Genomic DNA, 57671 nt, shown 5'->3' with positions numbered 1-57671 from the left:
ATATAAATCATCCGTCAGCCAGGGGTCAACTTCACTCCACCATGTACTCTTTGTCTCTGCGTCATATCGTTGTTGAATGACGGCCAATCCTTTATTACTAATCTGGAACAAGGTACAACTGTTATAAACCGGATGTTCACAAATATAAAGTTTGCCATACATGGAAAGATAAATAGTAGGCTTTTCATAATGGTATCTCATATCAGCCTCCTGAAAACAAAAGAAAGAGCCCTCGTCAGGACTCCCTCTTGTGCTGATAATTCTTTAATTGTCAAATAGTTTGCATGATGTTTTGCAATGCGGATACGGACCTCCACAGGCTCTGCATCCTGCCGGCGGAATATCGCCTCCATAACTCTTATGTACGCTTGATGCCCACTCTACTTCTTCGTCATCTTCGTACTCGTATTCCATTTCATCCACTTCCCATCCACATGATGGGCAGGCGTAAATATCACATCCACCGTTTGGATCTTCTCTGCGGTCCATTACAGCCCCACATTTGTTGCAAATCGCATACCCGTCATTAAGGTATTCTATCAATTCCATACCTTCGGGTTTAATAATTTTTTGGCTCATAAAGTCATTACCTCCTTGATAATCTGAAAGTAACGGTATAATTGTACGGTTACTCTCTACATTAAGTCAAGAGATAAAGAGCTCTTTTGCATCTCCTTTCCATAATAGGGGCTGTAAAAATCACGCGAAAAAAAACGAAAAGGACATGTTCTTAGCACGTCCCCTCGTTCCGAAACTTCAAATTCCTTATTTCTTTGTCGGTCTAAAACGGTTAAATAATCCTCTGAATGTGGTTGAGGTGTAGGTTCCGTTCTCCTCAAACTTAAATCCTCTGCGCATCCATACCGCATAGAACATCAACGGTAATATCAGCTCCGCTGCCGACATGCCAAGCCTGAAATATCGATCTTTGACCTGCTCTGCCAACTGCTCCTTCTTGAACTGCTCCTCGCGTTCGCGATTCGCCGCCTTTTCGTCGAAGTCCATGGCAATTTTGGCTTCTTCAATTTTCAGCTTATATAATGTCGCCAGATTTTCCGTTGCCGTTAAATGCTCCTTGCTCCCGAATGCCAGAGACTCCAAGCTTCCAAATTCGGCTTCTATCTCCTCATCCAACAAATTCCTGATTTTTTCCATTTTGTTCTCCTTTCGTTTTTGGCTTTTATCAGTTTCCATAATAGGGGCTGTTATTTCTGCGAAATATAACTTTTGAGATTGACTTTCAGGATTACATACTTTTTGGATGTTACGCTGTCTACATCTTTGGACAATTCCAAAAACATAAACGGACCATCCGGGTCGGAAGTATCAATCCGCAGAGTACCGATGTCTAAAGGTCTGTTTATAATTCTGGTTATAATCGAACCTATCACAACCCCGATCGCAAAGATAATTACAAGTTCCATAGAGTTCTCCTTTCAAAAATGTTTTTCCGAATTTCCCACCCGGGAATTTTTCAGATATCAAAATACCATGTTTTTCTGTCACCTGCGTACTGGAATTCTAAGCTAGAATAAAAAGAAAGAGCCATTGCTGGCTCAGTCTTTTAAAAGTCTTGCGATAAGGTATTCGGTTCCGATAATCCCTATAACACAGACACTAATCCAAGGGATAAGTCCTGCTATGTATGGATTTTTGATTTTCATAAAATATCACATCTCCTTTCATAACAGGAGCTGTTATTTCTGCGAACCCTCACCTTCATAGACAATTTTCTTTCTCAAATCCGACCAAGCAATATATCGCTCTTTCCGGCAGACCGGGCAGAAGAATTTAATCACTTTGCCTCCGATGTCCTCCAAATCTTGGATATCGGCTTCTAACCGGCTTTGACAATTTGGGCAGTTGAACCGATATACCTTTTTCACCGCAATATCTACAATTTTCATATCAGCCACGTTCCTTGTTCAGCAGCCAGAAGAAACGTCTGTACAAGTCGTAATAAACATCCTTGCAGCATGGAATATCTAATCTAGCTTTCAAACAGTCATAAGAGATGCCATTTGTTACCGCCTGCAAAATATAAGTTCCAAGCACTGCATCGGTTTCCTCAGCCACCAATTTCACCAATTCCATCCTGTCAGAGTAAAACACCCTTGCCTCTGCGCATCTCGCTGTCGGATCGCCAACATGCTGTTGTCCTGAAAACAGGACCAAATCTGTCGGTCTTTTTGCCAGCCCGTCTAAAGCTAAGTACGCCTTTTTCCAGATAGGGTATTGAAGACAGAAATGCTTCAGCTCATAGTACCGGTGTTTTTCAATCCAATAGGGATTCTTCTCAGACAGCTCCGGCCGTATCGTCGTTCCCATCAGCGTTTCTCTCCTTTCCACAAATAGCCCGTTTCTTCATAGAGGAGCTTCGGAGAAATATAGAAATTGATACGTCCGTACTTCGAATTCATCTCCTCAATATTTGTTACAAGTTTGCCGTTTCGAGTGGCCTTTCCGATTGGAAGCCATCCAGATATGATTCCGGCTCTTACCCAGGATGCATCCTTACCGTACACTCTGGCCGCGACGACCACTGGCACCGAACCCGACTCAAATATAATTTCTTCCATTGGCTCTCGCCTCCTTTCAACGGCTATTCTAGGATAAGAACTGCTTTTAGTAAAAACAACCTCGGTGGTTTAGCAATTACAAGGGAAGCTGTACTTTCTGAGAAATCCACCGAATCATCGTCATCTCACAGGGATAATCCTCGTATCCAATCGTCTCACAAGTAATAAGTCCCTCTATCACGCCTCGGATAATTTCCGCCTCATACTGCTTGTACGGAAAAATATCATCTGGAAGCTCTCTATGTAAATGTCCACATTTGATACAGCGTAATCTCCGAACCTTAATCCAGCTTGTACTTCTTCTTTTTGTCCGTACAATTCTCGGAACGCTGTCGTAGTATTTCAATACCCCGCCGCAATCAGGACAAGTTGATTCATCATGAGTAACCACATATATCACCTCCAGTGTAAAAAAAATAAGTGTAGGAGTAGTTGACAATTCCTACACTATGATATATGATTACTAATGACAAATCAACAGAAACTCAAAGATTTGTCAAGAAAGGAGTGAACGCACCATGCTGATGCAGTGTCCCGAATGCCAACTGCAAGTAAGTGATAAGGCGACATATTGCCCCCATTGTGGCTATCCTATGCAGCCGGATATAAAACCAAGAAAGCCTCGCAAATCCAATAAGCGAAGAAGGCTGCCAAATGGATTTGGACAAATAAGTGAAATCAAAGGACGAAATCTTCGAAACCCATTTCGTGCTATGGTTACAGTTGGAAAAACTCCGACTGGACGGCCTATTTGTAAGCCGCTCAAACCGGAGTCGTACTTTCCCACTTATAACGATGCTTATGCTGCCTTGGTTGAATATAACAAGAATCCCTATGATTTGGAACCGGCCATAACCGCAAAGGAACTTTATGAAAAATGGACAGAAGAATATTTCAAGACTCTGAAGAACGATGCAAGCGCAAGAGCCGTTACCTCTGCATGGGCTTATTGCTCATCTGTCTACGATATGCGAGTGATGGATATTCGGGCACGTCATGTAAAAGGATGCATGGAAGAAGGTATTGCCATCGTCAGAGGAAAAGAGCAGCGACCAAGCGCATCTATGAAAAATAAAATCAAGTCCCTATTCAACCTCATGCTGGATTATGCTTTAGAATATGAGATTGTTGATCGGAACTATTCACGAAGTTTCAATCTGACAGAAGAAACTATCAAAGAGATTCAGACTGTTAAGAAAGAACATATTCCATTTACGGACGAAGAAATCGCGTTGCTTTGGGAGCATGTGGACGATAAGCGATACATTGATGCGATTCTGATTCAATGCTATTCTGGATGGAGACCACAAGAACTTGGATTGATAAGATTAGAAGATGTTGATTTGGAGAACTGGACTTTCAAAGGCGGTATGAAAACAGATGCCGGCATGGACCGAGTAGTTCCAATTCATTCAAAGATACAATCACTGGTACTCAGAAAATATAAAGAGGCGGAATCCCTTGGAAGCGAATACCTTTTCAATTGCACTGATCCAGATAGCAATCGAAAAAATATAAAGTTCACATACAACCGGTATCAGAAAGGCTTCACAAGAATTCGAGACGAGCTGAAGTTAAATCCGGCTCACAGACCACATGACGGACGAAAGCATTTTGTGAGTATGGCAAAAAAATATGGCGTCGATGAATACGCCATTAAATATATGGTCGGACACAAAATTTCTGACATCACCGAAAAAGTGTATACCGCACGAGAATTTGACTGGCTGAGAGAGGAAATAGAAAAAATAAAATAGAATGTCTTTTGTGTAGGAATATTGGTATAGGAGTGGTGCAGGAATAATATACGATTTACATACATTTTCCTGCTTTTTACCACTTCTAACCGCTTTTAAAAGTATTGATTTTACTGGGTTTCTTGCCAGTAGCCAACTTAGGAAGTTTCTATAATTACTCTCTTCTATACAAAAGGGCTCTCTCACGCTTCTGCAGTTCCTTTCATTTCTTATCAGGAATATCCAGCTCTCCCTTCCAAAGTTTCATCTCTTGATCCCAGGTAACTTTATAGAAAACCGGAAAAGCCAGCTTTAACCTGGAAAGCAGCTCGGTTAAGTCAGTGTTTTTTATCGTTCCCGCCTTTGTAAAATCATGAGCATTTTTGCCCTGTGGATTCAATAGAATTGTACGACAGTCACGGCTCATGATAATCTCTATTTTTCTGCTTTGAATTTCCTTTTGCAGCATGGAATTCAGCCGCAGTTCACCTTCTTTTGTAATAGTAATCCTTTTTTCTTGATTTCTACGATTCTGCGGCTTTAAGACAAAGAATTTTTCCCAATCTAACTTTAATTCCCTATCTAAGTCCGAAGAGGTATCCTGTGCTTTTTTCTGCCCTGTGTTAACCCGGTTTATATCTGAGAAAAGTTCTTTTTCTATTTTTTTCTCTTTCTGGGCCTTTTTTATTTTTTGTCCTTTTTTTTCTGGTTCTCCAGGCTGACTATCCTGTACATCTTTTTTCAGCTTTTCAGCTTTCCAATATACCCCTTTTTCCTCCCCACTATCCAGCACCCCCTCTTTTTTCATACTGAACAGCACGTTGCTGATGGCATTTCTTTCAGGATTCAGATCAATTCCAATTTTTTTACATTCTTCACGGATTTCTTGAATATGATGTTTTTCGCTGTCCTCCATAATTTTAGCCACCACTTTTCTGATCTGATCATACTTTGTCATCACTCGCCCCCTGCTTTTTCTCATCCTCTTTTATTTCCACTACAATATCCTTGATGTCTTTATGTAATATTTTACATATGGCATACAACCTTTCTGCGGTAGGAAGATTGTGCCCATTTATATAATTTCTCACTGCATTTTCTGTAACATCAAGCATTCTGGCAAACTCCGGAACTGTCAGGCCTATTTCCTTCATATACATGCTGATTTTCTCACCTGTTTTCTTCCCATTAATACGCATATCCTTTCTCTCCATGGCACCCTCCTTTGTATTTATATCTAATATACCTTTAATGTATTTTTCAGGCAAGGACAATATGGCTGTGATATAGTATACAATAAATAGAAGAAATAGGGCGGGGCTGACTAGAGCAGTTTGATTCACAAAGTCCCATGGATCTTAGCTTGATTTTTCTGCTGCAACCGTTTACACTCGGAAACTTAAGTCCACGAATCTTTCCTGGACCTCGACGCGGTTTACAGGCGTTTGGACCGGCTGAAAGAATTTTAATTCACGAGGCCCTCACGGACCTCGACGTACCGCAATCTCATCAATCGTCATTCCCAGGCAATTTCAATCCACGAGGCCCTCACGGACCTCGACACCTCTCTATGACGAAAAACAGCTGCACCATTATATTTCAATCCACGAGGCCCTCACGGACCTCGACGAATCTAAATAGTTTTGCGGGATTATACGCCCCACATTTCAATCCACGAGGCCCTCACGAACCTCGACCGGCCCCCAAGGGTACGATCAAACCTTCAAAACCGATATTTCAATCCACGAGGCCCTCACGGACCTCGACATTTTAGATTTTGCATTTCACGAATCTTGCGCCGTATTTCAATCCACGAGGCCCTCACGGACCTCGACCAATGCGCATGGATTAATGATTCGTATGCCAATTGATTTCAATCCACGAGGCCCTCACGGACCTCGACGCGAAGAATCTTCCAACTGTATTTCCTAGAGGGATTTCAATCCACGAGGCCCTCACGGACCTCGACATTTAATCGTTGCCGGGGCGTCATTTATTAAAGAATTTCAATCCACGAGGCCCTCACGGACCTCGACGCAAGGCCTTTCGGATAACTCAACAACTGATTGCATTTCAATCCACGAGGCCCTCACGGACCTCGACATGGAACGCTGTAGAGCAGTCAGAGAGAGGAACTATTTCAATCCACGAGGCCCTCACGGACCTCGACGATATGCTCCGGATGAGTTCGCACGTACAAAATATTTCAATCCACGAGGCCCTCACGGACCTCGACTCATTACATTTTCGGGATATAGTCAACTATGAAATTTCAATCCACGAGGCCCTCACGGACCTCGACCTCAGATTCTTGAGGATTTGATTGAGCAACTTAAATTTCAATCCACGAGGCCCTCACGGACCTCGACTGAATTCTACTGTACCATTATTTAAAGATGTTATATTTCAATCCACGAGGCCCTCACGGACCTCGACAGCAAATTCACACAATTATTCCCCCACTCTTCACAGTATTCTAATCACCTGTACCAAATCCCCCTACTACCCAGCCCAAATTAAACAATGTATACCTTTAATTTCTTTTATTTCTCTGCCACCTTGATTATTTTTATGCCAAAGACAGAAATTTTCAGGTGCGAATCCCCCAGGAAAAATATGTTCACTTCTGGTTCGCACCAGCCGCTAACGTCCCAGCTACCATACATTAACCTGAATAAAAATTTGGTTGAAATCCATCTCTCCAACTACAAACGGACTAACTCTGAGCCAGACCTTTCCTCCAATTTATACCGCCATTTCCTCTTCTTCTGCTAAATAGTGAAGATAAACATCTTCCAGGCTGAGCGTCCCAGTTACCGTCTCCTTCACCTGACCTTTCACACTTTCCAGCAGTTCTTCCACAGTCCCCATTTTAACCAGGCTCCCGGACTGCATCAAAAGTATTTGATCCGCTATGGATTCCACATCCCCTACAATATGTGTGGCCAGCAATACAATCTTATTTTTCCCTAATTCATGAATATACCGGCGTAGGCGGATACGTTCTTTCGGGTCCAGGCCAGCCGTAGGCTCATCCAGAATCAGCACAGATGGGTTCCCCAGCAATGCCTGGGCCAGCAAAAGACGCTGTTTCATCCCGCCTGAATACCCTCCGACCTTTCTATGGGCGTCCACATCCAAATTCACAAGTTTTAGCAGTTCTTCTACCTGAACCTTCGCCTGTTTCTTGGAAATTTCTTTCAGTTCCGCAATATAATGCAGAAACGCTCTGCCGGAAAACTGGTCATAAAAACCCTGCTGCTGAGGCATATAGCCGACCTTGGTGCGGAATTTTTTCCCCAGTTTCAAAATTTCTTCTCCATTAAAGAGAATTTCCCCGGAAGTCCTCCGTATATTGTCGGTAATCAGGTTCATCAGCGTGCTCTTTCCCGCCCCGTTAGCGCCTAAAATGCCGTACAAGCCTTCCTGAAACGTAACGGTAAAATGATCCAATGCCTTTTTATCTCCATAGTGCTTAGATAATCCGTCTATTTTTAATTCCATAGCAGCCCCCTCCCGGCTTTTCTGGTGCAGATCATTGATACCAAATCGCCATGAAATCTTCCGGAAAGAAGACTCCATGGCATTTTTCTCAAATCAACTTATAAAGACGAATACCCAAATGTATTCACCAGCGCGTCCAGCTTCTTACCTGCCCTGCAGTACGGACAATGGCGGTAATCATGATATTCATAGTCCGGCAGATCTTTCTTTCCGAATACTGATCTGATGGGTACGCCATCCACCTGATCTTCCGCGCTGAAAATCGAAGAAACCCCCTGAAGAATTCCGCCGTAATACTGTACGCTTTCAATAGCTTTGTTTACGGTCAGTCCGGTTGTTACCGAGGCCATCAGAACGATCACATTTTTTCCCTGGATCATGGGAAGCAGGTTGTCACGGAAAATAATCTGGCTGTTATTGTTGAACTCCGGACTTACCACATATATCGTCTTATGCGCATTAGTGGACAGCGCCCCGCTTCTGGTCAGCTCTTCCGCCAGAAACGCACCTACCACTTCAGTTCCTTCCATACAGACAATGGTATCTACCACAATATTGTACAAATACATACCAACCAAAACTTTTGCCACTTCCTGCGCCTCTCTGGTCCTTGACTTCAGCGTGGTCATATCAATATAGTAATTGATGTGCGCGTGGTTTGTTGCAAAATGACCGGGTATTACCTTTAGCGCAGCTTCCGTGCCACCTGTGTAAATCTTTTTGTACTTGTTATCCATGAAAACGCCCCCTTACTTATGAAATTCCATTTTATATTTGGTTTCAAATCTGGTTTTATTATACTAATATTTCAGGATAACCGCAAGCAATATTGTAATTTTTTTACAATATTCCCTGCACTGCCTCTTTCATTTTTTTTACATATTCAGCAATGTATGGTACGCAATTTTTTCCATACTCTCCGCACAATTTTACAATTGCAGAACCTACGATTACGCCGTCACACTGCCTGCTCATCTCAGCCGCCTGTTCCGGTGTGGATATGCCGAATCCTACCGCACAGGGAATATTCCTGGATTTCTTTACCAGGCTGATCATATGACCGATATCGGTGGTGATATTACTGCGCACTCCTGTGACGCCCAGGGAGGATACGCAATAAATAAAGCCCCCGGCCTCTTCTGCAATCATGCTGATCCGTTCTTCAGAAGTAGGCGCAATCATCGAAATCAGATCCAGGCCATATTTTCTGCACATGCCGGCAAAATCTTCTTTTTCTTCAAAAGGCACATCCGGCAGAATCAGCCCGTCCATGTCCAGCTCCGCGGCACGCTTTATAAAGCGTTCAGTGCCGTAAGAAAATACTACGTTAGCATAAGTCATAAATATCAGAGGTATTCCAAGGTTTTTCCTTACTTTTTTTACCATTTTAAATATATTATCTGTTGTGGTCCCGTTATCCAGCGCTCTTTTGCTGGCTGCCTGAATCACAGAGCCTTCCGCTGTAGGATCTGAGAAAGGAATTCCCAGTTCGATCAGGTCTGCACCGGCGTCCGCCATGGCATAAACCAACTGTTCTGTCACTTCCAGAGACGGGTCACCGCAGGTAATATATGGGATAAATGCTTTTCCTCTCGAAAATGCCTGGCTGATTCTATTCATGTAAATCCTCCCCTCTGTAGCGGGCGATAGCCGCGCAGTCTTTATCCCCCCGCCCTGAAATGTTGATTACCACAATCTGGCCTTTTTCCATCTGCGGCGCCAGCTTTTTTGCATAAGCTACTGCGTGGGCGCTTTCGATAGCCGGAATCACGCCTTCTGTCCTGGACAGATATTCAAAAGCCTCCACCGCCTCTTCATCTGTTACCGGCACATATTCTGCTCTTCCTGTATCATAGAGATAAGCATGTTCCGGACCGATCCCCGGATAATCCAATCCGGCAGAAATTGAATACACCGGAGCGATCTGTCCGTATTCATCCTGACAGAAATAAGACTTCATGCCATGAAAAATACCGAGCCTGCCTGTGGCGATGGTTGCAGCTGTTTCCTTCGTATTCACACCTCTTCCGGCAGCTTCACAGCCAATCAGGCGGACCTGGGGATGGGGAATAAAATGATAGAATGCTCCCATAGCGTTGGAACCTCCTCCCACACAGGCCAGGACCGTATCCGGCAGTTTCCCTTCCTTTTCCATCAGCTGTTCCTTTATTTCCCTGGAAATCACCGCCTGAAAATCCCGGACAATTGTGGGAAAAGGATGCGGCCCCATGACCGACCCCAGCACATAATGGGTGTCTTCAATCCGGCTGGTCCACTCCCGCATCGTCTCAGACACTGCGTCCTTCAGCGTAGCAGTCCCAGCTGTTACCTCATGCACTTTGGCTCCCAGCAGCCGCATCCTGTACACATTCAGCGCCTGACGTTCCGTATCCTCTCTGCCCATAAAAATTTCACATTCCATACCCATCAAAGCCGCTGCCGTCGCTGTTGCCACCCCGTGCTGGCCTGCGCCTGTCTCTGCAATTACCCTGGTCTTTCCCATCTTTTTTGCCAAAAGCACCTGCCCAAGAACATTATTGATTTTGTGGGAACCGGTATGGTTTAAATCTTCTCTTTTCAGATAAATTTTAGCGCCTCCCAGGTCCTCTGTCATCCTGGCCGCAAAATACAGCCTGGACGGCCTTCCTGCATATTCATTCAGAAGCCCGGTTAGCTCTGCCTGAAAATCCGGATCGTCCTTATAATACTGATAGGCCTTTTCCAGCTCAATCACCGCATTCATCAATGTTTCCGGCATATATTGGCCGCCATGTATTCCAAATCTTCCTTTTGACATCTCTTATTCCTCCTTCAGCAACCCGATCAGCCGGCTCATTTTTTTCTCATCTTTCCTGCCCTCTGTTTCAATTCCGCTGGAAATATCCAGACACCAGGCATCCAGGGTCATCGCTTCTTTGATATTCCTTTCACAGATTCCGCCGGCAAGAAAAAACGGCTTTATCCGCTGTTTGGCCAGAACTTTTCTCAGCGCCTTCCAGGAAAAACTTTCTCCTGTCCCGCCCCTCCCCCGGTCAAACAGCAAATAATCAGCAGAAAACTTTTGAGCTTTCAGAATATCCTCTTCCCCCTCTACCGGAACCGCTTTAATCAGTGGTACGTTAATCGCCGCCTTCAGCTTTCTGATGTACTCTTCATCCTCATTACCATGAAGCTGCACTGCCCTGATTATTTCTTTTTTCAAAAATTTTAAAATTGTATCTTGTTTTTCATCGGCAAATACTCCCACCGGCACGATCTCTTTTATAAGCTGCCCGGACAGATCCTCCGCCTGTTCCTGTGTCACCTGTCTCCGGCTTTTGGCAAATACAAATCCCACATAATCCGGTCTTAGCCGATTTACCGCAGATATATCGCTTTGGCGGCTCAGTCCGCAGAATTTAACCTTGTTTTTCATCCTTACTTTCCTTTCAATCGGTTTAACTGTTCCTTTTTATCACGAGAACACATCAGCGTCTCCCCGATTAAAACTGCATCGGTTCCATGTCTTTCCAAAAGCTCAATATCCGCTCTGGTACGTATGCCGCTTTCAGAAACAAATATGATCTCCTGTGGAACCAGTTTTTTCAGCCGCTGGCTGACATTAATATCTACCTGAAACGTTTTCAGGTCCCTGTTGTTCACTCCGATTATCCTGGCTCCGGCCTGCCGCGCCCTGAGCACTTCACCCTCTGTATGCACTTCCACCAGCGCGGACAGCCCCAGGCTGTGGCACAGCCTGATCCATTCCTCCAGTTCCCTGTCGGTAAGAATTGCGCAGATCAGCAGAACCGCCGAAGCCCCCAGTAATTTAGCCTCCCAGATCATATAAGCGTCCACAACAAAATCTTTCCTGAGCACAGGAACAGACACTGTTTCTGCAATTTCCCTGAGGTATTCATCTTTTCCCTGAAAGTATACCGGTTCTGTCAGGCAGGAAATTGCAGATGCCCCTGCCTGTTCATATTCCTGGGCTATTTTTAGGTAAGGAAAGTCAGGCGATATTATTCCTCTGGAAGGCGATGCCTTTTTTACCTCACAGATAAAGCTGAGGCCTTTTGTCCTCAATGCTTTTTCAAATGGAAAATCCATTGCTGCCGGAAAACTCCGCACCTGATCCTGGAGCTCTTCCAGAGTCAAATTCTTCTTTTTATGATTTACCCGTTCCCTGGTTCCTTTTACAATCGCTTCCAGAATATTCTGCTCTTTTTTCATGCGTTGCTCTCCTTAATAAAGGCATCCAGCTGTCTTTTGGCAGCTCCGCTGCCGATCAGTCTTTCAGCCTGTTTCACACCCTCTTCCAGGGTTCGGGCCTTTCCAACCAAATAGAGGGCTGCGCCCGCGTTCATACATACTGCCTGACGCTTTGGCCCCTGCTCTTTACCGTCCAAAATGGATCTGGTAATTTCAGCGTTTTCTTCCGGCGTACCTCCGGCCAGTTCCCCGGGGCGGCACCTGGAATAGCCAAACTGTTCCGGCGTAATCTCATAGGAATGAAACTGCCCGTCCCGCACCTCGCATACCTTGGTAGGCGCGCTCATGGAAATCTCATCCAGACGGTCCATCCCATATACCACCATCCCTTTTGTCACTCCAAGATTGGACATCACTTTTGCCAGCGGCTCCACCAGCGTTTCATCATAGACGCCCATCAGTTCCATATTGGCCCCTGCCGGATTGGACAGGGGGCCAAGGATGTTAAAGACCGTCCGGATTCCAAGCTCTTTACGGATCGGCGCCACATATTTCATGGCGATATGGTAGTTCTGGGCAAAAAGGAAACAGATGTTTATTTTTTTTAAAAGTGAAGCGCTGGCTTCCGGCGGCGCTGTGATGTTTACGCCGAGAGCTTCCAGCACATCCGCAGCGCCGCATTTGGAGGAAGCAGCCCTGTTTCCATGTTTTGCCACCGGCACGCCTGCTGCTGATATTACCAGCGCTGAAGTGGTGGAAATATTAAAGGAATTGGAACCGTCTCCCCCGGTTCCTACTATTTCCAGCACATCCATATCATGCAGAAGGCGGATACAATGAGCGCGCATTCCGGCTGCGGAAGCGGTAATTTCATCAATTGTCTCTCCTTTCAGGGAAAGTGCAGTCAGATAAGCTGACATCTGTACAGGAGTTGCCTCCCCGTCCATAATTTCATCCATTACTTTTTCTGCTTCCGAATAAGTAAGATTTTCTTTTGCTGCCAGTTTTAAAATTGCTTCGCGGATCATATTGCCTGCCTCCTCTTGCTTAAAATATTTTTGATGATCTGAATTCCCTGAGGCGTCATTACGGATTCGGGGTGAAACTGAACGCCGTAAACAGGGAACTTTCTATGCTCCACTGCCATTATTTCTCCATCCTCACTGGCTGCAGTCACCTGCAGTTCTTCCGGCAAAGTTTCCTTAACCGCTGACAAAGAATGATATCTGGCAGCCTGAATCGTTTTTTCCATACCTGCAAACATCCTGCTTCCTGTATCCAGTCTGACAGGCGTCTGTTTCCCGTGCATCAGCTGTTTTGCATAGGAAATCTCAGCTCCCATAGCTTCACAGATCGCCTGGTGCCCCAGACACACGCCCAAAATCGGTATTTTCCCGGAAAGCTTTTTGACGGTTTCAATACATATGCCAGCTTCAGAAGGACGGCCGGGGCCGGGCGACAACACAATCAGCTCCGGAGCCGCAGCTTCTATCCTTTCCACGGTCCAGGCATCATTACGGATTACTTCCACCTCAGGGTTTACCGCTCCGATCAGCTGGTAAAGATTGTAAGAAAAACTGTCATAGTTATCAATCAGCAATATCATACCAAGCCTCCTTCCGCCTCTGTTATGGCGTTCAACACAGCTTTTGCTTTGTTCATGCACTCCTGATATTCTTTTTCGGGCACGCTGTCCGCCACAATTCCCGCTCCTGAGCGGATACAGATTCTGCCGTTTTTCTGATAGATAAGGCGGATTGCTATGCAGGTATCCATATTCCCCGCAAAATCCAGATATCCAATTGCCCCTCCATATACGCCCCGCCTTCTGCCCTCCAGTTCGTGTATAATCTCGCAGGCCCTGATCTTTGGAGCGCCGGAAAGCGTTCCGGCCGGCAGCACTGCGCCTATGGCATCCAGCGCGTCCCTGTCCTCTCTGATCTCGCCCCTTACCGCAGAACCGATATGCATGACATGAGAGAAACGTTCAATGCTCATGTATTTTTCTACCTGAACAGTCCCCAGCCTGCTGACCCTGCCAATATCATTTCTCCCTAGATCTACCAGCATATTGTGTTCTGCCAGTTCTTTCTCATCTGAAAGCAGCTCCTGCTCAAGCGCCATGTCCTCCTCTTCTGAAGTTCCTCTCGGCCTGGTCCCGGCCAGCGGGAATGTCTGAAGTATGCTGTTTTCCAGCTTTACAAGCGTTTCCGGCGATGCTCCCGCGATCTCTATGCTGTCGCTGGAAAAGTAAAACATATAAGGAGACGGATTACTGGCACGGAGCGTTCTGTATATATCAAAAAGGCTTCCCTCCGCCTCTGCTTCCAGCGGATTTGACAGCACCACCTGAAAAATGTCCCCTTCCCGGATATAATGTTTTGCCTTTTCCACCATGCCGCAATATTCTGCCTCTGAAAAATAAGGGCTGCATGGATTTTTTAAATGGATGGGCTGAGGATCTGCCTTATGTCCTGTCCTCAGCAGCAGTTCCAGTGTCTTTAGCTTTTCCTCCGCCTCTTTATAGGATTTCTCGGGATTTTCAGCCCTTACTCCCGCGATCATGACAAGCTTTTGCCGGAAATTATCAAATGCGATAACCTGATCAAACAGCATCAGGTCCACATCCTGAAAATCCTGGTCTTCGCATGATATATTCAGCCCTGGTTCCATATAGCGGATATATTCATAAGAAAAAAAGCCTACAAGGCCTCCCGTAAAAGGCGGCATATTTTCCAGCCTGGGCCCCCTGTTTTCTAATAAAATCCGCCGGATCTCCTGCTGCGGGTCTCCCTTCTTTTCTACGACATACTCTCCATACCGAACCCTCAAATTCCCCTCTGCGCAAGTAATTTCTGCTGTCGGGTCATAACCCAGAAAAGTATAACGTCCCCATCGCTTGCTGTCCTCCGCACTTTCCAGCATAAAACAGTGATGGCTTGCATTTTTCAGAATACGCATGGCCTCCACTGGCGTAAGAAAATCCGAATAGATTTCCCGGCATACGGGAATTCTGCGGTACTGCCCGCTGCCTGCCAGATCAATAACTTCTTTCAGTGATGGGTACATGGATGTTTCCTCCTTTTCATTTTGGGTCCTCCGGCTCGCGCTCATTAAGCTTCGGGATCTTCGCTTCACTAAGCTCTCTCGCCTTCGGCTCGCTTGCTAAGGGGCGCGAAGGGCTTTCGCACTAAATTCGCACTTCACCTCCGGCTCGCGCTCATTAAGTGCTCAATGCCAAAACCCCGCCCTTGACAGAGTTTGATCTCTGTCAAGGGCGGGGTTCACTATTCCTATTATGCCCGCGGTGCCACCTTGATTCACAGCTTATGCTGCGCTCTCTGCAGGATACCAACATATCCCCGGCAACTTACGTATGCCTACACGTCGCAGAATACTCGAAGGTACCCTTCTTTGACTGCGCCCTCTGCGGCCCATTTGACAACCTGCTTTTCTGCCCTTTCTCAGCTCCCGGACTCTCTGTAAGCGCATATGCTGCCGTTACTTCCGCTTCATCGGTTTAACTTATTAATGTTTTATTACAGCTATTATATTCACAGCAAAACCATTTGTCAACCTCTTTTTTCCGAAAATCTTTCCACCTTATCATATTGCAGCCGCTTTTTAATTTCTCTTGTATCTATTATTTTCGGAAATAAGATCGTAGCTTTCTGCGAGCATTCTCCTGATTTCATTCTCCGGGATGGTTCCGTCCAGGATAATTGTATTCCAATGCTCTTTGTTTTGATGATATCCGGGAATTACCGCCTGGTATGCCTGCCTCCAGAAATCCCTCCACTGGGGATCAACTTTTACATTCACCCGGATCTGATTCTCCATTTCATAGGTCCAGGCAAAAGCTCTTCTGTTCTTTCTGAAACGCACCAGCTGCCAGTTATCATCATGAAACGGGGCATCCTGATATGTGTCGGGGAAAGAAAGGCAATATTTTAAAACTTCTTCTCTTGTCCGCATTTTATGTCCTTTCCATCGTATCGCCTGTTTAGGAACTTAAAAGTCTGTCTTTCCATGCCATAATCAAAATCTACCATAAGCAAAGACAGTTTTCAACATCTATTATCAACTTCAATTGTTCAAACCCCTTTGAAAATCCCCTCCTTTTTCTTCCCGAAACCACATTCATCCTGGATTGACACTGCCTTTTCTCCATGCTATAATCAAATTAATAAAATAGCATCGGATGAAGGATTTGGGAGAGCTGCCGGGTTTTGATTCTGCCGCGGCACACCGAAGGGGCTTTGCGGAAACTCTCAGGTAAACGAACCATATTCTGACGATACTCTGAAAAGTATCTGTTTATACAGATACACCGAAGAGGCAAATCTTTCAGGTTAATGACAGAGCGCATGGAACGATTGTTTTCCATGTGCTTTTTTATTTTTAATTTGAACTGCGTTTCCTATGAAATAAAACCCTTCGGGGGACCGCACTGCAGCGTAAGGGATCACGTCGCTAAAGCGACACACCGCAGGCAGGGAAGCCCGCGGGCAGGATACTTTTTCATTTCATGGAAATATCAATTGTATATGCGGCTGTCCGCAGGAGAAGAAAGGAGGTTGCAATGGAACAAAAAACGCCGCTGTATGATATCCATATTGCAGAGGGAGGAAAAATGGTGCCTTTTGCCGGGTATCTGCTGCCGGTTCAGTATGAAGCCGGCGTTGTGAAAGAGCACATGGCTGTCCGCACAGGCTGCGGGATTTTTGATGTTTCTCACATGGGGGAGGTTCTCTGTACGGGACCGGACTCCCTGAAATTTCTAAATTATTTAATGACCAATAACTTTTCAGGGATGCTGGACGGCCAGGCCAGATACAGTCCCATGTGCAATGAACAGGGAGGAGTCATAGATGATTTAATCGTATACCGCATAAAGGAGGATTGTTACTTTATTGTGGTAAATGCCTCCAACCGTACAAAGGATTTCCTATGGATGAAGAGCCGCTGCCAGGGACGGGTGGACCTGCAGGATATTTCATCTGAAACTGCGCAGATCGCCCTTCAGGGGCCGTATGCACAGGCTGTTCTGGAAAAAATCACTGGTTTCGCAGACTTGCCGTCCAGATATTACAGCGCCGTCTTTCAGGCAGAAGCCGCCGGTCTGAACTGCGTTATTTCCAGAACAGGATATACCGGGGAAAAGGGCTTTGAACTTTATTTGGCGGCAAAGGATGCATCCTCGTTGTGGAACGAGCTGACCAAGGCAGGAAAGGAATTTGGCTTGCTGCCTTGCGGCCTGGGAGCAAGGGACACGCTGCGGCTGGAAGCCGGCATGCCCTTATACGGCCATGAGATGACCGAGGAAATTACGCCTCTGGAAGCCGGGCTCGGCAACTTTGTGAAAATGGAAAAGCCTGAATTTATCGGGAAGCAGGCGCTGTTGGAAAAAGGCGTGCCGGCAAGAACCCGGGCAGGCCTGAAAGTGACGGGACGGGGTATTGTCAGGGAGAATTGCCCTGTCTTTTCAGGAGAACAGCCGGTTGGGGTCAGCACCTCCGGCACCTATCTCCCCTATCTGGGCTTTCCCGGCGCAATGGCGCTCCTGCAGAGCAGTTTTGCCATCCCGGGGACTGCTCTCACAGCGGAAGTACGAGGCCGCAGAATTCCAGTGGAAGTGGTGGGGCTTCCCTTTTACAAGGGCAATAAATAACCTTTTTTACAGCAGGTAAAAACAGCAGCTTTTAACCGAGGATATTAAAATTGTAAATACAAACACAAGGAGGCATATGTATGAACTTTCCAAAAGACTTAAAGTATTCCAAATCCCATGAATGGGTAAAGCAAGAGGGAACTCAGATTTTGGTGGGCCTGACTGACTACGCACAGGATGCGCTGGGCGATCTGGTCTTTGTTAATCTTCCCGAACCCGGTGATGCGCTGCGGGCGGGAGAAGCGCTGGGGGACGTGGAATCCGTCAAGGCTGTCTCCGATATTATTTCTCCTGTTGACGGAACCGTGGCAGAGATTAACGAAACCCTATTGGACGCCCCTGAAACCATCAATCAATCCCCCTATGAGGCCTGGCTGATCCGGGTAAAAGACATCTTCTCGGAAGAGGACCTGATGAATGCAGAAGAATATGAATCTTTCTGCGCTGCTCAGACGTAAACCCATACCAGGGGAGGTGAAACCATATGGGGAGTTATGTGCCCAATACTAAAAAAGAACAGGAAGAAATGCTGCGGGCCGCGGGATTTTCTTCCTTTGACAGGCTTTATGATGATATCCCGGCTGATGTAAGACTTAACAGGGAATTAAAACTGCCCTCAGGGCTTTCTGAAATGGAAGTGCGGAGTTCCCTGGAAGAAACCGGAAAGAAAAACCATGTATTTCCGCACATTTTCCGGGGAGCCGGGGCTTACAGGCACTATATTCCGGCTTTTGTCAAAAGCACTGTCTCTAAAGAGGCTTTTGTCACAGCTTATACGCCCTATCAGGCGGAGATCAGCCAGGGCCTGCTCCAATCCATCTTCGAGTATCAGACCATGATCTGCAGCCTGACTGGAATGGATGTATCAAATGCCTCTGTTTATGACGGAGCTGCAGCGGCAGCCGAAGCTGTGGCCATGTGCCGGGAACGAAAAAGAGACACCGTTTACGTCAGCGCTGCTGTGCAGCCTCAGGCGCTGTCCGTTATCCGCACCTACTGTGCGGGCAATGGTATCAAGCTTGTCCTTGTGCAGGAAAAAGACGGCCGTACAGATCTGGAAGCGCTGGATGCGCTGCCTGAGGAAGCTTTTGCCTGCTTCTATGTACAGCAGCCGAATTTTTACGGCTGTCTGGAGGACTGCAGCGCTATCGCCCGTATTGTCCATAATAAGGGCGGAAAGCTGATCCTGGGCTGCAATCCGATTTCTCTGGGCATCCTGAAATCCCCGGGAGATTACGGCGCGGATATTGCCGTAGGGGAAGGACAGCCTCTGGGAATGCCGCTTTCCTTCGGCGGCCCATATCTTGGATTCATGGCTGCCAGAAAGGAGCTGATGCGCAGGCTTCCCGGAAGGATCGTGGGCCAGACTGCAGATATAGACGGAAAACGGGGATTTGTCCTGACGCTGCAGGCCAGAGAACAGCACATCCGGCGGGAAAAAGCCAGTTCCAATATCTGTTCTAATCAGGCGCTCTGCGCGATGACCGCGGCCGCCTACCTTGCTGTCATGGGAGCCCGGGGCCTGGCCCGCGCTGCCGAAAGCTGCATGGCAAAGGCACATTATCTCCAGGAACAGTTGGAAAATGCAGGCTGCAGGCGGGTCCATCAGGGGCCTTATTTCCATGAATTCGTTACCGTCTGCCCGCCAGGGCTCTCTTCCCCCCAGATTCTGAAAGCCCTGGAGAAACAGGATTTCCTGGGAGGACTCCCCCTAGATGACAGCCGCATCCTGTGGTGCGCCACAGAGATGAATACCAAAACTGAAATCGATCAGTTGGTACAGATTATAAAGGAGGTGGCTGAAGCGTGAAGCTGATATTTGAACTAGGAACGGACGGACAGGGGACAGACCTTCTCCCGGAATGTGATGTTCCGAAAGCTGATCCCGGTCCTTTTGCCCGGTCTTCGGCTGTTCGTCTGCCGCAAGTTTCTGAAGTTGAACTGAGCCGCCATTATGCTGCTCTGGCCAGACGGGCGCACGGTGTATCCGACGGTTTCTATCCGTTAGGTTCCTGTACCATGAAATACAGCCCCAAAATCAATGAAGAGCTTGCTTCCATGAGAGAATTTACCGGCATCCATCCCCTGCAGCCGGAGGATTCCGTCCAGGGCTGCCTGGAAGTGCTGGCCCGCTGCGAAACCATGCTCTGTGAAATTACCGGCATGGATTCCATGTCTTTTCAGCCGGCCGCCGGCGCCCACGGGGAATTCACCGGCTTGCTCCTGATCAGGGCCTATCACAAATCCAGAGGCGATGAACAGCGCCGGAAAATCATTGTGCCCGATTCTGCTCATGGAACCAATCCCGCCAGCGCGGCAATGGCCGGCTACGAAGTGGTCAATCTCCCTTCCGGCCCGGACGGCTGTGTGGATCTGGATGCGCTGAAACAGGCGGCAGATGAAAAAACTGCCGGACTCATGCTGACCAATCCGAACACTGTGGGCCTTTTCGACCGCAATATACTGGATATTACCAAAATTATTCATGACGCCGGAGGCCTTTGCTATTACGACGGAGCCAACATGAACGCAATCATGGGGATTGCCCGGCCCGGGGATATGGGATTTGATATTGTACACCTGAACCTGCACAAGACCTTTTCCACTCCCCACGGAGGCGGCGGTCCCGGCAGCGGACCGGTGGGCTGCAAGGCCAGTTTATCCCGGTTTCTCCCAGGCTTTTTGCCAAATCCATGCGGCAGCCGCTATTCTCTGAAAAGACCTCCAAATTCCATCGGAGACGTCAAGGCCTTTTACGGAAATTTTCTTGTTGTGCTCAAAGCCTATGCTTACCTGCTGGAGCTTGGGAAAGAAGGGATCCCGGAAGCAGCAAGGAATGCTGTGCTCAATGCCAATTATATGATGTCGCTCTTAAAAGGCCATTTTCAAGCAGCATATGACCGGCCTTGTATGCATGAGTTTGTTATCACTCTGGAACAGGAGAAAAAAACATCTGGTATTTCTGCTGCGGATATTGCAAAAGCCCTGCTGGATCACGGCATTCATCCTCCTACCATGTACTTTCCGCTGATCGTGCAGGAAGCGCTGATGATTGAGCCCACAGAAACTGAGCCCAGGGAAACGCTGGAGGAAGCCGCAAAAGTCATGAACCAGATCCTGGATGAAGCACAAAAAGAACCGAGTACCATCCATTTACAGCCTCTCCATACTCCTGTCCGCAGGCTGGACGAGGTGGCTGCGGCCCGCAGACCAATCGTCTGTTACGAATATCCACAGGAGTAGGCCATGATTACGAAATTATCCACATATATTGCCCCGGACACAGATCCTTTCCTGAATCTCGCTGTGGAGGAATTTCTCACATTCCACTTTGAAGCAGGAGAATGTATCCTGTATCTGTGGCAGAACCACAGAACCGTGGTGGTGGGAAGGAACCAGAATCCATGGAAGGAATGCAATATACCCCTCCTGGAAGCCGACGGAGGCCGGCTGGCCAGAAGGCTTTCCGGAGGAGGGGCTGTCTACCATGACACCGGGAACCTGAACTTCACCTTTATCCTGTCCCGGCAGGAAGCTGATATCCTCCGGCAATTATCCGTAATTTTGAGCGCATTAGCTTCTTTAGGAATCCAAGCTGATCAGACCGGAAGGAACGATATTGTCATGGCAGGAAGGAAATGTTCCGGCAACGCCTTTTACCAGTCCGGCAATGCTTTTTTTCATCACGGTACCCTCCTGCTGAATACTGACACGGAGGAAATGTCAAAATACCTGACAGTATCTGCCGGCAAGCTGCAGTCAAAAGGGGTGGATTCGGTCCGTTCCAGGGTAGGCAACCTGATTGAGCAAGCCCCCTGGCTGACCATTCAGTCTCTGGAACGGGCTCTCATTCAGGCCTTTGAAAAAGTTTACCGGCTGCCCTCCCAACCACTGCCGCCCAACCGTCTGGAAAAAGACAAAATCGAAAAAATCAGAAAACTCCGCAGCTCCTGGCAGTGGCGTTTTGGACGTCCCCTTTCCTTTACCATGGAGCTGTCCCACCGTTTTTCCTGGGGAAGCCTGGAACTGGCTCTGCAGGCAGATTCCGGACGGATTTTGGATGCCAGGCTGTATTCCGACGCCATGGAGCAGGCCTGGTTCTCCCAGGAATGCTCTGTTTTGCACGGATGCCCCTGCCAGGGCGCTGAGATTTCACAAAGGCTGTGCAGCTGCCTGGCAGAACAAAACGTCCCAGGCCCTGTTCTGGAAGAGATCCGGATCTGGCTGAAAGAGGCGATATAGGAGGAAAATTATGGATTTGTATGATCTGATTGTAATAGGAGCCGGCCCCGGCGGATATGAGGCCGCCCTGGAAGGCGCGTCTCTGGGAATGAAAACTGCTCTGGTGGAAAAAAATGAAGTGGGGGGGACCTGCCTCAACCGGGGCTGTATTCCCACCAAGTCTCTGCTCCATGCGTCCGGCTTGTTCCGGGAAATGAAGAACGCCTGTCTCTTTGGCCTTTCGGCAGAACAGGTATCCTTTTCCCTGGAATCCATACAGCGCTATAAAGAGGAAAATGTCAGGAAGCTGCGGCTGGGGATTGAACAGAGGCTGGGCAAACAAAAAATTACGCTGTTCCGCGGAACCGCCGCCGTCACCGGCCCGCATGAAGTCAAAATTTCCGGTAAGGAAGAACAGGTCATTGAAGGCCGCCTAATCCTGGCAGCCCCCGGTTCCGTCCCTTCTGTTCCGCCTGTTCCCGGCGGGGACAGCCCTCTTGTAATGACCAGCGATGAATTGCTGTCTTACCAGGGCCCAGTTTTTTCCCGGCTGCTGATCATCGGCGGCGGAGTGATTGGCATGGAATTTGCTTCTGTCTTCCAGGCGCTGGGCAGCCAGGTAGTTGTGCTGGAAGCAATGGACCGGATTCTGGCAAATTTTGATAAAGAACTCAGCCAGAGCCTGAAAATGCTGATGAAAAAGCGAGGTGCAGAAATCCACACCGCCGCGCAGGTAATTTCCCTGCAAGAGGCTCCGGGAAATAAGGTCTTATGCCATTACAAAGAAAAAGAGCATACCCTCTGCCTGGAAGCTGACGGGGTTCTGTTTGCAACAGGGCGCAAACCCTGTATCAGCGGGCTTTTCTCTCCAGGCTGCCGGCCTGCAATGGACCGGGAATGCCTTCTGACTGATGAAAATTTCCGAACCAGCATCCCTTCCATATATGCGGTAGGCGACGCCACAGGAAAAATTCAGCTTGCTCATGCGGCTGCGGCTCAAGGGATCTGCGCTGTCCGCCATATGGCGGGAAAAGCACCCGCAATCCGCCTGGATATCGTCCCGTCCTGCGTCTACACCGATCCGGAAATTGCTTCCGTCGGAATGACGCTGGAAAAAGCCATTGCTGCAGGCATTGACGCGCAGAGCCGGAAATATCCCATGTCTGCCAATGGAAAATCTGTCCTCACCCTTCAGGAGCGGGGTTTTGTAAAAGTTGTTTATGACCGGGAAAGCCATAAAGTGCTGGGCGCTCAGCTGATGTGCGCCAGAGCGTCAGATCTCATCAGCGAATTTACTTCCGCCGTGGCCCATGGGTTTACCGTGGAACAGATGGCAGAGGTGATCCGTCCTCATCCCAGTTTCAGTGAGGGGATTTCAGAAGCTGTAAATTTATGTTTATAGCGCTGATATCTTCATAATTGCTGCTCCGGCCATATCTGGATGAAAAATAGTTAACCAGAAGGATAGGCAAAATGGACGTGAAAGACAAGATGGCCTTTTTTCAGGAATTGATTAACTGCAATTATAAAATATATTTTTGGAACTATACGCCGGAGATGACGCTGATTGAGACAAACTGCCCTGCTGCCCTTATAGCAGGCAATGCCGTTTCTTTGCTGAATTTTTCTGGTTCACTGAAAAAATATATACAGGATGGCGGACGGTATCCTTTTATTTTGGAAACTGCTCTGAATATGCTCTATATCGCCGGTTTTCTATACCAGGATCGGCAGCTGGAACAGATCTGCCTGCTGGGGCCTGCATTTACGGGGCGGAATTCTCATCTGTTGTTTAAAAAGGAACTGGATCAGCGCGATCTTTCTGCTAAACTGCGCTCTGCTATTTTCCGGCAGATTGGGGAGGTCCCCATCATACCGTCTGCCCAGCTGTTTCAGTATGCTGTAATGTTCCACTACTGTCTTACCGGGGAAAAAATCACTTCTAACGAGATCCAGTTTCCTTCCGGGGAGTCATCCACTGCTTTTGATGAAATCCAGCTGGTCTCTGAAGAACACTATGGAATCTGGCTGGCGGAGCAGGCCCTGCTGCAGATGTTCCGGGAGGGAAATCCAGATTATAAAAGAGCGCTGGAGCGTACCAGCTTCCTGAACGGCGGAATACGTTTTGACACCGGTGATTCACTCCGCCAGCAAAAGAACAGTGTGATCATCCTCCTGGCCCTCTGTTCCCGGGCTGCAATGGCAGGCGGTCTGAATCCTTCTATTGCTTATTCACTGAATGATTATTATGTACAGATGCTTGAAGACTGCAAAACTATTTCAGCGCTCAGCAGTCTGACCAGGACTATGATGGATGATTTTATCCAAAGAGTCCGGGATTCCAAAAAAGAAAGTTCTTTATCCAGACAGATAAAATGTATCCGCGATTATATCTCCATGCATCCGGCAGAAAAATTCTCCATATCGGAGCTGGCTGGCCGCACTGGATACACAGAATATTATTTTTCCCATAAATTCAAGAAAGAAACTGGGGTAAGCGTAGCGGACTACATCCGGAATGTTAAAATCAGGCAGGCAAAGCTGCTGCTATCCGGCACACAGATGAGTATCCGCGAGATCAGCAATGAACTGGGATTCAGTTCCAGCAGCTATTTCTCTTCTACCTTCCAGAAGCTCTCCGGCCTTTCTCCCAGTGAATACCGAATGAAAAATTCAAAGCTGTGAGCCTGCGAAGAAGCTTTTCCATTTAGCAGCTTTTTTTCGTAAATAAAACAGCCGGCCTCTGAATATGCTTCAGCCGGCCGGCCTCCTGTGATCGCTGCTGCTATCTATTTATCTTCCGGTAAACGTTTGAACACCATGTCATATCCGTCATTGCCAAAATTCAGGCTGCGGTTCACGCGGCTGATTGTCGCTGTAGACGCCCCTGTCTTTTCTGCAATTTCCAAATAAGTCTTTTTCTGGCGCAGCATTTTTGCCACTTCAAATCTCTGGGACAGAGACAAAAGCTCATTTACAGTACATATGTCCTCGAAAAAGGCATAACATTCATCCTGGTTCTCCAGCGTAAGAACAGCGTCAAACAGCATGTCCACCGCAGGCGTCTTAATTTTTTTGTTCATTTCCTTCCTCCCTGTCGCACGGCTGCTTCTTTCGTCCGCCGCACTACCATTCTCCGCAGATAGTTTATCATATTAAAGTTGCGAAGTAAAGAGATTTTTACTGTTTCCGATAAAGAAACTTCTCAAATTTTTCGGGATTTCCATTGACCACCAGTTCTTCCGGAAAACCAATCTCTTCAAACACACCCGATGCATTCTCATGAGCGCCCACTGCTGTCCTGAAATGGGCGTCGCTGTCCACCACCACCGGAACCTGATAGCGCATGCAGTAATCCAGCATTATCTTATAATTATCTCTGGCGCCCATGCGGTAACTGCCGGGATTCATGGAGCTGTTGTTCACCTCCAGCAGCACGCCCTTTTCCTTTGCCGCCTGTACAAGGGCCAGGTAGTCCAGCGGAAAACGGCTGTCGTCAGGATGGCCGATGATATTGACAAAAGGGTTGTCCATGGCCCTCACCGCAGCTTCCGTATTTTCCTCTCTGCTTCCATATTTCAGGCAGGGGCGGTGCATGCTGGCTATACACAGATCAATGCGTTTGAGGGTGGGGACCGGGAGGTCCACGGTTCCTTTATAATCTATAATATTCAGCTCCGCCCCCAGCAGCAGGCGCACGCCGAATTTCTCCTGATAATATTCCCTGCTCACCGCTTTCAGGTTCTGGAAATAAAATTCCTTGCAGCTGCCCGGCATCAGGGGAGCATGTTCTGTTATCCCCAAAACCGCAAGTTTTTTTTCCGCAGCCGCCTCAACCATCTCTGTCATTGTACTGTAAGCATGGCCGCTGGCCAGCGTATGGGTGTGCGCGTCTAATAAATATTCCATCTATAATTCCTCCATAAAACCGGCTGTTATACCTCTTCCTTTACTCAGACAGTATAGCACGGCAAAAGAAAAAAAGAAACCTGAACTTCCTGTCTGATATTTAAAATCAGTGAAAAATATAGTATAATACATTTATACATTATGCGCACCCGGCTGATGTAAAATTACAAAAAGGAGAAAAATAATGATATCTGCAAAAAAAATTTCCGCCGCAGTCTGTATCACCGCTCTGTCTCTCCTGACGGGCTGCTCCTCTCAGGCAAAAACCTCGGATACCGTTCTCTGGATGAACGGAACCTACGCAGTCCTGACAGAGCTGAACAATGGAGATTACACTTTATTGGGAGGCATGAAGAATAGTAGTTTAAATCAAAAAGTAGAAATCAAATCTCTGGAGGATTGGTGGGAAGTGACGGACCGGGAAAGCGCGGAGGAAACACTGGACTGGCTTCTCACCGAAGGCCACCGCACTGATTTTGCTTCCCTGATGCAGTCGCTGGAAGAGCAGGGAGCTTCTGAACTGACTGAGGATGAGCTTGTTTCCGCCCTTTCAGAAGCTGCGGAAGATGAGGAACAAGGGAAATATTTGGCAAAATCATATGCCGATTATCTGGAATATGGAGAAACGGCTATCGACGGCTGGGATTACTGCAGGGCTATGTCCCTTTTGGGCAGCTATTATATCGCCGGATATTACACGGAACAGGAAGCCTTGGACCAGTCCATGGAAATTGCGAAAATCATCCAGAGCAGCTTTACCTCCTGGGATGAACTGATGGACAGCTACTTTCGCGGTTATGAATATTGGTCCAGCGAAAGCAGCCAGGAACGAAGAACAATATATGAGGATATTAAGGGTAAGGAAAACAGCCCCTATCAGCTGGACTGGAACCTTTCTCTGGAGAAAACCTGGTGATTCTTTACTGTTTTAAAGTTGCTCAAACCTGCGGCTCATTCCTGCCCGGCATTTTTACCAGCAGGATAAGAGCTGTCATCAGCGCTGCAAGGAAAACCATGATAATGATTGACCAATTAATTATGATAAATAGCTTATCTGGCGTAGCGTTCTCCAAAAGAGCGCATGACATTTCCCTGCTGCTGTGGTAAACTGTTGGTATCTCAACAAAAAGGCGGTGAGGCTATGTCAAAAAAGGGCTATTCCAAGGAAGAACGGGAGCAGGTGGGGCGGGATTTGCTGGAGGTGGGGCTGGAAATGCTGTCCCAGCGGGGGCTGAAAGGTACCACCCTCCAGGACATCCTACAAGCTGTTGGCATCTCCAAGCCGTTCTTTTACGGAAACTATTATACCTCCCTGGCCGAGCTGGTGATCCACATCATCAACTACGAGATCACGCTTTTGCTCCGGGAAGTACAGCAAAGCGCGAAAAACCATGATATGAGCTTGGAAGAAATGATTTATCACTTTTTGGATATGGTCACACATAGCCGCCAGCACCATTTCTTTGTGATGACCCAAGAGGAGGAGATGTGGGTATATAAGCATTTAAACCCGGAGGAGATTGAAACTTATCAGCAGGGGCAGGCGCAGTTTTATGAACAGGTGCTGGCTCTCTGGCAGATCCCTCAGGAAAAATGCACCCCTAAGGAGTTGGGCAATCTGATCCTCTCCGTCATCCTGATTTACAACTCGGCGGCCCGGTCTCTCCCGTTCTTCTTCCCGGAGGAATTGGAGCGGACGGCCCAGGCCCAGGCAACCGCCCTTTCCCGGTATCTGGCCTCACTGGCCGACACCGACAAATAACAGCACGCGGCGCATCGTCCAAACGGTGCGCCGTTTTTCTATGTGCGGGGGCTTGCTTTTTTTCAAGTGTTCAGGTATAATCCAATTAAATACTATCGCAATTGTAATCGTAATTAAGATACTTGCGGTCACACTGGTCACAAGCGGCTGAGAAGTTAGCGGGTGTTGGTGTGAAGTATATTTGTGTCTTTGATCCAAAGGCATAAAATCATTCTAAAATATTAGCATGGGAGGATTTTTAGCATGGGACTGTTTGGAAATCTGTTTAAGGGGCCTCAAGTAGATATGGCAAAAAGTGATGCCAACCGTAAAAAAATGCGTGTTCTGTTCAACCAGGTGGTAGAAAACGGCGGCGACTACAAAATCCTATTTGGCTACACGGAAGACGTTAGCCGTTTCAATTATGGTATTGTCCACGGCAGCAAAACTAAGATCGGCAATCTGATCGTAGGCTGGAACGAGGCCAGTCAGACCATTGTTGTAATTCCTACTGTTCCCGATCTGTCGGGCTGCGGTGACGCCACTTTCTATCGACAGAGCGACATTTTGAAGGCATATCAGAACAAGTTCCCCACGGACGAATTTATTATTTACCCGGACAGGAAGGGTTATATCGGGATTGGTGTCTGTGAATGGCTGGAGGACGAGAAACTGTATGTCTATGTTTCCCAAGATGAGGAGGTAAAGGCGTTCACCGATTTCTTCTTGAAGCAGTTCCAGAAGAAATAAGGGGGGTGCTTTCATGTCATGGGGACAAATTGGAGCTGTGCTGGCCGTGCTGGTGATCGTATTCGTCGCCGGAAACCTGTGGTTTCATTTTGTGGAAGCAATATTTTGCCAACTAAAAAAATGGTGTTTCAAAAATAAAAAGCCGACCGCGTGGCACACCCTGCCGCCGGAACAAGAATTGGAGGGAAATGAGGATGGTTGATCTAGATGAAATTAGAAAACGTGCACAGGCAGCAACGGAGAAAGCGGCCGAGTCGCTTCAAAAGTCAATAGAGGAAAGTAATAAGCATATTGAGCAGATGCGGAAAAAATTAAACGTTTCCACAGAGCCTGACGACGCTGCACAGGGTGGAACCGCTCAATCCGCCGCTGACGCACAGCAGCAGGTCGAGCTATTAGGGAAAATGTTTAGCCCGGAAATGATCCAGCAAACGGTAGACCAGAAAGTTGCTGAGGCTGCCGCTCTCGGGGTTGACGGCCTTATGAGGCAGATGTTTGGTGAAGATATGGGGATTATTTCTGCCGCCTTGGAAACGCTGGACATGGAGGACGAAGAGGATGCGTCTGAGGAACGGGAACTTGATCTCGCATTGGAACAGGAACTCTATGCCCTTTTGGATCAAAAGATGGCGCAGCTCGAGGCTCTCCCGGAAACTGAACCTGTCACATACCCTAAAAATCCCCCTCAATGGAGACATTTTGGTATCTTACTTTCGGGTATGATTTCCAAGCTAAATAACCATGATTTGGACGGCATGGACGTGGAGCTGCATACCCCGGTTATGGAACAGCAGATTGTTTCCTTGGTGCGGCGTTCCTGGGGGATCAATGGCCGCAGTGAATTATTGGACACCATTCGGTATTTAAGCCAAGAGGGCTATGAGCTTCGGTATCAAATCTATTGTGACGCAGACACCGTAGAGCAAGTGCTTGATGAATCCATGGACAAGGAAGATCGGGAGTCTGCTTGCCGTGGATGGCGGTTTGCACAGCATTATAAAGCGCGTTATGTCCCCCGCTTTATGACCGGCTGGGATGTCGGACGGGCAGCTATGCTGACCCGCTGGGGTTATTTTCTCGGCTGGATCACCGAAGGCGAAGCGGAGGGGGTTTTATGGGAACTTTCTCAGCGTGCGGTGGAAAGTCTGCATAGCTGGCGTGAATTTTCAAGCTCTTACTTGTTCGGCGGCCTGATGTGGAAGTTGCTTTGCGGTGACAGCGCGGCTGAAAGCTATCTTGGTTATCTGACGGATGCCGCCATTGACTTGCTTACCGGAAAGGCGGAAGATAACGAGGGACAATGGAAAGAGTGTCCTTGGCCTGGGGCGCGGAAAATTGGATTTCAAGGATGAAATTCAATTGTTTCTGACTTCAGTGGCGCTGTTTCTGCTGGGGCGATCTTCGGTTGGAAATGGGTCTGCGATCTTCAGGGTAAAAATACGTGGGGCTTTCGTGCCTCCGTCTATCGGCATTTTGGCGAGAAGGGATATCGCATCCTGCAAGGCTCGGCGGAATTGTTATCATCCTGTGCAGCGTGGTGCTATGGGTACTCATGTAAAATCAATTTTGGAAAAGGAGATTAATTATGGGATTGTTTGGATTTGACCCGGTAAAAGAGGCAGGCGGCTGGGAAGCCGCTATGACCGAGGAAGAGATTGCCGAGATGGAAAAAAAAGGCTACGATATATCTTCTGCCCGTGGCAAGCAGGCGGAAATCGCCGCACAGGAGGAGACCAACGAGGCCGCCTTTGCGGAACAGCGCCAAGCCACCGCCTTACCCACGGATTTAAACAAGCTAACGCCTTACCGCTCTACGCCCCGCAGTACGGAAAGCGGCTTTTTCCGTGACGTGGCCGGAAAAGCGCCCCTGTTTGGCAAAGACAAATGGCGTAATAAATTCGCCAATGCCCCCTTGATCTACGGCGCGGTGGTACAGGCCAACAGTGATCTATGGCTCCCCGGTACAGAGGAGTACCTTCCGGCTGTTTTTGTGTTCGCCCTGGACAGCGCCCATATTTATGATGTTGAGTGGCTGACGGCCACGGCTGAGGCCATCAGCGAAATGAAGGTGAGTGACGCCGTTCCCGCCGACTGCCGGGAGTTCATCCACATCCTGCGGGACGATCAGAGCGAGTTCTGCTTCCCGCTGGGAGCCTCTCTGGCTGGTAGCGCGGACGCATGGTGCGTCACCTTTAAATTTGACAAGCAGGCGATTCTGCCCGGAAATCGGCTGCCGGAGGATGGGATCGTGCCGTTCCTGCTGGAGGCCCAGCCGGAAAAGCAGATGCCCATTCAACTCTCCCCGATTCCCGGCAAATATTATTCGGCGTAATATTTTACAGAGCGCTTCGGGCAACTGTGGCCTGAAGCTGACAAAACAGTACGATAGCCCCAAAGGCGTCGTGCTGTTTTTTGATTGGCTGCTTATGGCAGCCAAAATGGAAGCCAAGGGCAGGTGGAACGGCTATCACATCCCATGCTATTATTTAGCCGGAAAAGGAAACGTGCCAAAAGAAACTTAACGAAAAAATACAGCGGTAACGGAAAAAACCGGGCTTGCCTTGATAAAAACTTATGTTAAAAAAACCCAGGTGTCTTTTTTCACATGATAATATGTTATTTTACTATCATATTTATTGTAATTTATTTCATGGAATAGGAAATAAAAAGATGATATAATTTAAATGAATATACAAATTAGTATTTTATCTCTAAATTTTTCCACAGCAAAGCATTCGCTTTAGGAGGGGCTTTATGAAATTAAAAGAAGTCAAGTGGCGCGAGGAGGCACTGGATCCATCGGCGCTGAAGCAGCAGATGACAGACCGGGCATTCTGGGATCATCTGCCAAAGCAGATGCGTCAGCATCTCATTCAGGCAGGCGAAGAATGCCTGCGTTTCGCCTATCCGCCCATACGGGCTACAGATTTTATGGAAATCGTCCGCACCGGAAACCGCCAGATTTTTGAAACGCCGTATTTTAGCCGAAGGGTTGCGCTGGAAAAGTTGGTTTTTGCTGAATGCGCGGAACACGAGGGGCGTTTTCTTAACGACATCATAAACGGAATTTACTGCATCTGTGAAGAGACCTGCTGGCATCTTTCCGCCCACAATTTCCGCGTCCGGGACAGTCAGCCCGGCGTCCTTCCTGATCCGGCATCTCCTATCATCGACCTGTTCGCGGCTGAAACCGGCGCTCTGCTGGCAATGACAGGGACGTTGCTGAAAGAACAGCTGAATGAAATCAGCCCTCTGATTTTAAATAATATCACCTGTCAGCTTCGCCGCCGCATCATTCAGCCTTATTTGCAGGAATATTTTTACTGGATGGGGGACGGCAAGTGCCTGATCAACAACTGGACTCCCTGGTGCACTGCCAACATGCTTCTGACCTTGTTTTTTGCAGAGGACGTCTCTCGGGAGGAACAGGAAGCAGGCATACATAAGGCTTTGCAGAGCCTGGATTATTTTCTGGATGTATACGGCGAAGACGGAGGATGCAATGAGGGATCCAGTTATTATTCCCATGCTGCCGGAAAGTTGTTTCAAGATCTCTGGATTCTGAACGCAGTGACAGGAAATGCTTTTGCCGCAGCATGGAAGGATTCCAAAATAAGAAATATGGCGGCATACATTTATCATGCCCATATCAGCGATTGCTGGTATGTAAACTTTGCAGACGGAGACGCCCGTCCCGGCAGGCGGGGCGCGACAGAGTATTTGTTTGCGAAAATGACTGAACAGCCTGATATGATGGCCTTCGCGGCTCTGGATTTTCAGAAAAGCGTATCCGAAAGGGGTCTGGACCTGACCGGAGGGATTTACAACAATCATCTGAACAACCCCCTGAAGGTCTTTCTCGGAATCGCTTATTATGAGGAAATGATGAATTTCCGCGGGGAAGCGCCGGCGCCGGCGGATGTATACTATGAGATTGCGGGACAATGGATCGCCAGGGACAGCCGTTTCACAATAGCCGTGAAATCCGGCTGCAATGCGGACAGCCACAACCACAATGATGTGGGGCATTTTATTGTTTTCCGGGACGGCAGGCCGATGTTCATTGACGCGGGCGTCCAGACATACACGCTGAAAACCTTTACTGACAGGCGCTATGAAATCTGGACCATGCAGTCCCGGTATCATAATCTGCCTACTTTTGGCCCGGATGAAAGCTTCGGTGCTTCTGGAGATATCGGCATGTCTCCCTCCGGCCTGCAGCAGCAGGCCGGGGCAGTATACCGGGCGGAAGATGTTAGGGCCTCTCTGAATCCGGAAACCGCCTCAATCTCCATGGAACTGGCCGCAGCCTACAATGATCCCCGGGTCAGCTCTTACCGCAGGTCAGTGGTCCTGGAAAAAGGCAGGCAGCTGACCATTACCGACCGGTATCAGGGAAGCGCACAGCCTGCCGTCCTCACTCTGATGACCTGGGAAAAACCTGTCTGGGATGGCCGCAGGCTCACTGTTGGCAGCGCGGGTTCCTGTCTGATCTCAGGAGCAGAGGATCTCCGGACAGAGCGTATTTCCATTGAGGATTCCAGAATGAGCAAAACCTGGGGGAACGCGATTTACCGCACCCTGGTGACTATAACAGGCGAGGAAATCTCCCTGGTCATTCCTGAATAGCCTGATCTAAAGTTTTCAAACCGAGATTGCATGGTCTGCCGGAAGGTCCGCTCCATTCCAGATCTTTTTAGCAGTCCAGTCAGTTTCCGGACTGTTCCAGAAAGGGTCTTCAGGATTCAGGCCCAGAGGAAGGAATACGGCGCTGCAGAGGTAAAGGCTGCCGCGGTTGATATAGGTTTCCGCAAGGCCAGGCTGGCAGCCAAACACGCCGGGAAGGAGCCATCCTTTCCCATCAAACATATTATCTGCGCTCATGATGCGGCAGATCACCGCAGTCAGCGCACAGCGCACCTGGGCCGGCGTCACTTCAGGTTCCAGAAAATGCTGAAGCGCAGCCTGTGACAACAGCTGAAAGGCTCCAAAACGGTAGCAGATGGAACGTCCGATAATCGGATAGGTTCCGTCTGCTCCGATCAGCCTTTCCAAAATAGAAGAATACCTGGCTGCCCTGGCCGCTACCGCAGGCTGAAGCTGCGCAAGCTCTTCTGACAGAGGCGCAAACGTATTCAGCACATCCACATACATAGGCTGTATGACAAAGCTGTTATAATAGTCCCAATGAAACGCAGCGCCGTCCCCATAGAGCCCGTCTCCCTGATACCAGTCCATAAAAGCCCTGGCCGCATAAGATACCCGAAGCATGTCGTAATCCTGTGCGCCCAGCCGAAACAGCGCTGCCTCCACCATGGCTGAAAAGAAAATCCAGTTGCTGGGTCCTGGCGTGATCTTTCTGGAAGAACGAAGCGCGCGGACCAGATTGTCTTTTACTCTTTGGTCCAAGCCGCCGATTAAGGTTTTAGGCGCGCGGACCAGCGCGTGGGATAAAAACGCAGCGTCAACCAGAGGCTGGCCCCCATGGTCAAAAACCATAAAATCAGGTGACTGAGGATCTGTGGCAGCGTCCAGCGCTTTCAGAGCCATGCCTGCAAATTCATGCTGCAGCTCTTTTTCTTCCCCCTCAAGGCCTTCCGCCTCCAGCCATGGCGCTATGCCGCACAATGTTCTCCCAAAAGCCTCCAGCATAGCAAATTCTGATCTCTCTGCATGAAAGTCCAATGGAAGCGTGCTGTGCAGCTTTCTCCGGCTCAGATTGTCCAATACCGGGCGGGCTATTCTTGTCATTGCATCCACCCATACTTTCCTCTGTTCTTTTCCTGTCATAGTTTCCTCCTTTTGCAAAATGTTTCTTGTATTTTTCTGTATTGTATCATATAATATCAGACAGTTCCAAGCGTATATTGGCACAAAACACGCGGATCTTGCTATAACTTTATACAAAATGAGTCGGAGATTTTATGGATGCAAAGCGCGCCGCCGTGTTGCGGCACAGTAATTATTTTGAAGAAATGCAGGCAGTTGTGTCTGTCGGCCACAGCAATATGGCAGAGCCTGCCACAAGAACCAGAGATTATCATTTTCATAATAATTATGAAATTATATTGTTTCTGCAAGGGAATGCAGAAGCCTATGTAGAGCAGAGCCGCTATCCGCTGGAGAGAGGAAGCCTTTTTGTGGTCAACAGCCGTGAAATCCACAAAATCCATACATTGGACGGAAGCTCTTATGAACGCATTGTGATTCATTTTCCTCCGGTACTGATACAAGAGATGAATACCAGGCGGACTGATCTGCTGTCCTGTTTTCACAGCCATTCGCCTGGTTCAGGAAATGCCGTCCTTCTGTCCGGAGATCAAATAGATATTTTCCTGACACTGGCAGGGAAATTATCCGCTGCTCTGACAGATAAGAACTATGGCCAGGATCTCCTGGTCAACGCATACCTGGCTGAGATCCTGATCATGATCCATCGTATTTTTGAACAGACCGGCGCGCTTCAGGCGCTTCCCATCGGAACCGTTGTATCAAAAATCATGGAATATGTGGATGAACACCTGGGTGAAAAAATCAGCCTGGACCGCGTGGCAAAGGATTTTTCCCTCAGCAAATACTATCTCGGCCACCTGTTCCGAACCCAAACCGGCGGGTCTCTGTATCACTATATTCTGTTAAAAAAAATTGCTGCTGCCCGGCAGATTCTTTCGGATGGGGGATCTGTAGAAGAAGCCGCCGAGCAGACAGGTTTTATGGATTATAATAATTTTATACGCACCTTCAAGCGCTATACCGGCGTCACCCCCGGCAGGTTCAGAAAATTGCCCAGGCAATGACAGAAATAAAGAGGGAATCCGCGAAAAGGCGGCAGATAAAACGGAGATGGTTCCATGCCTTACGGCTGTAGCCACCTCCGTTTTATCTGCCGCATCTTTACCTGAGGGGATTTACGGGCCCGGTTGAAATGGTGCTGTCTTTATACTACCATTCTTTTTTAATTGCCTCTTCTCTAATCCCAAATTTCCTGCACAATTCTTTTAATTCCTCATCTTTTCTAATACAGGCTACCTGTTCCGTCTCGCCGGTTTGTTTATTTCGGAACCCCAGAGTCTTTTCCCCTGTGCAGATGCTTATCATCAGTACCGGCGTCTGAATAGCAGGATCATATTTCAGCTGGTCCTTTCTCCTCCGGCCAAACATAGTCACTCCTTTTTTTCTGCCGCGAAAGCCTCGTAAGGGCGAAGAGTTACTGATTCATTCAATTCGGGAGCGTCATAATTGGAAATCAGGCAGTCCCCTCCCCGGAATTCCTCCGGAACCTCGTACCGGACTTCATGATCTGTAAAATTACACACGGTCAAAAGTTTCTCGTCTCCCAGCGTCCTGGTATAAGCGTATATTTCTTCTGATTCAGGCAGCAGCAGATCATAGCTTCCATATACCACAATCTCACGCTCTTTACGCAGGCGGATCAGCTTTTGATAGTAATGGAACACAGAATCAGGGCGGTTCATCTGTTCTTCCGCATTGATCTCTTTATAGTTAGGATTCACCATAATCCATGGCGTCCCTGCCGTGAACCCGGCCTGGCTGCCGCTGTTCCACTGAAAAGGCGTCCGCGCATTATCCCTGCTCTTGCGGCGCAGGTACTTCAGCATCTGTTCCTCAGTAAATACCCCCTGCCCCACCAGCTCATGATAGGCGTTAACGCTGTCCAGATCCCGGAAGTCGTCAATGGATGAAAATGGCACATTGGTCATCCCCAGCTCCTGTCCCTGATAAATATACGGCGTGCCCTGCATCAGATGCAGGCAGGTAGCCAGCATCTTGGCGGATGCCTCCCGGTATTCTCCGTCATTCCCATATCTGGATACAGAGCGCGGCTGATCGTGGTTCTCCCAGAACAGGCTGTTCCAGGCAATTCCCTCCAGGCCCTTCTGCCAGCGGGTCAGCACTTCTTTCATCTCAGAGAGGCGCATTTTCTTATCAGTCCATTTATTGCCGGCCTCTGCATCCACATCCATATGCTCAAACTGAAATACCATATTCAGCTCTGTTCCCTCAGCATTGGCGTACTTCTTCGCTTCTTCCAAAGTCACTCCGGAGCATTCCCCCACAGTCAGGGTGTCCGCATTATTCAGGACTTCCCGGCGCATTTCCTGCAGGTATTCATGAACGTGCGGCCCGTTGGCAGGCATATTGAAACTGGCGTAACCATTCAGTTCTGCCGGTCCGTCCGGAAGGTCCGGCTCCTTGGAAATCAGGCTGATCACATCCATCCGGAACCCGTCCACGCCCTTTTTCAGCCACCAATTCATCATGTCAAACACTTCCCGGCGCACTCTGGGATTGTCCCAGTTCAGATCCGGCTGCTTCTTGGAAAACAGATGCAAGAAATACATCTGGGTCTGCTCATCCCATTGCCAGGCAGGTCCGGAAAAACAGGAACCCCAGTTATTCGGTTCTTTTCCGTCTCTGGCCGGACGCCAGATATAATAGTCCCTGTATGGATTGTCTGTGGATTTTCTGCTTTCCACGAACCAGGGATGCTCATCGGAAGTATGATTCACCACCAGATCCATCAAAATCTTGATTCCGCGGTCATGAGCCGCGGCAAGCATCCTGTCAAAATCTTCCATGGTTCCGAATTCTTTCATAATCGCCTGATAATCGCTGATATCATACCCATTGTCATCGTTGGGCGACTGGTAAACCGGGGACAGCCAAATTACATCAATTCCCAGTTCTTTTAAATAGTCCAGCTTTTCCGTAATCCCGTTCAGGTCTCCCACTCCGTCCCCGTTGCTGTCCTTAAAACTCCTGGGATAGATCTGATAAACCACGCTCTCTTTCCACCAGGCCTTATCCTTTATGCACATAAAATTACCCTCCTGCTTTTCTGTATTTTATCCATTATAGGGCAGCCGGCCCAAAACTGTCAACGCACAATTTTATACAGCCGGTGTACTATTTCCCTTTCCTCGCCCGGCATTACAGCTCCGACATCTTCTGATGTTCCTGTACCAGCTCCGCAAAAAGCTGCCCGCCCGTCCAGGTCTGGTTGGATGCTGTGAGCACTGCTTTATAAGGAATCCTCAGCCCGTTCCTGCGCAGGGCAAGAAGCACTTCATCCAGCCGCGCCCCCGTCAGGCCTGCCATCACCAGCATAGGCGCAGTCACCCCGGCCTCTTCTTCCGCAGATACCTTCCCTTCTTTCAGAATTCCCGCCAAAGCGCCCACCGGCATGCCATACTCTTCCGGCGGCACTTCTCTCAAACGCACCCGCAGGGGCAGCAGCGCCCGGATCAGCTTCTGTTTCTCTTCACTGTCAAAATGATAGTATAAAATCGCCTCTCTCATTTCTGTTCTCACTTTCCACTTAATTCACTGGCCTAAAATTATCAGGCTTCCTGATTTCTTCCAATACCCTTCTGATTTCTTCCAACTCAAAGGGCTTATTCAGATGTCCATTCATCCCATATGTCAGGCTGCGCTTCATATCTTCTGCAAAAGCATTTGCAGTCATGGCAAAAATCAAAACCTGAGAGGAATCTTTTCTCGTAAGGGCTCTGATCTTCTCAGTAGCCTGATATCCGCTCATTTCCGGCATCTGCACATCCATGAGGATCAGGTCAAACCAGCCCTCCGGCGAGCTTTCAAACGCTTCTACAGCCAGGCGCCCATTGTCCACAATCTGCAGCTCTGCCCCTGTAGGTTTCAGAAGCTCCTGCATAATTTCCTGATTCAGCTCATTATCCTCAGCAATCATGATATGGTGTCCTTCCAGCCTGCAGGTGGACAGGTCAGTATAGTTCCCGCCTGCAGACATGCTGTCTTTCCTGTCTTCTTTCAGATTATCCTTTACTCTGCCCAGGGGGATTTCACATACAAAGACACTTCCCATTCCCTGTGTGCTGGAAACTGTGATGTGACCGCCCATCATTTCCACAAAATGTCTTGATATGGCCAGGCCCAGGCCTGTTCCTCCATACTGGTAAGAAATATCCACGTTTTCCTGTTCAAATTCCAAAAATATTTTGTCCAGGTTTTCTGATGCAATACCTCTCCCTGTGTCCTCTACCTCAAACCGCAGAACCTGCTCCCTCTGAGATTCTCCTGCAAGAGAAATGCGAAAAATTATCTTTCCCCCTTCAGGGGTAAATTTCAGAGCATTGGACAGCAGATTCATCATCACCTGCTTCAGCCTGAGGGCATCTCCCCGCAGCACCTGATCAATATCATTTGAGATTTCTGTCATAAATCTGATTTTGTGTTCCAGCGCCTGTCCTTCTGTAATTGTACGCACGGACTCCACAAATGTATCAAAGTAAAATGGCTCCGCCTTCAATTCAATTTTTCCGCTCTCGATTTTGGACATGTCCAGCACATCATTAATCAGGGCCAGAAGATGCCTGGAAGACAGGCTGATCTTTCGCAGGCAATCCGCTGTTTTCTCCGGGTCTTCTGCATTTTGCTGCGCCACCATGGTCATGCCGATCACTCCGTTCAAAGGCGTCCGCATTTCATGAGACATCCTTGAAAGGAATTCTCCCTTGGCCCGGCCGGCTTCTTCCGCCCGGTTCAGCGCGGCTTCCAGCGCCTCTTTTGACTGCAGTGTCTCCGTTTCATCCGCCAAAACGATGATATAGCAGTCATTCTGGTCCTGGTCCAGATGATAGGCCTGCAGTTCCAGCACCATAGCACGCCCGTTCCCGGGATTTATATAGTGCAGTATTATGCTCCAGTAACTCCGCTCCCTGTTTCGGAAAAGTGATTCCAGTTTTTCCCGTTCACCGGCCGGCAGCTGCTTATAAAATTCTTCCATCCCGGAGAAGAGCAGCTCTGAACCAATTCCTATTATACGCTCACTGTTTTCTGAAATAAAATTTTTACGTCCCCTATGCAAATCATAAATCATGAAAACGTAATCTATAGTTTTTGCCAGCTGATCAAACAGATAATTTTTACTGATAATCTCTTCGTTCTGCCTGCGCATCAGTATCCGGTAAACCATCAGCACTGCCAGAACAGCCAGAACAGAGATCCCCGAAAGCCACAGCATTACTGCCCGGATCGACGATGCCTTATCATAATATATATCAAAGCTTTTTTCCCCGACAGCAATAATCCTGTCCAGCCGGTCTTCCAGCTGCGTATAGCGCCACAGCAGCCTGGACCGGCAGTATTCAGTTATTTCATCCGTGCTGGGGGAACCGTTTTCCACAAAATCCAGAAAATCTTCCTGCACCGTCTCAAGCCTGTTTAAATGCTGTCCCACAATCTGTATATCAGCTTTCTTACCCAGGTACTGGCCTTCAATTACACTCAGCTCATTCCTCGCATATTGCATATCCTCCGCCAGCTTTTCCCGCACCACTTCAGCCAGACCCCTGGAGTTCTCATACAGCAGCCGCTCCGACTGAATGCGCATATCAGTTACCCGAGTCTGCATCTCCCCGGCAGACAGCACCACCTGAAACGGATGCGCTGAAATCAGATCCAGTTGCTTCATCAGACGGCTTGTACTGACTGCAGCCACTGAAAATATAATGAGCAGTAAAATGAGCAGCAGGCCCCCGGCGGCAATTGAAAGATTCCGGATACGCTTCACTTTCTCCACCACCGGCTTCCTCTTTCCCATATGTTTATCTCCTTAAGAAAACAAATCCTTACTTTTTATTCTACTCCCTCATGAGAGGTTTGTAAAGGATATGCCTGCGAAATAGCACTTTACAAACAGCCATAAACCCGATATACTAACAAAAGAGCTGTTAGTCAGCAAAATTAAAAATACAGACAAAGGTGGAATTCACTATGACTTTACTGGAACAGTGGAGAGGGACGGCCTACAATGAAAACGCCTCCCGCCAGGAATACGAAACATTCTGGAACAATTATTTTGCCATTGAAAAAAATATGTATGAGGCTCTTCTGGCTGAGGAACAGCCTGTAAAAGGAACTGTAAAGGAACTGGCAGACAAGTATGGCGTTGATGTAATGGCCATGACTGGTTTCCTGGACGGCATTGATGAGAGCCTGAAAACCGCCAATCCCATCGAAACAATGGATGAGAATACAGAAGTCTCACTGGAATATGAGCCCGAAAAGCTGTATTACAATATGGTGGAAGCCAGAGCCAGCTGGCTGTATGAATTGCCTCAGTGGGATTCCCTGCTGACGGAAGAGCGCCGTAAAGAGCTCTATAAAGAGCAGAAATCTTCCACAACCATAGTAAAAGGCCCGAAAATCGGCCGCAATGATCCCTGCCCCTGCGGCAGCGGCAAGAAATATAAGCATTGCTGCGGGCGGAATAAGTAATTGAATTTCCGGAACACAGCAGAACTGTATGAAATATTTTTGGCGGAGAGCATATCTATGGATATTCTCTCCGCCATTTTAATGCATAAGAAAGCGATGACATTTATCACTGTTTAACCCTAAAATAAACAAGCTGCACATTGTTTCCCGCACTGGTCCTCTCTCTGCGCACTTCAAACACACCCAAAGATTCCACAAAGGGAGTGAACTTAATGAATCCGAAATTACGCTCATCGAAATCAGGATAGCGTTTCGTAAGCTGATTTTTCAGTTCCGCAGAAAAAATCCAGCCGTCGTCGTCAGAACACTCCATAGCGATATTGCGGATCACCCGTCTGAAATGTTTCTGTTCTGTATTATTCCTGCTCTGCTTGATCTCCTTACTGATCTCCGGCTTATCGGCGCTCTTGGCAAGCAGGTCCAGATATTTGAACTGGTTACATGCGGATATAAAAGGCTTGGGTGTTTTGCTCTCGCCCATTCCCACCACGTACTTGCCTGCCTCACGGAGGCGGGCCACCAGCCGGGTAAAATCACTGTCAGAGGACACGATGCAGAACCCGTCAACCGTCCCGGAATATAATATATCCATTGCGTCAATGATCATGGCTGAATCCGTGGAGCTTTTCCCCTTGGTATAGCTGTACTGCTGGATCGGAATAATGGAATTATCCAGCAGCACCGCTTTCCAGGAAGCCAGCTGAGGGTTAGTCCAATCCCCGTAAATCCTTTTATATGTGGCAATCCCGGACTTCGCCGTCTCATCCAGAATGATTTTTATATATTTATCAGATATATTATCTGCATCAATTAAAATTGCAATCCGTTTTTCTGCCTCCACAACACCTCTCCTTTATTGTTCATATTTTTTCTGGAAATATTCATTCAGGCGTTCCAGAACGCCTGCCAGAAGCTCCCGCTCCTGCTCATTGAGATGGTCCGTAATACCTGCGATCATCTCCTGATGAAATGCCTCATGATGCCGGTAGGCAGCGACTCCCTGTTCTGTCAATGAGATATAGACCACCCTCCGGTCTATTTCACTGCGCCGGCGGTGCACATACCCTTTTTTTACCAGCCCGTTAACCGCAATGGTCAGCGTCCCTACCGTCACGCCCAGCTGCTTTGCGATGGAGGACATGTTCTTGGGCCTGTCCAGACCGATACATTCGATTATGTGCATATCATTGGTGGAAATATCTTTGAACTCCTCTGTAATCAGGCATTTCCTCTCAATTCCCATAATCTGGTTGAAAAGCTTGACCAGCGTTGTATTCAGCGCACTGTATGTGTCCATTCTCACCTCCGGGCTGCCTCATCAGGCCTTGTTAATATATTTATTATAAACGATTTCTCTGCAGGTTACAACAGCTTTTCCGCATCAAAAATTCCGGGCGTCCTTCAGGCCGCCCGGAATTTGTAAATAAAGAAAACTGTCATAATTACTCGTAATCCACTACATCCAGCCAGCGCATCAGAAGTTCCTTCTCCTGCGGGCGCTTCTTGGTCAGCTGAGCGGCAGCCACAATAGGCAGCCATTTCTGTACATAGGTTTTGGCAGTTTCTGTTTTTTCACAGAACATCTCCAGATACTCATCCGCCGTCTTTTGATCTTCAAGAGCCAGGAGCAGATATGTTCTGGCGGCGTCCGCGCTGGCATTGCCCTGCGCGGCATGTACCCAGTCTATGATGTAATATTTGTCTCCCTGCACAATAATATTCTTCGGCTCAAAATCCCCGTGGCACAGTTTCAGGTGTTTGGGCATTCCATCCAGCCTGGTCTGCAGGTCATACCTGGTGATATCGTCCAGCTCTTTGACAGAATCAATCTGGCGCGCCAGCTTCTCTTTCAGCCGGTTCAGCAGCGGGCATTTCTTACTGTTTACCTCAATCTGCAGGTCCACCAGTTTCTCCAGATATTCCCGTTTTTTCTCCGGATGTTCCTCCATCAGCTCCGCCAGAGTCTTCCCCTCTATGTACTCCTTCACGATGGTCCATCTGCCGTCCTCCACTGTAACAGCCAGAACCTTGGGTATATTGAGGTCTGTTTCCTCCACACGGGCGGTATTCATTGCTTCATTCAAAACCTCCGCTTTGGGAAATCCTGGTTCAAATGATTTATATGTTTTATCTCCAACCCGGTAAATTTCCTTTTGGTCTCCTTTTGCAATTAAAACTTTTTCGCTCATGATAGTTCTCCTTTCTGTCTGTGCCCTCTTATTAAGTCAGGATAGTTTCAAATCTAATAAGTATATTTTAATACATTTTCCCAAAAAAGTACAGTACTTTTTTTATTTTTTATTGAATTTATACATTTCTTTTCCTGCAAATATGGTAACCTTTCCACAAATGCCTTTTCTTTCGCCGCCCAACTTTAGGGCAGGAATAATTTAATTTACTGGCAGTTGCCCGGGATCAGGAAATATGCTATACTTAATTTATTCTTACCCTTAATTATTAAGGGTAATTTTGTTGGAAGGAGAAGTTTTATGCCCAGCATTGCAGTTTTGATTCCCTGCTATAATGAAAGCCAGACCATAGCAAAGGTCGTGGACGATTACCGCAGCGCCTTGCCGGAGGCGGATATTTACGTCTATGATAATAATTCTACTGACCATACAGATGAAATTGCCAGAAAAGCCGGCGCAATTGTCCGCTATGAAAGACGCCAGGGCAAAGGAAATGTGATCCGCACCATGTTCCGGGAAATTGAAGCGGACTGTTATTTGATGATTGACGGGGACGATACCTATCCCGCGGAAAATGCCCGCCAAATGGTTGAGGAAGTTCTGGAACGCCAGGCAGACATGGTAATCGGCGACCGCCTTTCTTCCACCTATTTCACGGAAAACAAGCGTATGTTCCATAATTCAGGCAACCGGATTGTGCGTTTTCTCATTAACAAATTGTTTAAGAGCGATATCCGGGATATTATGACCGGATACCGGGCTTTCAGCAGGCGCTTTGTGAAAACATTCCCCGTGCTGTCCAAAGGTTTTGAAATAGAAACGGAAATGACTATACACGCCCTTGACAAAAATTTATTGCTGCAGGAAGTTCCTGTTTCTTACCGGGACAGGCCCGAGGGCAGTGTTTCTAAGCTGAACACGTTCCGGGACGGCATCCGGGTGCTGCGCACGATCAGCTCTTTATACCGCTATTACAGGCCTTTGTCATTTTTCAGCAGCATCGCCGTGTTGTTTCTGATTGCCGCGCTAATTCTTTTCCTGCCTGTATTTATTGAATTTCTTTCAACAGGCCTGGTTCTGCGCTTTCCCACGCTGATCGTGGCCGGAGTTTTCGGGACAATCGCATTTATCTTCTGGATCTGCGGAATTATCCTGGATGTTATCGTAAAAAAACACCGTCAGCTTTTTGAGCTGATCCTTATTCAGACAGACCGGCATTGATTCACAGGATTCCGGAGGTTTTTGCTGCATGGGGAACGCAGTTTCCTATGCAATAAAGCAGCAGCGGGCGAAGTTTTTATGGACTTCGTCCGCTGCTGTCAGTTTCTGCACTATTTGTGATATTCACTATTTCATGGAGCTAACTTTTTTTTCATTTCATAGCAGCCGTCTTTCAGCTCAGGATCGCCGCCAGAGTGCTCATAATCCATTTTCTCGTAGAATCCTCTGGCTGTCAGGGACGCATGCAGCCTGCATTCTCCGGCTTCTAAAGCCAGCGGGTCTGTTTCCAGGGCCTGGAGCAGCAGCCTTCCGGTTCCCTTCTTCTGTGCTTCCGGCAGAACAAATATGGCGCGCAGCACACAGGCGCCGCCCTCAGGGACTGCAGCCCCGCAGCCTAAGATTCTTCCGCCTTCTCTCGCCAGATACAAACAGCCCTCTTCTGCCAGCCAGCAGACATTTTCCTCTGTATACCATTCTGCCAGACGCCTCATCTCGTCTTCCGGGTAATCCGCCGTATTTACTTCCAGCAGGACCCTCCGGATCATCCGCGCAGTTTCCCGGGCATCTTCCTCCCGGAATATTTCTGTCCGGACGCGCTGCTGAAAATGGCTTATCAATATTTTTTTATCATTTTCCTCCGGACGGCGCAGCACCCAGTCCAGCATGGCGGACAGCATCTCTCCCAGCTCCGGGCCCGGACTGACGCCGGCCTCAATGAGATCGGCCCCTTTTACGGAAAGCATAGGCAGGCAAAAGCATTCGCCTTTCTCCAGCACCTCCCGGTACAGGCTTTCCAGCTGAACAATCGCAGGAAGATATTCCTCTTTTGCCCGCCGGCTCTTGGCCATTGTGTCCGCCCGCATCACTTCCAGAAGCCTGGGAAACATCTCTTTCCCCACCAGGGACATCACCTTTCTCACGCATGCCCTTGTCTGACGGAAATGATAAGCATGATACCTGGTCAGCTTTGTGACTCCCTTGACCGTATCATGGTCAAATTTCAAACGCCGCAGGATCTTCTCCGCCAGCGCAGCGCCGGTTTCCGCATGGCCCGGATAGCTGTCCCACCCATTGCTTTCCACATGCGTCAGCGGCTTTCCGATATCATGGAGCAGCGCTGTCCACCGCAAGACCTTGTTTTTCTCTACCTGCCTTGCTGTTTCAACTGAATGGCGGCCCACGTCCATGCAGTGATAGGGGTTCCTCTGGGGAAGGCCGAGGCAAGCGTCCAGCTCAGGAAGCACTACAGCTGTAATCCCGGCTTCCGCGGCAGTCAGCAGTCTTTCCGGATGATCTGAAAGGAGCAGCTTTGTCAGTTCAGTCTGTATCCGCTCCTGGCTGATGCGGCGCAGCGACGGGGCCAGCTTTTTCATGGCTTCAAAAGTCTTTTCTTCAATCTCAAATCCCAGCTGGCCTGCAAAACGCACTGCCCGCAGAATCCGCAGGGCGTCCTCTGAAAAACGCTCCTCAGCCGCTCCCACACACCGGATCACGCCTGACTTTAAATCTGCTCTTCCGCCAAAAAGATCCGCCAGACCTCTGGATGGATTATAGGCCATGGCATTGATAGTGAAATCCCGCCGTTTCAAATCCTCTTCCAGATTCCTGGTAAACTCCACCTGGTCCGGATGGCGCCCGTCCCTGTATTCTCCGTCAATTCTGTAAGTGGTCACCTCAAAACCTTTCCCCTGTATCAGGACTGTCACAGTCCCATGGGCAATTCCGGTATCCACTGTCCGCCCAAATAATTCTTTCACCTGTTCAGGGAGCGCCGAGGTTGTGATATCCCAGTCCTCCGGCTCCCGAAGGAGCAGCGCATCCCGGACACAGCCGCCCACCGCGTAGGCTTCAAAGCCCGCAGCTTCCAGCCTGCTGATGACCTGCTCCACTTCCCGCGGCAGAACAGGAAGATTTTCTGTTATTTTCCCCTCAGCCATCTGCTCCCTCCTTATCCTTATTCTCCGCTCTTTTGTATCTTTATCAGTAGGCTTTTCCCCAGTACACCATAGCCTTGGCCGGCCGGCCGCAGCAGACACAGGTATCAGAAATATGCTCCTGCTCAAAAGGCATGCACCTGGAAGTAGCTGTGGTCTCCTCTTTTATCTTATTCTCACAGGCCTCGTCCCCGCACCACATTGCTTTAATAAATCCAGGTTTATTCGCAACCGCGTCTTTAAATTCTTCATAAGTAACTGCTTCTGTTGTATGGGCGTCGCGATGGTTCCGCGCCCGCTCCAGCATTTCCTTCTGCATGGTTTCCAGAATCTCTCCCACCTTGCCCTGCAGTTCTTCAAATGGCACTACTGTCTTTTCTCTGGTATCCCGCCGGACAATTACCGCCTGCCCTGCTTCGATATCCTTGGGGCCCACTTCAATCCGAAGGGGAATGCCTCTCATCTCCTGTTCGCTGAATTTCCATCCCGGAGATTTGTCTGTGGCGTCCACTTTCACCCGGTAATCATTTTTCAACATGGCCCTCAGTTCCTCAGCCTTTTCCAGCACTCCCTCTTTATGCTGGGCGATGGGAATGATCATCACCTGGGTGGGGGCAATTCTGGGCGGCAGCACCAGGCCGGAATTGTCTCCATGCACCATGATGATCGCGCCGATCATTCGGGTGGTCATGCCCCAGGAGGTCTGATGCACATATTTCAGCTGATTGTCCTTATCAGAATACTGAATCCCGAAAGCCCTGGCGAACCCGTCTCCAAAATTATGGCTGGTTCCGGACTGCAGCGCTTTGCCATCGTGCATCAATGCTTCAATGGTATAGGTGGATTCAGCCCCTGCAAATTTCTCTTTATCTGTTTTCTTTCCCTTAATCATTGGAATCGCAAGCACCTGTTCACAGAAATCCGCATAGAGGTTCAGCATCTGGATTGTGCGTTCCTCTGCCTCTTCTGCCGTAGCGTGGGCCGTATGGCCTTCCTGCCAGAGGAATTCCATTGTGCGCAGGAAAGGCCTTGTTGTCTTTTCCCACCGCACTACGGAACACCATTGATTATACACCTTTGGCAGGTCACGGTATGACTGAATAATCCTGGAATAAAAATCGCAGAACAATGTTTCAGAGGTAGGGCGGACGCACAGCCTTTCCGGCAGCTCTTCGCCGCCACCATAGGTAACCCAGGCCACCTCAGGCGCAAAACCCTCCACATGATCTTTTTCCTTCTGCAGCAGGCTTTCCGGAATGAACATAGGCATATATACATTTTCCACACCGGTCTCTTTAAACCTCTCATCCAGCTGCTTCTGGATATTTTCCCATATGGCGTATCCATTGGGTCGCAGAATCATGCATCCGCGTACAGTAGAATACTCGATCAGTTCGGCCTTCTTTACCACATCCGTGTACCACTGGGCAAAATCCTCCTCCATGGAAGTGATCGCCTCAACAAACTTCTTTTCTTTTGCCATTTTCTCCTCCTTCTGCAAAAACAAATATTCCTTCAATTCCCCTCCTCCCGGAAGGTTTTGTTGCATAGGGAACGCAGTTTCCTATGCAATAGAAAAACGCCGGAACGCAGCCCCGTTAGGGACCGGATTTCCGGCGGTACCACCCTGATTTACCGTCTGTTTAAACGGCACTCTCCATGCCCGTAACGCTGGACTGCGTCCTGCTTCGGCCATCCTCGCAGGAAGCTCAGAGGCAGGTTCAGAACCGGCCGGCATGAAAACCTTCCACCATATGGTCTTCTCTCTGGAAAGCGCCCGCATTCCTACTAGCCCTCATCATCGCTGTTTGTGTGCTTATTTTATGCCACTTTTAAAGTTTTGTCAATCTCTTTTATCAAAAGCCAGCCAATGGGCCCCAGGAACAGCCCGATCAGGCCGAACAGCCGCAGTCCCACGTACATCACCAGCATTGTTTCCAGAGGCGTCATCCCGGTCCGTTTGCCCATCAGCTTGGCTTCCAGGATTTCCCGGATAAAGTAGCAGACCAGATAAACTGTCAGCAGCACCGCGGCCTGGTAGAAGTTCCCTGTCACCAGCAGGATCAGCGCCCATGGAATCAGTACGGTTCCTGTGCCAAATAAAGGCAGTGCGTCCAGCAGGCCGATCAGGATTCCCAGCACCACGCTGTAAGTATTTCCGATCAGGAAAAGCCCTGTAATACAGATGGCAATGATGATCACCAGAATAATCGCCTGGCTCCGCAGATACGCCTGGCCCACCCTGGCCACCGGTTTGCATACCATCTGGATTTCTCTGCTGTACATAGATTCTTCCTTTAGTTTCCTGATTCCTTCCCGTTCCTTTACACTGAGCACCGCCGCCATGATGGTGATTGCCAGCACTGTAGTTACCTCAATCACCCATACCACAATGGATACGCTGTTTTCCATTACCATAGGCATAATGGTGGACTGAAGCTGTTCTCCCGCATTCTGCAGCATTTGTCCCGCCTTTTGGAGCAAAAGCCCATCCTCCAGGTGAAAAAACCGTTCCGCCGACCTGCAGCAGCCTTCCAGCCAGCGCTGGGCTGTATCCAAATATCCCGGCAGGCGTTCGGCCAGCCTGCTCAGCTGCTGTACCAGCTGTTCTCCCAGCAGAAAGCATACGCCGGCCAGGATGATCCCGGCCAGAAGCATCATGATCACGGCCCCCGCCACTTCCGGAATGCGCAGATGCTCCTTCATCCATTTTGCGGAAGGGGTTACGGCCAGCCCGATCCAGTACGCCAGCAAAAAAGGAATTACCAGCGGAAGCAAAAACCTGAAAGAAAGGTATACTGCCGCAGTAATTCCTATAAATCTGAACGCTCTTTTCTGTTTGCCGCTGAGCCGCATTCCCGCCACCTGCCTTTCTGACAAAAACTGATGGCATTAGTATGGAACCTGCTCTTTCATTTTATTCCTGCTCTCTGCACCTTAACCGGTCATCCGTCAATTTCAAACTCCATTTTTTTCCTTGTGGCAGGATGAAGAAATGTCAGGCGGTAAGCGCACAGGCCCAGCGCCCCCTTTTTTCTTTCAAAATTGGGATTGTACTTATCATCGCCCCATAACGGCGCTCCCTCTGCAGCGAACTGTACCCGGATCTGATGATGCCTGCCTGTTTTCAGCGTTACCTTCGCCAGATAAAGCCCTGTAAAGTCCTCCGTCAGTGCGTCAAATCCATGAAAAATGTCCGCCGGTACAATTTCATAGCATAGCTCCGCCCGTTTCGCCCCTTCCGCGCCGCTATCCGTTACTGCCGAAGTATTATACCTCCTGTCCTGCACCAGATAATGCGTCAGAACGCCGCCGGAGCCTGTCCCAGGCAATCCGCACAGCAGGGCGTAGTACTGTTTATTCATCTCGCCGGACAGGACCTGACGGCTCAGGGAAGCCGCAGCTTTTTTTGTTTTAGCAAACACCATCACACCAGCCACCGGCCTGTCCAGGCGGTGGACAATCCCCAGATAAGGAACGCCCCCTTCTTTCCGGGCCAGATAGTTCTTTAATTCACTGGAAAGGTCCATGGAAAACCCGCGGCCATCCTGGGAATCCTGGCCCGCCGGCTTTCTGACTACGAGAATCTGCCCGTCCTCATATAATATTTCCGGCATTTGTCAGTCTTCCTCCAGCAGCAGTTCCTGCAGGTCCTTCACGCTTTTAGCTAATTCTTCCGCACCGGCTTTTTCCAGTTCTTCCCGGCTGCCATAGCCGTACAGCACTCCGATGGTGGGGATGTCAAACTCCTTAGCGCCAAGAATGTCGTGCATCCTGTCTCCAACCATCACCAGTTCCGACAGGTCGATGAGCTCCAGCTCCTCCAGCGCATACTGAATCACATCCTGCTTGCGCACCCTGCTCCCGTCCATCGTTGCGCCGGCCACAAAATCAAAATAATCGTCCAGCTGAAAATGTTCCAGAATCCGTTCTGCATAATCCGTAGGCTTGGAGGTTGCCACGATCAGCGTGCGGCCCGCCTCCTGCAGGGCTTTCAGCATTTCCGGAATGCCCTCGTACACTTCATTCTCAAAAATCCCCCGTACGCTGAAATACTCCCGGTAATTTTTCACCGCAAGGAGGCTTTCTTCTTCATTCATCTGATAAAATTTCTGAAAGGATTCGGCCAGCGGCGGCCCGATAAAAGGGCAAAGCGTATCCGGGTCGTCTACTGCGATTCCCATCTTTGCCAACGCATACTGCACTGACTTGGTGATCCCTTCTTTCGGATCTGTCAGGGTGCCGTCCAGATCAAACAATATATATTGGTTTTTCATCAGTTCTCCTTTTTCCATCATCACCGGCAGCCTGCCGGCCTTCTCCCCAAACGCCTGGCGCGCCTTTCGGGGCAGAACCATCTATACGGTCTGATTATAATGGAAACCTGCGGATTCTGCAAGGGTAAGTTTTGCTGTTCCCGCCTTTCTTTCAGACTTTGAAGCGGTAGCCCACTCCCCAGATCGTCTCAATATACTGGGGTTTTGAGGTATCGTATTCGATTTTCTCCCTGATCTTTTTAATATGGACGGTCACTGTAGCGATATCCCCTATGGATTCCATATCCCAGATCTCACGGAACAGCTCTTCTTTCTTGAAAACTCTGTTCGGATGTTCCGCAAGGAATGTAAGGAGGTCAAATTCTTTTGTGGTGAAAGCCCTTTCCTCCCCATTGATCCAGACCCGGCGGGCTGTTTTATCAATCTTGATCCCCCTGATCTCAATAATATCATTGTGGCCCTGGCCGCTGCCGATCAGCCTCTCATACCTGGCCAGATGGGCCTTTACTCTGGCTACCAGCTCACTGGGGCTGAAGGGCTTCGTAATATAGTCGTCTGCGCCCAGGCCCAGGCCGCGGATCTTATCAATATCATCTTTCTTGGCAGAAACCATGAGAATGGGGGTATTTTTGTTCTGGCGAACCTGTCTGCAGATCTCAAACCCATCCACCCCCGGCAGCATCAGGTCCAGAATCAGCAGATCATAATCTTCTTTCAGCGCCCTGTTCAGCCCCGCTTCACCGTCATTTTCAATCTCCACCTGAAAGCCGCTGAGTTCCAGATAATCTTTCTCCAGCTGCGCGATGCTGTCCTCATCTTCTACAATTAAAATCTTACTCATATCTTACCTCCTGATATTTTCTCAGCACAAAATACATCACTGTCCCTACGCCTTCCTTGCTGGTGGCCCAGATCCTCCCCCCGTGGTCCTCTATGATCTTCCGCACAATGGACAGGCCGATCCCGCTGCCTCCTTTGGAGGAGTTCCTGGAGGAGTCCGTACGGTAGAACCGTTCGAATATATTAGGAAGATCCCGCTGGGCAATCCCTTTCCCATTATCTTCGATTTCTACCTGGATAAAGTCGCCCACATCTTTTATGCGCAGGTTCACCTTGCCTTTGGATTTGTCCATATATTTCACGGAGTTGCTGACAATATTATTGACTACCCGCTTCAGCTGCTCCGCGTCCGCGATTACTGTCACATCTTCATCGCAATAGTTAAAATAGCCAAATTCAATATCATCCGCGGCCAGATCCACCTCCAGTTCTTCGGCACAGTCCAGAAAGTACTCCGTTACATTTATTTTATTGAACGTATATGGAATCTTATTTGCATCAATTTTAGAATAAAAGGTCAGCTCGTCAATCAGGCGGTCCATATCATTTGCCTTGTTGTAAATCGTCCTGATATACCGGTCCATTTTCTCAGGCGTATCCGCCACTCCGTCCATGATGCCTTCCACATACCCCTTAATAGCAGTGATAGGCGTTTTCAGGTCGTGAGATATATTGCTGATCAATTCCTTGTTTTCCGTATCAAACTGCATCCGCTCTTCCACTGTTTCTTTCAGGCGCTGCCGCATCCCCTCAAAGTCTGTGCAGAGCTGTCCGATTTCATCATTTTCCTGAACATCCAGAGTAAAATCCAGATTGCCCTCGGCAATTTTCCGGGTCGCTTCCTTCAGCCTGCCAATTGGCCGCAAAAGCGACCGGTAAATCCAGGTGGTGAGAATCGCCGCTGTAATCACCAGCACCAAAATCATGGAAATTACCATTTCCATGGCCAGGGACCTCATTTCCGGAATCATTTCATTAATGGCAGTCACGATAAAAACGCTGCCCTCTCCGCCGTCAGAAAATTTAAAATATTGCCCGCGGACCATCTGCCGGCCGGAAAGCATCATGCTGCTGGGATCTTCATAAGACGGCAGGTCTTCCGCCCTCAATCCCGGAATCTTCCCGGAATGGCCGTCAAATAAAATCTCATCATTCTTTCTGACAATCAGATAAGAATATTTTCCCATCAGCTTTCCATTCTCAGTCCGCAGAAAATCCACATCCTCAAACTGGTCAGGATCGCGGTCCAGCTGAACCTGAATCGCCTCCTGAATCTGGCCGGACAGAGCCGTAAAAATCTGTATGGAGCTGTTCGCGACAATCTCTCCGATATCTGCTTCAATATTATAAGTTTCCCTGATCCGGTTCATCTGAAAGTGGCTGACAATACACATAAAAAATGAAATCAGCAGCACCGGAACCAGGATGACCGTCATAAACGCGATCACCAGCTTTGTTTTTAATTTCATCAAAAAGCCTCCGATCCCTGCAATATATCAATATCATACCACAGAATGCCGAAGACTTTCATAAAATAAGCATAAATTTTTAGTAAAACCCGCCTGCCGCTACAGTCTGTGATTTCGAAATTCTTTCGGCTGCGTCCCTAATATATCCGCAAATACGCGGTTAAAACTTCTCTGACTTTCAAAACCCGCTTCTGCTCCAATCTGCATTAACGGTTTATCAGTGGTGCGGATGAGCTGAACCGCATACTCCAGGCGGATGCGGTTCAGATACTCCCTGAAGTTCATTTGCAGGCGTCCGGAAAACGTATGGGACAGATAATATTTATTTACATGCAGCTTTGCGGCTAAACCTTCCAGTGTCAGGGGCTCCTGAAAATGTTCCATAATATATTGCACCAGCCGGCAGGTCAAATCCAGATTTTCAGGCCCTTCAGCTTCCAGAAACACAATTTTTTTAAACAAATGCGCCAGCAGGACCTGAATCCACGCGCCGCACAGCCTGTCGTCTTTTATAACTTCTTCCCTGCACAGCCGCCGCAAGGCCAGCCCTGCGTCTCCTGAAATCTCTTTTTTGTTTAAAAACGGGTTTTCCGGATACAATTTTCGGATATTTCCTGCATAAGGGCCTGCTGCAGACGCTCCGAATATGATGAGCAGAGTTCTGCAATTTTCTTCCGCAGCGTAACTGTGCACGCGTTCGGGAAAAATAACAGCGCATCCTCCCTCTTCAATTACCTTGGAATCCTCCATGACCGTAACCATAATTTTTCCGCTCAGGCAATACAATATTTCCACATCCCCATGCAGATGAGCTGGGAAACTCATATTCTCTGAAATGCTGATCTGAATCCTGCCGTCTCGCTTTTCATAAAATGGGTTCACCCTTTTCCCTCCATTTTCAATCACAGCAATTTTTGGCTACTTCTCTTTTCATTATGGCAATTATTATATGTCATGTCCTGCTATAATACAAGTAGAATCAACGAGAATCGGAAGATGCTGCAAATGAAAAGAGGGCTGTTATGGAAAAAGTGGGAATCGGCATTCTGGGATTAGGCGCGATCAGCGGGATTTATCTGAAGAATCTGACAGAGCTGTTCAAAGAGGTTGAAATAATCGGCGTATATGATCTGTTTCAGGAGAAAACAGATCAGGTCAGCAGGGAATATGAAATTCCAAAAGCATATTCTTCTATGGAAGACATGTTCCGGGACGAAGATGTGGAGATTGTCCTCAATCTGACCCGGCCTCAGGATCACTATGAGGTGATCAAAGCTGCGCTGCTGGCAGGCAAACATGTCTATACCGAAAAGCCTCTGGCAGCCACTCTGGAAGAGGGAAAAGAACTGGTGTCTCTTGCCCGGGCAAGAGGGCTTCTCCTGGCAGGCGCTCCCGACACCTTTCTGGGCGCGGGGATTCAAACTTGCCGTAAACTGATAGACAGCGGATTTATCGGCCGCCCCATCGGCGCCTCGGCTTCAATGATCTGCCGCGGGCATGAGGGCTGGCATCCGGCGCCGGCTTTCTATTACCAGCCGGGGGGAGGCCCCATGATGGATATGGGCCCTTACTACCTGACCGCGTTAATCAATCTTATGGGCAGCGTAAAAGGCCTTACCGCCCTGTGCACAAAAAGTTTTGAGACCCGCACCATTACCAGCGAACCTCAGCGCGGCGCTGTCATTCCTGTGGAGGTTCCCACTCATGTAAACGGCATCCTTCAGTTCGAAAGCGGCGCAGCAGCCACTGTGACCACAACCTTCGACGTATATTATGACCGTCAGGACAGGCTGGAAATCTATGGCGCTGAGGGGACGCTGCGTGTTCCCGATCCCAATGGCTACGGAGGCAGCGTCATGCTTCTGCGTCCGGAACAGGGATGCTTCAAAGAAATGCCTCTGATTTTTGATTATCAGGACAACAGCCGCGGATTGGGAGTGGCGGATATGGCGAGAGCTCTCCGCAGCGGACAGTCCTGCAGGGCAGATTCCGGCCAGCTGCTCCATGTACTGGAAATCATGACTGCCTTTGAAAGAAGCAGCCGGGAAGGCCGCTATCTGGAGCTGGAAACCTCCTGTGAGAGGGGCCCGGCCATGAATCACAATCTGGTTCATGGGTTTCTTCAATCATAAAAATAAAATAATCGAAAGAAAGCTGCCGCTTCACGATTTTTCAGTCGTATATACGGCAGCTTTGTTTTCTGTATGGCGAGCAATTATTGCAGATATTTTTTTAATTCTTCCACCTTGTCCAGCCGTTCCCAGGGCAGGTTCAGATCATTGCGGCCAAAGTGTCCGTACGCGGCTGTCTGCTTATAGATCGGACGTCTCAGGTTCAGCATGTTGATAATTCCGGCAGGGCGAAGGTCAAAATTTTCTCTGATAATTTCCACCAGCTTTTCATCTGATACTTTCCCGGTTCCTGCGGTATCTACCATGACAGACATAGGGTGGGCCACCCCGATGGCGTAGGCCAGCTGGATTTCACACTGATCCGCCAGGCCTGCCGCTACAATATTCTTAGCCACATAGCGCGCGGCATATGCGGCGGAGCGGTCTACTTTTGTACAGTCCTTTCCGGAGAAAGCGCCTCCCCCGTGGCGTGCTGCTCCGCCGTAAGTATCCACAATAATTTTTCTGCCGGTAAGCCCGCTGTCTCCATGAGGGCCTCCGATTACAAAACGTCCGGTGGGGTTGATGAAAAATTTTGTCTCCCCGTCCACCATATCCGCCGGCAGTATGGGATCAAAAACATACTTTTTAATATCCTGATGGATCTGCTCCTGCGTTACCTTTTCATCATGCTGGGTGGAGAGAACCACAGTGTCCAGCCTGATTGGGCGGTGTTTTTCATCATATTCCACAGTGACCTGTGTTTTTCCGTCCGGCCGCAGGTAATCCAAAGTCCCGTCCTTACGCACCTTGGTCAGCTGGCGGGCCAGTTTATGCGCTATGGCAATGGGATAGGGCATGTATTCTTCTGTTTCATTTGTGGCGTAGCCGAACATCATTCCCTGGTCCCCGGCGCCCGTAGCTTCAATCTCCTCTTCCGACATTTGATTTTCTTTCGCTTCCAGCGCTTTATCCACTCCCAGCGCGATATCCGCGGACTGCTCGTCCAATGCCACAATTACCCCGCAGGTATCTGCGTCAAATCCATATTTCCCTCTGGTATAACCGATTTCCCGTACTGTATCCCGCACGACCTTCTGAATATCCACATATCCTTTTGTAGTTACTTCACCCATTACCAGAACCAGGCCGGTGGTTGCGCAGGTTTCACATGCCACTCGGCTCATGGGGTCCTGTTCCAGCAGCGCGTCCAGGATCGCATCGGAAATTTGATCGCACATTTTGTCGGGATGGCCTTCTGTTACAGATTCTGAGGTAAATAAAAATTTCTCCATGGTATTTCTCCTTTTTTTCTTGATGCAAATTCTTCCTGTATCGAAACGTTCTATCTGTTTCCTATGAAACAAAACAGGCCCGCAACAAGCGGACCTGATTTAATCAACGTCCTCCTTATTGTTCGATTGCTCGCTCAGGTTGGCACCTTCCGGTATCGGGGTTGCCGTGACTTCACAGATCCTTTGTATCTCCATCACTCTGAATAAGAAGAAATTGCATATTTATTGTTTTCTACATCATTATACATACTTTGTATTTCTTTTGCAAGAAGTATTTTCCTGGCATTCAGCCTGTTTTCAGCTGAAATTTCAGCGCGTCCCGTTCATTGTCGATTTCCTCTATCTCAGCGCCCAGGCCTCTGAGTTTCCCGGCAAAATCTTCATAACCTCTCAGGATGTATTTTACGTCATCCACCAGGGTAAATCCTTCAGCGGCCAACCCGGCCAATACCAGAGCAGCCCCCGCCCGCAGGTCCGGAGCTGTGACTTGTGCGCCTGTCAGGCTCTTTACGCCCTCGATTACGGCCACATTCCCTTCAACCTTTATAGATGATCCCATTCTGTTCAGTTCATCTACATATTTGAATCTGTTTTCAAAAATGCTTTCCGTCACCATGCTGGTTCCCTGGCACAGTGTCAGCGCCACTGAAATCTGTGGCTGCATATCTGTAGGGAAACCTGGATAAGGCAGTGTTTTTACATGCGTATGATGCAGCACCGGCTTGCCAACCACCCGCACCGCATCGTCGAATTCCACCACTTCGCAGCCCATTTCACGGAGTTTGGAAGTAATTGATTCCAGATGCTTGGGAATCACATTTTTTACTGTTACATCGCCCTTTGTAATCGCGGCTGCAAACATAAAAGTCCCCGCCTCGATCTGATCCGGAATGATGGAATATTCTGTTCCGTGCATCCTGGGAACCCCGTTCACGCGGATGACATCCGTCCCGGCCCCTTTGATATCCGCGCCCATGGAATTCAGCAGATTGGCGACATCCACCACATGAGGCTCTTTTGCAGCGTTCTCTATGATCGTGCGCCCCTCTGCCAAAGAGGCAGCCATCATTATATTAATCGTCGCGCCCACAGACACTACGTCCATATACAGATGTGCTCCCCGCAGATGTTCTGCATCCGCTACCACCATTCCGTTGCGGATTTCCACTTCTGCTCCCAGAGCACGGAATCCCTTCAGGTGCTGGTCAATGGGACGGCTTCCGATATTGCACCCGCCCGGAAGCGCCACTTCTGCATGACGATAGCGCCCCAGCATAGAACCCAAAAGGTAATATGAGGCGCGGATGCGCTTGATATATGAGTTATCCACTACTGTACTCTTCACGCTTCCTGTGTGCAATGTTACTTTATGACGGTCAACGCGGTCAATTACCGCGCCTGTTTCTGCAATGGCTTCCAGCAGAACATTAATATCCCGCACATCCGGCAGGTTATCAATGGTCACTGGATCATCTGTAAGGATGGACGCTGCAAGAATTCCCAGCGCAGCATTCTTGGCCCCGCCGATCATCACTTCTCCTACCAGCGGATTGCCACCCTTCATGATATATTGTTCCATAAAGCACCTCTGTGTTTTTCTGCATATTCAAATACTAACCATGTATAATGTTTTACAGCATTATTTCATGTCTAACGACATTATACCATATCCGCTTCGCTGATATGGTGCACTTCGTGCTCAAATGCGCACTCCGCTAACGCTTCGGCGCGTATTATGTCTAACGACATTATAC

The 57671-nt window shown here is 48.6% G+C and carries 60 protein-coding genes, 1 CRISPR repeat array, 2 riboswitches and 1 other annotated feature (1 of these 64 running past the window's edge); of the genes, 19 read left to right on the top strand and 41 right to left on the bottom strand.

The window, feature by feature from the left end; all coding sequences use genetic code 11:
• The 8 genes from EV209_RS12390 to EV209_RS16985 form a co-directional block, all read right to left on the bottom strand.
• Positions 1–201 carry the 5' portion of a hypothetical protein gene (locus tag EV209_RS12390; protein ID WP_130435785.1) on the bottom strand. The gene continues 159 nt to the left of window position 1, outside the view, so the window shows 201 of its 360 coding nt (coding positions 1–201); its start codon is at positions 199–201; the stop codon falls past the left edge of the window.
• Positions 202–264: 63 nt separating this feature from the next.
• A complete protein-coding gene (locus EV209_RS12385) occupies positions 265–579 on the bottom strand; it encodes a hypothetical protein (RefSeq protein ID WP_130435784.1) in 315 nt (104 codons plus the stop codon).
• A 186-nt stretch (positions 580–765) separates the two neighbouring features.
• A complete protein-coding gene (locus EV209_RS12380; protein WP_130435783.1) occupies positions 766–1155 on the bottom strand; it encodes a hypothetical protein in 390 nt (129 codons plus the stop codon).
• 50 nt (positions 1156–1205) lie between these two features.
• Entirely contained in the window at positions 1206–1424 is a 219-nt protein-coding gene (locus EV209_RS12375) for a beta-lactamase induction signal transducer protein (protein ID WP_130435782.1), read from the bottom strand.
• Between the two features lie 273 nt (positions 1425–1697).
• Entirely contained in the window at positions 1698–1907 is a 210-nt protein-coding gene (locus tag EV209_RS12370) for a DNA-directed RNA polymerase (protein ID WP_130435781.1), read from the bottom strand.
• A gap of 1 nt (position 1908) precedes the next feature.
• Complete coding sequence (locus tag EV209_RS12365) at positions 1909–2328, bottom strand: hypothetical protein (protein ID WP_130435780.1); 420 nt, start codon at positions 2326–2328, stop codon at positions 1909–1911.
• Entirely contained in the window at positions 2328–2579 is a 252-nt protein-coding gene (locus EV209_RS12360; protein WP_130435779.1) for a hypothetical protein, read from the bottom strand. The genes EV209_RS12365 and EV209_RS12360 overlap by 1 nt, the downstream gene beginning before the upstream one ends.
• A gap of 76 nt (positions 2580–2655) precedes the next feature.
• Positions 2656–2970, bottom strand: a complete 315-nt coding sequence (locus tag EV209_RS16985; protein WP_130435778.1) for a DUF6431 domain-containing protein — start codon at positions 2968–2970, stop codon at positions 2656–2658.
• 127 nt (positions 2971–3097) lie between these two features.
• Here EV209_RS16985 and EV209_RS12350 point away from each other — a divergent pair, with 127 nt between their 5' ends.
• A complete protein-coding gene (locus EV209_RS12350; RefSeq protein ID WP_130435777.1) occupies positions 3098–4336 on the top strand; it encodes a site-specific integrase in 1239 nt (412 codons plus the stop codon).
• A gap of 202 nt (positions 4337–4538) precedes the next feature.
• Here EV209_RS12350 and EV209_RS12345 read toward each other — a convergent pair whose 3' ends face one another.
• The 13 genes from EV209_RS12345 to EV209_RS12290 form a co-directional block, all read right to left on the bottom strand.
• Positions 4539–5273, bottom strand: coding sequence for a hypothetical protein (locus EV209_RS12345; protein ID WP_130435776.1), 735 nt, complete (start codon positions 5271–5273; stop codon positions 4539–4541).
• The gene (locus EV209_RS12340; protein WP_130435775.1) at positions 5260–5529 is read right to left on the bottom strand and encodes a helix-turn-helix domain-containing protein; all 270 of its coding nucleotides are present in this window, start codon (positions 5527–5529) and stop codon (positions 5260–5262) included. Before EV209_RS12340 ends, EV209_RS12345 begins: the two co-directional genes overlap by 14 nt.
• A 248-nt stretch (positions 5530–5777) precedes the next feature.
• A CRISPR array of direct repeats spans positions 5778–6751; the repeat unit is 33 nt; unit sequence ATTTCAATCCACGAGGCCCTCACGGACCTCGAC.
• 107 nt (positions 6752–6858) lie between these two features.
• Positions 6859–7020 (bottom strand): hypothetical protein, encoded by a 162-nt coding sequence (locus tag EV209_RS16375; RefSeq protein ID WP_165388922.1) that lies wholly within the window; start codon positions 7018–7020, stop codon positions 6859–6861.
• Between the two features lie 40 nt (positions 7021–7060).
• Positions 7061–7819, bottom strand: coding sequence for an ATP-binding cassette domain-containing protein (locus tag EV209_RS12335; RefSeq protein ID WP_130435774.1), 759 nt, complete (start codon positions 7817–7819; stop codon positions 7061–7063).
• A 98-nt stretch (positions 7820–7917) separates the two neighbouring features.
• Positions 7918–8556 carry a type I phosphoribosyltransferase gene (locus EV209_RS12330; RefSeq protein ID WP_130435773.1) on the bottom strand — a complete coding sequence of 213 codons (639 nt, stop codon included), beginning with the start codon at positions 8554–8556 and terminating at the stop codon, positions 7918–7920.
• Between the two features lie 103 nt (positions 8557–8659).
• The gene (gene trpA, locus EV209_RS12325; protein WP_130435772.1) at positions 8660–9439 is read right to left on the bottom strand and encodes a tryptophan synthase subunit alpha; all 780 of its coding nucleotides are present in this window, start codon (positions 9437–9439) and stop codon (positions 8660–8662) included.
• Positions 9432–10616, bottom strand: a complete 1185-nt coding sequence (gene trpB, locus EV209_RS12320) for a tryptophan synthase subunit beta (RefSeq protein WP_130435771.1) — start codon at positions 10614–10616, stop codon at positions 9432–9434. Before trpB ends, trpA begins: the two co-directional genes overlap by 8 nt.
• A gap of 3 nt (positions 10617–10619) precedes the next feature.
• Positions 10620–11234, bottom strand: coding sequence for a phosphoribosylanthranilate isomerase (locus tag EV209_RS12315; RefSeq protein WP_130435770.1), 615 nt, complete (start codon positions 11232–11234; stop codon positions 10620–10622).
• 2 nt (positions 11235–11236) lie between these two features.
• A complete protein-coding gene (gene trpC / locus EV209_RS12310; RefSeq protein ID WP_130435769.1) occupies positions 11237–12031 on the bottom strand; it encodes an indole-3-glycerol phosphate synthase TrpC in 795 nt (264 codons plus the stop codon).
• On the bottom strand, positions 12028–13038 hold the full coding sequence (gene trpD, locus EV209_RS12305; protein WP_130435768.1) for an anthranilate phosphoribosyltransferase: 1011 nt from the start codon (positions 13036–13038) through the stop codon (positions 12028–12030). Before trpD ends, trpC begins: the two co-directional genes overlap by 4 nt.
• Positions 13035–13616, bottom strand: a complete 582-nt coding sequence (locus tag EV209_RS12300; RefSeq protein WP_130435767.1) for an anthranilate synthase component II — start codon at positions 13614–13616, stop codon at positions 13035–13037. The genes trpD and EV209_RS12300 overlap by 4 nt, the downstream gene beginning before the upstream one ends.
• Positions 13613–15079: an anthranilate synthase component I gene (gene trpE, locus EV209_RS12295; protein ID WP_130435766.1), complete on the bottom strand. Its 1467-nt coding sequence runs from the start codon at positions 15077–15079 to the stop codon at positions 13613–13615. Before trpE ends, EV209_RS12300 begins: the two co-directional genes overlap by 4 nt.
• Positions 15080–15634: 555 nt before the next feature.
• Positions 15635–15985, bottom strand: coding sequence for an MmcQ/YjbR family DNA-binding protein (locus tag EV209_RS12290; protein WP_130435765.1), 351 nt, complete (start codon positions 15983–15985; stop codon positions 15635–15637).
• 226 nt (positions 15986–16211) lie between these two features.
• Positions 16212–16307, top strand: a riboswitch (glycine riboswitch).
• Between the two features lie 285 nt (positions 16308–16592).
• Here EV209_RS12290 and gcvT point away from each other — a divergent pair.
• The 7 genes from gcvT to EV209_RS12255 all read left to right on the top strand — a co-directional run bounded on the left by gcvT (position 16593) and on the right by EV209_RS12255 (position 24587).
• On the top strand, positions 16593–17681 hold the full coding sequence (gcvT, locus tag EV209_RS12285) for a glycine cleavage system aminomethyltransferase GcvT (protein WP_130435764.1): 1089 nt from the start codon (positions 16593–16595) through the stop codon (positions 17679–17681).
• An 80-nt stretch (positions 17682–17761) separates the two neighbouring features.
• Positions 17762–18139: a glycine cleavage system protein GcvH gene (gene gcvH / locus EV209_RS12280; protein ID WP_130435763.1), complete on the top strand. Its 378-nt coding sequence runs from the start codon at positions 17762–17764 to the stop codon at positions 18137–18139.
• Between the two features lie 26 nt (positions 18140–18165).
• A complete protein-coding gene (gene gcvPA, locus EV209_RS12275) occupies positions 18166–19491 on the top strand; it encodes an aminomethyl-transferring glycine dehydrogenase subunit GcvPA (protein WP_130435762.1) in 1326 nt (441 codons plus the stop codon).
• On the top strand, positions 19488–20924 hold the full coding sequence (gene gcvPB / locus EV209_RS12270) for an aminomethyl-transferring glycine dehydrogenase subunit GcvPB (RefSeq protein ID WP_130435761.1): 1437 nt from the start codon (positions 19488–19490) through the stop codon (positions 20922–20924). The genes gcvPA and gcvPB overlap by 4 nt, the downstream gene beginning before the upstream one ends.
• A 3-nt stretch (positions 20925–20927) precedes the next feature.
• Positions 20928–21923, top strand: a complete 996-nt coding sequence (locus tag EV209_RS12265; protein ID WP_130435760.1) for a lipoate--protein ligase — start codon at positions 20928–20930, stop codon at positions 21921–21923.
• A 7-nt stretch (positions 21924–21930) separates the two neighbouring features.
• Positions 21931–23304: a dihydrolipoyl dehydrogenase gene (lpdA, locus tag EV209_RS12260; protein WP_130435759.1), complete on the top strand. Its 1374-nt coding sequence runs from the start codon at positions 21931–21933 to the stop codon at positions 23302–23304.
• A 71-nt stretch (positions 23305–23375) separates the two neighbouring features.
• Complete coding sequence (locus tag EV209_RS12255) at positions 23376–24587, top strand: helix-turn-helix transcriptional regulator (protein WP_130435758.1); 1212 nt, start codon at positions 23376–23378, stop codon at positions 24585–24587.
• A 104-nt stretch (positions 24588–24691) separates the two neighbouring features.
• Here EV209_RS12255 and EV209_RS12250 read toward each other — a convergent pair whose 3' ends face one another.
• Both EV209_RS12250 and EV209_RS12245 read right to left on the bottom strand, forming a co-directional pair.
• On the bottom strand, positions 24692–24985 hold the full coding sequence (locus tag EV209_RS12250; RefSeq protein WP_130435757.1) for a YerC/YecD family TrpR-related protein: 294 nt from the start codon (positions 24983–24985) through the stop codon (positions 24692–24694).
• 97 nt (positions 24986–25082) lie between these two features.
• Entirely contained in the window at positions 25083–25811 is a 729-nt protein-coding gene (locus tag EV209_RS12245; protein ID WP_130435756.1) for a phosphatase, read from the bottom strand.
• A 184-nt stretch (positions 25812–25995) separates the two neighbouring features.
• Here EV209_RS12245 and EV209_RS12240 point away from each other — a divergent pair, with 184 nt between their 5' ends.
• From EV209_RS12240 to EV209_RS12205, 7 genes are all read left to right on the top strand, one after another.
• Positions 25996–26727: a DUF1266 domain-containing protein gene (locus EV209_RS12240; protein ID WP_130435755.1), complete on the top strand. Its 732-nt coding sequence runs from the start codon at positions 25996–25998 to the stop codon at positions 26725–26727.
• 225 nt (positions 26728–26952) lie between these two features.
• Entirely contained in the window at positions 26953–27573 is a 621-nt protein-coding gene (locus tag EV209_RS12235) for a TetR/AcrR family transcriptional regulator (protein WP_130435754.1), read from the top strand.
• Positions 27574–27816: 243 nt separating this feature from the next.
• A complete protein-coding gene (locus EV209_RS12230) occupies positions 27817–28302 on the top strand; it encodes a hypothetical protein (RefSeq protein ID WP_130435753.1) in 486 nt (161 codons plus the stop codon).
• A gap of 13 nt (positions 28303–28315) precedes the next feature.
• Complete coding sequence (locus EV209_RS12225) at positions 28316–28504, top strand: hypothetical protein (protein ID WP_130435752.1); 189 nt, start codon at positions 28316–28318, stop codon at positions 28502–28504.
• The gene (locus tag EV209_RS12220; protein WP_165388921.1) at positions 28497–29654 is read left to right on the top strand and encodes a DUF1266 domain-containing protein; all 1158 of its coding nucleotides are present in this window, start codon (positions 28497–28499) and stop codon (positions 29652–29654) included. Before EV209_RS12225 ends, EV209_RS12220 begins: the two co-directional genes overlap by 8 nt.
• 233 nt (positions 29655–29887) lie before the next feature.
• A complete protein-coding gene (locus tag EV209_RS12210; protein ID WP_130435750.1) occupies positions 29888–30634 on the top strand; it encodes a hypothetical protein in 747 nt (248 codons plus the stop codon).
• 422 nt (positions 30635–31056) lie between these two features.
• A complete protein-coding gene (locus EV209_RS12205; protein ID WP_130435749.1) occupies positions 31057–32931 on the top strand; it encodes a heparinase II/III domain-containing protein in 1875 nt (624 codons plus the stop codon).
• Between the two features lie 15 nt (positions 32932–32946).
• Here the strand turns inward: EV209_RS12205 and EV209_RS12200 are convergent, their stop codons facing one another.
• Positions 32947–34092 (bottom strand): DUF2264 domain-containing protein, encoded by a 1146-nt coding sequence (locus EV209_RS12200; protein ID WP_130435748.1) that lies wholly within the window; start codon positions 34090–34092, stop codon positions 32947–32949.
• A 134-nt stretch (positions 34093–34226) separates the two neighbouring features.
• Between EV209_RS12200 and EV209_RS12195 the strand changes: the two genes are divergently transcribed.
• Positions 34227–35099, top strand: a complete 873-nt coding sequence (locus tag EV209_RS12195; RefSeq protein ID WP_130435747.1) for a helix-turn-helix transcriptional regulator — start codon at positions 34227–34229, stop codon at positions 35097–35099.
• Between the two features lie 145 nt (positions 35100–35244).
• Here the strand turns inward: EV209_RS12195 and EV209_RS12190 are convergent, their stop codons facing one another.
• The 4 genes from EV209_RS12190 to EV209_RS12175 form a co-directional block, all read right to left on the bottom strand.
• Entirely contained in the window at positions 35245–35469 is a 225-nt protein-coding gene (locus EV209_RS12190) for an aspartate dehydrogenase (RefSeq protein WP_165388920.1), read from the bottom strand.
• Complete coding sequence (locus EV209_RS12185; protein ID WP_130435745.1) at positions 35466–37142, bottom strand: glycoside hydrolase family 13 protein; 1677 nt, start codon at positions 37140–37142, stop codon at positions 35466–35468. The genes EV209_RS12190 and EV209_RS12185 overlap by 4 nt, the downstream gene beginning before the upstream one ends.
• A gap of 112 nt (positions 37143–37254) precedes the next feature.
• Positions 37255–37623, bottom strand: coding sequence for a DUF3783 domain-containing protein (locus EV209_RS12180; protein WP_130435744.1), 369 nt, complete (start codon positions 37621–37623; stop codon positions 37255–37257).
• 19 nt (positions 37624–37642) lie between these two features.
• Positions 37643–39904, bottom strand: coding sequence for a hybrid sensor histidine kinase/response regulator (locus EV209_RS12175; protein WP_130435743.1), 2262 nt, complete (start codon positions 39902–39904; stop codon positions 37643–37645).
• A 173-nt stretch (positions 39905–40077) separates the two neighbouring features.
• Between EV209_RS12175 and EV209_RS12170 the strand changes: the two genes are divergently transcribed.
• On the top strand, positions 40078–40581 hold the full coding sequence (locus tag EV209_RS12170; protein ID WP_130435742.1) for an SEC-C metal-binding domain-containing protein: 504 nt from the start codon (positions 40078–40080) through the stop codon (positions 40579–40581).
• 106 nt (positions 40582–40687) lie between these two features.
• Here EV209_RS12170 and EV209_RS12165 read toward each other — a convergent pair whose 3' ends face one another.
• The 3 genes from EV209_RS12165 to EV209_RS12155 form a co-directional block, all read right to left on the bottom strand.
• Positions 40688–41422, bottom strand: a complete 735-nt coding sequence (locus tag EV209_RS12165; protein WP_130435741.1) for an NYN domain-containing protein — start codon at positions 41420–41422, stop codon at positions 40688–40690.
• 12 nt (positions 41423–41434) lie between these two features.
• The gene (locus EV209_RS12160; protein ID WP_130435740.1) at positions 41435–41878 is read right to left on the bottom strand and encodes a MarR family winged helix-turn-helix transcriptional regulator; all 444 of its coding nucleotides are present in this window, start codon (positions 41876–41878) and stop codon (positions 41435–41437) included.
• Between the two features lie 145 nt (positions 41879–42023).
• Positions 42024–42770, bottom strand: coding sequence for a phosphotransferase family protein (locus EV209_RS12155; protein ID WP_130435739.1), 747 nt, complete (start codon positions 42768–42770; stop codon positions 42024–42026).
• A gap of 300 nt (positions 42771–43070) precedes the next feature.
• Here EV209_RS12155 and EV209_RS12150 point away from each other — a divergent pair, with 300 nt between their 5' ends.
• On the top strand, positions 43071–43991 hold the full coding sequence (locus tag EV209_RS12150) for a glycosyltransferase family 2 protein (protein WP_130435738.1): 921 nt from the start codon (positions 43071–43073) through the stop codon (positions 43989–43991).
• Between the two features lie 131 nt (positions 43992–44122).
• Here EV209_RS12150 and EV209_RS12145 read toward each other — a convergent pair whose 3' ends face one another.
• The 8 genes from EV209_RS12145 to EV209_RS12110 form a co-directional block, all read right to left on the bottom strand.
• Positions 44123–45928, bottom strand: coding sequence for a CCA tRNA nucleotidyltransferase (locus EV209_RS12145; protein WP_165388919.1), 1806 nt, complete (start codon positions 45926–45928; stop codon positions 44123–44125).
• 43 nt (positions 45929–45971) lie between these two features.
• Positions 45972–47408: a proline--tRNA ligase gene (gene proS, locus EV209_RS12140; RefSeq protein ID WP_130435737.1), complete on the bottom strand. Its 1437-nt coding sequence runs from the start codon at positions 47406–47408 to the stop codon at positions 45972–45974.
• 114 nt (positions 47409–47522) lie between these two features.
• Positions 47523–47736, bottom strand: a binding site (T-box leader).
• A 10-nt stretch (positions 47737–47746) separates the two neighbouring features.
• A complete protein-coding gene (locus tag EV209_RS12135) occupies positions 47747–48805 on the bottom strand; it encodes an AI-2E family transporter (RefSeq protein ID WP_165388918.1) in 1059 nt (352 codons plus the stop codon).
• 65 nt (positions 48806–48870) lie between these two features.
• Entirely contained in the window at positions 48871–49542 is a 672-nt protein-coding gene (locus EV209_RS12130; protein WP_130435735.1) for an RluA family pseudouridine synthase, read from the bottom strand.
• Positions 49543–49545: 3 nt separating this feature from the next.
• The gene (locus EV209_RS12125) at positions 49546–50202 is read right to left on the bottom strand and encodes an HAD family hydrolase (RefSeq protein ID WP_130435860.1); all 657 of its coding nucleotides are present in this window, start codon (positions 50200–50202) and stop codon (positions 49546–49548) included.
• A gap of 151 nt (positions 50203–50353) precedes the next feature.
• The gene (locus EV209_RS12120; RefSeq protein WP_130435734.1) at positions 50354–51043 is read right to left on the bottom strand and encodes a response regulator transcription factor; all 690 of its coding nucleotides are present in this window, start codon (positions 51041–51043) and stop codon (positions 50354–50356) included.
• Positions 51036–52511, bottom strand: coding sequence for a sensor histidine kinase (locus EV209_RS12115; RefSeq protein ID WP_130435733.1), 1476 nt, complete (start codon positions 52509–52511; stop codon positions 51036–51038). Before EV209_RS12115 ends, EV209_RS12120 begins: the two co-directional genes overlap by 8 nt.
• 99 nt (positions 52512–52610) lie before the next feature.
• Positions 52611–53393, bottom strand: coding sequence for an AraC family transcriptional regulator (locus tag EV209_RS12110; RefSeq protein WP_130435732.1), 783 nt, complete (start codon positions 53391–53393; stop codon positions 52611–52613).
• 140 nt (positions 53394–53533) lie between these two features.
• Here EV209_RS12110 and EV209_RS12105 point away from each other — a divergent pair, with 140 nt between their 5' ends.
• The gene (locus tag EV209_RS12105) at positions 53534–54643 is read left to right on the top strand and encodes a Gfo/Idh/MocA family protein (protein WP_130435731.1); all 1110 of its coding nucleotides are present in this window, start codon (positions 53534–53536) and stop codon (positions 54641–54643) included.
• An 83-nt stretch (positions 54644–54726) separates the two neighbouring features.
• Here EV209_RS12105 and metK read toward each other — a convergent pair whose 3' ends face one another.
• A complete protein-coding gene (gene metK / locus EV209_RS12100) occupies positions 54727–55917 on the bottom strand; it encodes a methionine adenosyltransferase (RefSeq protein WP_130435730.1) in 1191 nt (396 codons plus the stop codon).
• A gap of 112 nt (positions 55918–56029) precedes the next feature.
• Positions 56030–56127: riboswitch (SAM riboswitch) on the bottom strand.
• Positions 56128–56203: 76 nt separating this feature from the next.
• Positions 56204–57496 carry a UDP-N-acetylglucosamine 1-carboxyvinyltransferase gene (locus EV209_RS12095; RefSeq protein WP_130435729.1) on the bottom strand — a complete coding sequence of 431 codons (1293 nt, stop codon included), beginning with the start codon at positions 57494–57496 and terminating at the stop codon, positions 56204–56206.
• Between the last annotated feature and the right edge of the window lie 175 nt (positions 57497–57671).

It is taken from the genome of Cuneatibacter caecimuris (assembly GCF_004216775.1).
In the GTDB taxonomy this organism is placed as follows: domain Bacteria; phylum Bacillota; class Clostridia; order Lachnospirales; family Lachnospiraceae; genus Cuneatibacter; species Cuneatibacter caecimuris.
The sequence above is the reverse complement of the archived record's forward strand: the minus strand, read 5'-3'. Positions and strand labels throughout refer to the sequence as shown.

Bases quoted from the DNA above. Each gene is read 5' to 3' on its own strand.
- gcvH (WP_130435763.1), top strand. From the start codon at position 17,762: ATGAACTTTCCAAAAGACTTAAAGTATTCCAAATCCCATGAATGGGTA.
- trpB (WP_130435771.1), bottom strand. From the start codon at position 10,616: ATGTCAAAAGGAAGATTTGGAATACATGGCGGCCAATATATGCCGGAA.
- EV209_RS12180 (WP_130435744.1), bottom strand. From the start codon at position 37,623: ATGAGAGAGGCGATTTTATACTATCATTTTGACAGTGAAGAGAAACAG.
- proS (WP_130435737.1), bottom strand. From the start codon at position 47,408: ATGGCAAAAGAAAAGAAGTTTGTTGAGGCGATCACTTCCATGGAGGAG.
- EV209_RS12250 (WP_130435757.1), bottom strand. From the start codon at position 24,985: ATGAACAAAAAAATTAAGACGCCTGCGGTGGACATGCTGTTTGACGCT.
- EV209_RS12115 (WP_130435733.1), bottom strand. From the start codon at position 52,511: ATGAAATTAAAAACAAAGCTGGTGATCGCGTTTATGACGGTCATCCTG.
- EV209_RS12365 (WP_130435780.1), bottom strand. From the start codon at position 2,328: ATGGGAACGACGATACGGCCGGAGCTGTCTGAGAAGAATCCCTATTGG.
- EV209_RS12350 (WP_130435777.1), top strand. From the start codon at position 3,098: ATGCTGATGCAGTGTCCCGAATGCCAACTGCAAGTAAGTGATAAGGCG.
- EV209_RS12330 (WP_130435773.1), bottom strand. From the start codon at position 8,556: ATGGATAACAAGTACAAAAAGATTTACACAGGTGGCACGGAAGCTGCG.
- EV209_RS12150 (WP_130435738.1), top strand. From the start codon at position 43,071: ATGCCCAGCATTGCAGTTTTGATTCCCTGCTATAATGAAAGCCAGACC.
- EV209_RS12370 (WP_130435781.1), bottom strand. From the start codon at position 1,907: ATGAAAATTGTAGATATTGCGGTGAAAAAGGTATATCGGTTCAACTGC.
- EV209_RS12340 (WP_130435775.1), bottom strand. From the start codon at position 5,529: ATGGAGAGAAAGGATATGCGTATTAATGGGAAGAAAACAGGTGAGAAA.
- trpA (WP_130435772.1), bottom strand. From the start codon at position 9,439: ATGAATAGAATCAGCCAGGCATTTTCGAGAGGAAAAGCATTTATCCCA.
- EV209_RS12385 (WP_130435784.1), bottom strand. From the start codon at position 579: ATGAGCCAAAAAATTATTAAACCCGAAGGTATGGAATTGATAGAATAC.
- trpE (WP_130435766.1), bottom strand. From the start codon at position 15,079: ATGTACCCATCACTGAAAGAAGTTATTGATCTGGCAGGCAGCGGGCAG.
- EV209_RS12265 (WP_130435760.1), top strand. From the start codon at position 20,928: ATGATTACGAAATTATCCACATATATTGCCCCGGACACAGATCCTTTC.
- EV209_RS12300 (WP_130435767.1), bottom strand. From the start codon at position 13,616: ATGATATTGCTGATTGATAACTATGACAGTTTTTCTTACAATCTTTAC.
- EV209_RS12200 (WP_130435748.1), bottom strand. From the start codon at position 34,092: ATGACAGGAAAAGAACAGAGGAAAGTATGGGTGGATGCAATGACAAGA.
- EV209_RS12225 (WP_130435752.1), top strand. From the start codon at position 28,316: ATGTCATGGGGACAAATTGGAGCTGTGCTGGCCGTGCTGGTGATCGTA.
- gcvPA (WP_130435762.1), top strand. From the start codon at position 18,166: ATGGGGAGTTATGTGCCCAATACTAAAAAAGAACAGGAAGAAATGCTG.
- EV209_RS12185 (WP_130435745.1), bottom strand. From the start codon at position 37,142: ATGTGCATAAAGGATAAGGCCTGGTGGAAAGAGAGCGTGGTTTATCAG.
- EV209_RS12360 (WP_130435779.1), bottom strand. From the start codon at position 2,579: ATGGAAGAAATTATATTTGAGTCGGGTTCGGTGCCAGTGGTCGTCGCG.
- EV209_RS12290 (WP_130435765.1), bottom strand. From the start codon at position 15,985: ATGCGGACAAGAGAAGAAGTTTTAAAATATTGCCTTTCTTTCCCCGAC.
- EV209_RS12105 (WP_130435731.1), top strand. From the start codon at position 53,534: ATGGAAAAAGTGGGAATCGGCATTCTGGGATTAGGCGCGATCAGCGGG.
- EV209_RS12315 (WP_130435770.1), bottom strand. From the start codon at position 11,234: ATGAAAAACAAGGTTAAATTCTGCGGACTGAGCCGCCAAAGCGATATA.
- EV209_RS12125 (WP_130435860.1), bottom strand. From the start codon at position 50,202: ATGAAAAACCAATATATATTGTTTGATCTGGACGGCACCCTGACAGAT.
- metK (WP_130435730.1), bottom strand. From the start codon at position 55,917: ATGGAGAAATTTTTATTTACCTCAGAATCTGTAACAGAAGGCCATCCC.
- EV209_RS12210 (WP_130435750.1), top strand. From the start codon at position 29,888: ATGGGATTGTTTGGATTTGACCCGGTAAAAGAGGCAGGCGGCTGGGAA.
- EV209_RS12240 (WP_130435755.1), top strand. From the start codon at position 25,996: ATGATATCTGCAAAAAAAATTTCCGCCGCAGTCTGTATCACCGCTCTG.
- EV209_RS12195 (WP_130435747.1), top strand. From the start codon at position 34,227: ATGGATGCAAAGCGCGCCGCCGTGTTGCGGCACAGTAATTATTTTGAA.
- EV209_RS12175 (WP_130435743.1), bottom strand. From the start codon at position 39,904: ATGGGAAAGAGGAAGCCGGTGGTGGAGAAAGTGAAGCGTATCCGGAAT.
- EV209_RS12095 (WP_130435729.1), bottom strand. From the start codon at position 57,496: ATGGAACAATATATCATGAAGGGTGGCAATCCGCTGGTAGGAGAAGTG.
- EV209_RS12380 (WP_130435783.1), bottom strand. From the start codon at position 1,155: ATGGAAAAAATCAGGAATTTGTTGGATGAGGAGATAGAAGCCGAATTT.
- EV209_RS12245 (WP_130435756.1), bottom strand. From the start codon at position 25,811: ATGGAATATTTATTAGACGCGCACACCCATACGCTGGCCAGCGGCCAT.
- EV209_RS12155 (WP_130435739.1), bottom strand. From the start codon at position 42,770: ATGAGCGAAAAAGTTTTAATTGCAAAAGGAGACCAAAAGGAAATTTAC.
- EV209_RS12170 (WP_130435742.1), top strand. From the start codon at position 40,078: ATGACTTTACTGGAACAGTGGAGAGGGACGGCCTACAATGAAAACGCC.
- EV209_RS12145 (WP_165388919.1), bottom strand. From the start codon at position 45,928: ATGGCTGAGGGGAAAATAACAGAAAATCTTCCTGTTCTGCCGCGGGAA.
- EV209_RS12230 (WP_130435753.1), top strand. From the start codon at position 27,817: ATGGGACTGTTTGGAAATCTGTTTAAGGGGCCTCAAGTAGATATGGCA.
- EV209_RS12120 (WP_130435734.1), bottom strand. From the start codon at position 51,043: ATGAGTAAGATTTTAATTGTAGAAGATGAGGACAGCATCGCGCAGCTG.
- EV209_RS12375 (WP_130435782.1), bottom strand. From the start codon at position 1,424: ATGGAACTTGTAATTATCTTTGCGATCGGGGTTGTGATAGGTTCGATT.
- gcvT (WP_130435764.1), top strand. From the start codon at position 16,593: ATGGAACAAAAAACGCCGCTGTATGATATCCATATTGCAGAGGGAGGA.
- EV209_RS12130 (WP_130435735.1), bottom strand. From the start codon at position 49,542: ATGCCGGAAATATTATATGAGGACGGGCAGATTCTCGTAGTCAGAAAG.
- EV209_RS12220 (WP_165388921.1), top strand. From the start codon at position 28,497: ATGGTTGATCTAGATGAAATTAGAAAACGTGCACAGGCAGCAACGGAG.
- EV209_RS12235 (WP_130435754.1), top strand. From the start codon at position 26,953: ATGTCAAAAAAGGGCTATTCCAAGGAAGAACGGGAGCAGGTGGGGCGG.
- EV209_RS12255 (WP_130435758.1), top strand. From the start codon at position 23,376: ATGGACGTGAAAGACAAGATGGCCTTTTTTCAGGAATTGATTAACTGC.
- EV209_RS12205 (WP_130435749.1), top strand. From the start codon at position 31,057: ATGAAATTAAAAGAAGTCAAGTGGCGCGAGGAGGCACTGGATCCATCG.
- EV209_RS12345 (WP_130435776.1), bottom strand. From the start codon at position 5,273: ATGACAAAGTATGATCAGATCAGAAAAGTGGTGGCTAAAATTATGGAG.
- trpD (WP_130435768.1), bottom strand. From the start codon at position 13,038: ATGATCCGCGAAGCAATTTTAAAACTGGCAGCAAAAGAAAATCTTACT.
- EV209_RS12160 (WP_130435740.1), bottom strand. From the start codon at position 41,878: ATGGACACATACAGTGCGCTGAATACAACGCTGGTCAAGCTTTTCAAC.
- trpC (WP_130435769.1), bottom strand. From the start codon at position 12,031: ATGAAAAAAGAGCAGAATATTCTGGAAGCGATTGTAAAAGGAACCAGG.
- EV209_RS12335 (WP_130435774.1), bottom strand. From the start codon at position 7,819: ATGGAATTAAAAATAGACGGATTATCTAAGCACTATGGAGATAAAAAG.